The 57671-nt window shown below is 45.0% G+C and carries 53 protein-coding genes, 1 tRNA gene and 2 rRNA genes (1 of these 56 running past the window's edge); 35 read left to right on the forward strand and 21 right to left on the reverse strand.

Features of this window, described 5'->3' with window-relative positions:
- From ACWYVB_RS04760 to ACWYVB_RS04780, 5 genes are all read left to right on the forward strand, one after another.
- Positions 1 to 354, forward strand: a 23S ribosomal RNA gene (locus ACWYVB_RS04760); the annotation flags it as partial.
- A 93-nt stretch (positions 355 to 447) separates the two neighbouring features.
- Positions 448 to 564, forward strand: a 5S ribosomal RNA gene (rrf, locus tag ACWYVB_RS04765).
- 101 nt (positions 565 to 665) lie between these two features.
- Positions 666 to 756: transfer RNA gene (locus tag ACWYVB_RS04770), tRNA-Ser, on the forward strand.
- A 277-nt stretch (positions 757 to 1033) separates the two neighbouring features.
- Positions 1034 to 1795 carry a cytosolic protein gene (locus tag ACWYVB_RS04775; RefSeq protein WP_457528151.1) on the forward strand — a complete coding sequence of 254 codons (762 nt, stop codon included), beginning with the start codon at positions 1034 to 1036 and terminating at the stop codon, positions 1793 to 1795.
- A gap of 103 nt (positions 1796 to 1898) precedes the next feature.
- Positions 1899 to 2930 (forward strand): cytosolic protein, encoded by a 1032-nt coding sequence (locus tag ACWYVB_RS04780; protein ID WP_457528153.1) that lies wholly within the window; start codon positions 1899 to 1901, stop codon positions 2928 to 2930.
- 163 nt (positions 2931 to 3093) lie between these two features.
- On the opposite strand, the gene ACWYVB_RS04785 is transcribed toward ACWYVB_RS04780, so the two are convergent.
- Together ACWYVB_RS04785 and ACWYVB_RS04790 are read right to left on the reverse strand one after the other, a co-directional pair.
- The gene (locus ACWYVB_RS04785; RefSeq protein ID WP_005374274.1) at positions 3094 to 3450 is read right to left on the reverse strand and encodes a YibL family ribosome-associated protein; all 357 of its coding nucleotides are present in this window, start codon (positions 3448 to 3450) and stop codon (positions 3094 to 3096) included.
- Between the two features lie 85 nt (positions 3451 to 3535).
- Entirely contained in the window at positions 3536 to 4531 is a 996-nt protein-coding gene (locus tag ACWYVB_RS04790; RefSeq protein ID WP_264302544.1) for a 2-hydroxyacid dehydrogenase, read from the reverse strand.
- Between the two features lie 289 nt (positions 4532 to 4820).
- Between ACWYVB_RS04790 and ACWYVB_RS04795 the strand changes: the two genes are divergently transcribed.
- Positions 4821 to 5303 carry a L,D-transpeptidase family protein gene (locus ACWYVB_RS04795; RefSeq protein WP_048624649.1) on the forward strand — a complete coding sequence of 161 codons (483 nt, stop codon included), beginning with the start codon at positions 4821 to 4823 and terminating at the stop codon, positions 5301 to 5303.
- 35 nt (positions 5304 to 5338) lie between these two features.
- Here the strand turns inward: ACWYVB_RS04795 and ACWYVB_RS04800 are convergent, their stop codons facing one another.
- Positions 5339 to 6049, reverse strand: coding sequence for a glycerophosphodiester phosphodiesterase family protein (locus ACWYVB_RS04800; protein WP_457528157.1), 711 nt, complete (start codon positions 6047 to 6049; stop codon positions 5339 to 5341).
- Positions 6050 to 6288: 239 nt separating this feature from the next.
- On the opposite strand from ACWYVB_RS04800, the gene ACWYVB_RS04805 reads away from it, so the two are divergent.
- The 10 genes from ACWYVB_RS04805 to ACWYVB_RS04850 all read left to right on the forward strand — a co-directional run bounded on the left by ACWYVB_RS04805 (position 6289) and on the right by ACWYVB_RS04850 (position 16612).
- Positions 6289 to 7242: a lactate/malate family dehydrogenase gene (locus ACWYVB_RS04805; protein ID WP_457528159.1), complete on the forward strand. Its 954-nt coding sequence runs from the start codon at positions 6289 to 6291 to the stop codon at positions 7240 to 7242.
- 70 nt (positions 7243 to 7312) lie between these two features.
- Entirely contained in the window at positions 7313 to 7978 is a 666-nt protein-coding gene (locus ACWYVB_RS04810; protein WP_457528161.1) for a response regulator transcription factor, read from the forward strand.
- On the forward strand, positions 7978 to 9351 hold the full coding sequence (locus ACWYVB_RS04815) for a histidine kinase sensor domain-containing protein (RefSeq protein WP_457528163.1): 1374 nt from the start codon (positions 7978 to 7980) through the stop codon (positions 9349 to 9351). Before ACWYVB_RS04810 ends, ACWYVB_RS04815 begins: the two co-directional genes overlap by 1 nt.
- A 207-nt stretch (positions 9352 to 9558) precedes the next feature.
- On the forward strand, positions 9559 to 11658 hold the full coding sequence (locus ACWYVB_RS04820; protein WP_457528165.1) for a TonB-dependent siderophore receptor: 2100 nt from the start codon (positions 9559 to 9561) through the stop codon (positions 11656 to 11658).
- A 74-nt stretch (positions 11659 to 11732) separates the two neighbouring features.
- On the forward strand, positions 11733 to 12500 hold the full coding sequence (locus ACWYVB_RS04825) for a DUF3450 domain-containing protein (protein ID WP_005374260.1): 768 nt from the start codon (positions 11733 to 11735) through the stop codon (positions 12498 to 12500).
- On the forward strand, positions 12501 to 13868 hold the full coding sequence (locus ACWYVB_RS04830; protein ID WP_054866882.1) for a MotA/TolQ/ExbB proton channel family protein: 1368 nt from the start codon (positions 12501 to 12503) through the stop codon (positions 13866 to 13868).
- Entirely contained in the window at positions 13868 to 14422 is a 555-nt protein-coding gene (locus ACWYVB_RS04835; protein ID WP_017635540.1) for a MotA/TolQ/ExbB proton channel family protein, read from the forward strand. Before ACWYVB_RS04830 ends, ACWYVB_RS04835 begins: the two co-directional genes overlap by 1 nt.
- Positions 14419 to 14823 carry an ExbD/TolR family protein gene (locus tag ACWYVB_RS04840; protein WP_005374257.1) on the forward strand — a complete coding sequence of 135 codons (405 nt, stop codon included), beginning with the start codon at positions 14419 to 14421 and terminating at the stop codon, positions 14821 to 14823. Before ACWYVB_RS04835 ends, ACWYVB_RS04840 begins: the two co-directional genes overlap by 4 nt.
- On the forward strand, positions 14823 to 15443 hold the full coding sequence (locus ACWYVB_RS04845; RefSeq protein ID WP_006741220.1) for an energy transducer TonB: 621 nt from the start codon (positions 14823 to 14825) through the stop codon (positions 15441 to 15443). Before ACWYVB_RS04840 ends, ACWYVB_RS04845 begins: the two co-directional genes overlap by 1 nt.
- Positions 15440 to 16612: a tetratricopeptide repeat protein gene (locus tag ACWYVB_RS04850; RefSeq protein WP_124007438.1), complete on the forward strand. Its 1173-nt coding sequence runs from the start codon at positions 15440 to 15442 to the stop codon at positions 16610 to 16612. The genes ACWYVB_RS04845 and ACWYVB_RS04850 overlap by 4 nt, the downstream gene beginning before the upstream one ends.
- Before the next feature lie 67 nt (positions 16613 to 16679).
- Here ACWYVB_RS04850 and ACWYVB_RS04855 read toward each other — a convergent pair whose 3' ends face one another.
- Positions 16680 to 17168 (reverse strand): hypothetical protein, encoded by a 489-nt coding sequence (locus ACWYVB_RS04855; RefSeq protein ID WP_301606958.1) that lies wholly within the window; start codon positions 17166 to 17168, stop codon positions 16680 to 16682.
- 379 nt (positions 17169 to 17547) lie between these two features.
- Between ACWYVB_RS04855 and ACWYVB_RS04860 the strand changes: the two genes are divergently transcribed.
- The 10 genes from ACWYVB_RS04860 to ACWYVB_RS04905 all read left to right on the forward strand — a co-directional run bounded on the left by ACWYVB_RS04860 (position 17548) and on the right by ACWYVB_RS04905 (position 25207).
- Positions 17548 to 18177, forward strand: coding sequence for a PepSY-associated TM helix domain-containing protein (locus ACWYVB_RS04860; RefSeq protein WP_457528169.1), 630 nt, complete (start codon positions 17548 to 17550; stop codon positions 18175 to 18177).
- Between the two features lie 21 nt (positions 18178 to 18198).
- Positions 18199 to 18738, forward strand: coding sequence for a DUF2271 domain-containing protein (locus tag ACWYVB_RS04865; RefSeq protein ID WP_457528170.1), 540 nt, complete (start codon positions 18199 to 18201; stop codon positions 18736 to 18738).
- Between the two features lie 15 nt (positions 18739 to 18753).
- Positions 18754 to 19584, forward strand: coding sequence for a DUF4198 domain-containing protein (locus ACWYVB_RS04870; RefSeq protein ID WP_457528172.1), 831 nt, complete (start codon positions 18754 to 18756; stop codon positions 19582 to 19584).
- Positions 19585 to 19626: 42 nt separating this feature from the next.
- A complete protein-coding gene (locus ACWYVB_RS04875) occupies positions 19627 to 19947 on the forward strand; it encodes a hypothetical protein (protein WP_065645581.1) in 321 nt (106 codons plus the stop codon).
- Positions 19944 to 20498, forward strand: a complete 555-nt coding sequence (locus ACWYVB_RS04880) for a DUF6162 family protein (protein WP_167427193.1) — start codon at positions 19944 to 19946, stop codon at positions 20496 to 20498. The genes ACWYVB_RS04875 and ACWYVB_RS04880 overlap by 4 nt, the downstream gene beginning before the upstream one ends.
- A 22-nt stretch (positions 20499 to 20520) precedes the next feature.
- A complete protein-coding gene (locus ACWYVB_RS04885) occupies positions 20521 to 21447 on the forward strand; it encodes a metal ABC transporter solute-binding protein, Zn/Mn family (protein ID WP_006741228.1) in 927 nt (308 codons plus the stop codon).
- Entirely contained in the window at positions 21447 to 22175 is a 729-nt protein-coding gene (locus ACWYVB_RS04890; protein WP_256952673.1) for a metal ABC transporter ATP-binding protein, read from the forward strand. Before ACWYVB_RS04885 ends, ACWYVB_RS04890 begins: the two co-directional genes overlap by 1 nt.
- A complete protein-coding gene (locus ACWYVB_RS04895) occupies positions 22175 to 23050 on the forward strand; it encodes a metal ABC transporter permease (protein WP_457528175.1) in 876 nt (291 codons plus the stop codon). The genes ACWYVB_RS04890 and ACWYVB_RS04895 overlap by 1 nt, the downstream gene beginning before the upstream one ends.
- Before the next feature lie 22 nt (positions 23051 to 23072).
- On the forward strand, positions 23073 to 23942 hold the full coding sequence (locus ACWYVB_RS04900; protein WP_457528177.1) for a metal ABC transporter solute-binding protein, Zn/Mn family: 870 nt from the start codon (positions 23073 to 23075) through the stop codon (positions 23940 to 23942).
- Positions 23943 to 24157: 215 nt separating this feature from the next.
- Positions 24158 to 25207 carry a porin gene (locus ACWYVB_RS04905; protein ID WP_253658290.1) on the forward strand — a complete coding sequence of 350 codons (1050 nt, stop codon included), beginning with the start codon at positions 24158 to 24160 and terminating at the stop codon, positions 25205 to 25207.
- 215 nt (positions 25208 to 25422) lie between these two features.
- Here the strand turns inward: ACWYVB_RS04905 and ACWYVB_RS04910 are convergent, their stop codons facing one another.
- The 4 genes from ACWYVB_RS04910 to speA all read right to left on the reverse strand — a co-directional run bounded on the left by ACWYVB_RS04910 (position 25423) and on the right by speA (position 32347).
- Entirely contained in the window at positions 25423 to 27588 is a 2166-nt protein-coding gene (locus ACWYVB_RS04910) for a S9 family peptidase (RefSeq protein ID WP_457528180.1), read from the reverse strand.
- 309 nt (positions 27589 to 27897) lie between these two features.
- Entirely contained in the window at positions 27898 to 29103 is a 1206-nt protein-coding gene (emrD, locus tag ACWYVB_RS04915) for a multidrug efflux MFS transporter EmrD (protein WP_457528182.1), read from the reverse strand.
- Positions 29104 to 29514: 411 nt separating this feature from the next.
- On the reverse strand, positions 29515 to 30435 hold the full coding sequence (speB, locus tag ACWYVB_RS04920; RefSeq protein WP_005393578.1) for an agmatinase: 921 nt from the start codon (positions 30433 to 30435) through the stop codon (positions 29515 to 29517).
- Between the two features lies 1 nt (position 30436).
- Complete coding sequence (gene speA / locus ACWYVB_RS04925) at positions 30437 to 32347, reverse strand: arginine decarboxylase (RefSeq protein WP_457528191.1); 1911 nt, start codon at positions 32345 to 32347, stop codon at positions 30437 to 30439.
- A 319-nt stretch (positions 32348 to 32666) separates the two neighbouring features.
- Between speA and ACWYVB_RS04930 the strand changes: the two genes are divergently transcribed.
- The gene (locus ACWYVB_RS04930) at positions 32667 to 33392 is read left to right on the forward strand and encodes an MBL fold metallo-hydrolase (RefSeq protein ID WP_457528477.1); all 726 of its coding nucleotides are present in this window, start codon (positions 32667 to 32669) and stop codon (positions 33390 to 33392) included.
- A gap of 66 nt (positions 33393 to 33458) precedes the next feature.
- Here ACWYVB_RS04930 and ACWYVB_RS04935 read toward each other — a convergent pair whose 3' ends face one another.
- The 4 genes from ACWYVB_RS04935 to ACWYVB_RS04950 form a co-directional block, all read right to left on the reverse strand.
- Entirely contained in the window at positions 33459 to 33887 is a 429-nt protein-coding gene (locus tag ACWYVB_RS04935) for an ATP-dependent zinc protease family protein (RefSeq protein ID WP_005393584.1), read from the reverse strand.
- 62 nt (positions 33888 to 33949) lie between these two features.
- Positions 33950 to 34855: a 30S ribosomal protein S6--L-glutamate ligase gene (gene rimK / locus ACWYVB_RS04940; protein ID WP_005393586.1), complete on the reverse strand. Its 906-nt coding sequence runs from the start codon at positions 34853 to 34855 to the stop codon at positions 33950 to 33952.
- A 301-nt stretch (positions 34856 to 35156) separates the two neighbouring features.
- A complete protein-coding gene (locus tag ACWYVB_RS04945; protein ID WP_065645588.1) occupies positions 35157 to 36065 on the reverse strand; it encodes a LysR family transcriptional regulator in 909 nt (302 codons plus the stop codon).
- A 529-nt stretch (positions 36066 to 36594) separates the two neighbouring features.
- A complete protein-coding gene (locus tag ACWYVB_RS04950) occupies positions 36595 to 36840 on the reverse strand; it encodes a hypothetical protein (protein WP_046873894.1) in 246 nt (81 codons plus the stop codon).
- 167 nt (positions 36841 to 37007) lie between these two features.
- Here ACWYVB_RS04950 and ACWYVB_RS04955 point away from each other — a divergent pair, with 167 nt between their 5' ends.
- Positions 37008 to 37874 carry a helix-turn-helix transcriptional regulator gene (locus ACWYVB_RS04955; RefSeq protein WP_074189729.1) on the forward strand — a complete coding sequence of 289 codons (867 nt, stop codon included), beginning with the start codon at positions 37008 to 37010 and terminating at the stop codon, positions 37872 to 37874.
- A gap of 631 nt (positions 37875 to 38505) precedes the next feature.
- Here ACWYVB_RS04955 and ACWYVB_RS04960 read toward each other — a convergent pair.
- Positions 38506 to 38844 (reverse strand): YggL 50S ribosome-binding family protein, encoded by a 339-nt coding sequence (locus ACWYVB_RS04960; protein ID WP_005393599.1) that lies wholly within the window; start codon positions 38842 to 38844, stop codon positions 38506 to 38508.
- Between the two features lie 266 nt (positions 38845 to 39110).
- Between ACWYVB_RS04960 and ACWYVB_RS04965 the strand changes: the two genes are divergently transcribed.
- A complete protein-coding gene (locus tag ACWYVB_RS04965; protein ID WP_048624668.1) occupies positions 39111 to 41147 on the forward strand; it encodes a PhoX family protein in 2037 nt (678 codons plus the stop codon).
- A gap of 99 nt (positions 41148 to 41246) precedes the next feature.
- Here ACWYVB_RS04965 and ACWYVB_RS04970 read toward each other — a convergent pair whose 3' ends face one another.
- The 3 genes from ACWYVB_RS04970 to ACWYVB_RS04980 form a co-directional block, all read right to left on the reverse strand.
- Positions 41247 to 42638, reverse strand: coding sequence for a glycoside hydrolase family 1 protein (locus tag ACWYVB_RS04970; RefSeq protein ID WP_457528195.1), 1392 nt, complete (start codon positions 42636 to 42638; stop codon positions 41247 to 41249).
- Between the two features lie 191 nt (positions 42639 to 42829).
- Positions 42830 to 43957 (reverse strand): conjugal transfer protein TraF, encoded by a 1128-nt coding sequence (locus tag ACWYVB_RS04975; protein ID WP_006741246.1) that lies wholly within the window; start codon positions 43955 to 43957, stop codon positions 42830 to 42832.
- 213 nt (positions 43958 to 44170) lie between these two features.
- Entirely contained in the window at positions 44171 to 46243 is a 2073-nt protein-coding gene (locus tag ACWYVB_RS04980; protein ID WP_457528197.1) for a sensor histidine kinase, read from the reverse strand.
- 169 nt (positions 46244 to 46412) lie between these two features.
- Here ACWYVB_RS04980 and ACWYVB_RS04985 point away from each other — a divergent pair, with 169 nt between their 5' ends.
- Entirely contained in the window at positions 46413 to 47762 is a 1350-nt protein-coding gene (locus tag ACWYVB_RS04985; protein WP_005393614.1) for a sigma-54-dependent transcriptional regulator, read from the forward strand.
- 45 nt (positions 47763 to 47807) lie between these two features.
- Here ACWYVB_RS04985 and ACWYVB_RS04990 read toward each other — a convergent pair whose 3' ends face one another.
- Together ACWYVB_RS04990 and brnQ are read right to left on the reverse strand one after the other, a co-directional pair.
- Entirely contained in the window at positions 47808 to 49016 is a 1209-nt protein-coding gene (locus ACWYVB_RS04990) for a diguanylate cyclase (protein WP_457528199.1), read from the reverse strand.
- Positions 49017 to 49119: 103 nt separating this feature from the next.
- On the reverse strand, positions 49120 to 50430 hold the full coding sequence (gene brnQ, locus ACWYVB_RS04995; RefSeq protein WP_457528201.1) for a branched-chain amino acid transport system II carrier protein: 1311 nt from the start codon (positions 50428 to 50430) through the stop codon (positions 49120 to 49122).
- Between the two features lie 835 nt (positions 50431 to 51265).
- Between brnQ and ACWYVB_RS05000 the strand changes: the two genes are divergently transcribed.
- The 5 genes from ACWYVB_RS05000 (at position 51266) to ACWYVB_RS05020 (ending at position 56670) form a co-directional block, all read left to right on the forward strand.
- A complete protein-coding gene (locus ACWYVB_RS05000) occupies positions 51266 to 52276 on the forward strand; it encodes a TAXI family TRAP transporter solute-binding subunit (protein ID WP_104970288.1) in 1011 nt (336 codons plus the stop codon).
- An 88-nt stretch (positions 52277 to 52364) separates the two neighbouring features.
- A complete protein-coding gene (locus ACWYVB_RS05005; protein WP_065645598.1) occupies positions 52365 to 54488 on the forward strand; it encodes a TRAP transporter permease in 2124 nt (707 codons plus the stop codon).
- An 8-nt stretch (positions 54489 to 54496) separates the two neighbouring features.
- Complete coding sequence (gene lhgO, locus ACWYVB_RS05010) at positions 54497 to 55729, forward strand: L-2-hydroxyglutarate oxidase (RefSeq protein WP_395196051.1); 1233 nt, start codon at positions 54497 to 54499, stop codon at positions 55727 to 55729.
- Positions 55730 to 55873: 144 nt separating this feature from the next.
- A complete protein-coding gene (locus ACWYVB_RS05015) occupies positions 55874 to 56191 on the forward strand; it encodes a GrpB family protein (protein WP_005393624.1) in 318 nt (105 codons plus the stop codon).
- Positions 56188 to 56670, forward strand: coding sequence for a hypothetical protein (locus ACWYVB_RS05020; protein WP_268979173.1), 483 nt, complete (start codon positions 56188 to 56190; stop codon positions 56668 to 56670). Before ACWYVB_RS05015 ends, ACWYVB_RS05020 begins: the two co-directional genes overlap by 4 nt.
- 40 nt (positions 56671 to 56710) lie before the next feature.
- Here the strand turns inward: ACWYVB_RS05020 and ACWYVB_RS05025 are convergent, their stop codons facing one another.
- The 3 genes from ACWYVB_RS05025 to cydB form a co-directional block, all read right to left on the reverse strand.
- Positions 56711 to 57109, reverse strand: coding sequence for a cystatin (locus ACWYVB_RS05025; RefSeq protein WP_268979172.1), 399 nt, complete (start codon positions 57107 to 57109; stop codon positions 56711 to 56713).
- Positions 57110 to 57185: 76 nt separating this feature from the next.
- A complete protein-coding gene (locus ACWYVB_RS05030) occupies positions 57186 to 57284 on the reverse strand; it encodes a DUF2474 family protein (protein ID WP_080955913.1) in 99 nt (32 codons plus the stop codon).
- Positions 57284 to 57671 carry the 3' end of a cytochrome d ubiquinol oxidase subunit II gene (gene cydB, locus ACWYVB_RS05035; protein ID WP_457528205.1) on the reverse strand. It continues 611 nt past the right edge of the window, so only the last 388 of its 999 coding nucleotides appear in the window; its start codon lies beyond the right edge, outside the window; the stop codon is at positions 57284 to 57286. The genes ACWYVB_RS05030 and cydB overlap by 1 nt, the downstream gene beginning before the upstream one ends.

The following is a 57671-nucleotide window of genomic DNA, read 5'->3' on the forward strand; positions in this document are numbered from 1 at the left end:
CTGTTCGCCATTTAAAGTGGTACGCGAGCTGGGTTTAGAACGTCGTGAGACAGTTCGGTCCCTATCTGCCGTGGGCGTTGGAGAATTGAAAGGGGCTGCTCCTAGTACGAGAGGACCGGAGTGGACGAACCTCTGGTGTTCGGGTTGTGTCGCCAGACGCATTGCCCGGTAGCTAAGTTCGGGATCGATAACCGCTGAAAGCATCTAAGCGGGAAGCGAGCCTTGAGATGAGTTCTCCCTGATACTTTAAGTATCCTAAAGGGTTGTCGTAGACTACGACGTTGATAGGCAGGGTGTGTAAGCGTTGTGAGGCGTTGAGCTAACCTGTACTAATTGCCCGTGAGGCTTAACCATACAACACCCAAGGGGTTTTGATGGACTCAATGAAAGAACGTTGAATGTGTAAGAACGAGAATTAAGAAACAGCTTTCCGAATTAAAGAATTTGCTTGGCGACCATAGCGTTTTGGACCCACCTGACTTCCATGCCGAACTCAGAAGTGAAACGAAATAGCGCCGATGGTAGTGTGGGGCTTCCCCATGTGAGAGTAGGACATCGCCAGGCTTTAAATATCGCTTTCAAGTTTTTTTTTTAATTAAGATAATTGAAGGCAAAACTAAAAATTAGCATCGATAGTATAAGACTAAGTTTTAGTGACAATTTGTGGAGAGATGGCTGAGTGGTTGAAAGCACCGGTCTTGAAAACCGGCATACGTTAATAGCGTATCTAGGGTTCAAATCCCTATCTCTCCGCCACCTTTAAAAAACCGCTGTTCTTACAGCGGTTTTTTTGTATCTGCTGTTTTTTAACAGCTGTTATCGAAAACTTCTAATTGGCTTTTCTCCGGCCCTTTCTCTAAGTTCTTTAGCGTACTCACTTTGGGTGTAGTTTACGCAGTAATATCTTCAATCGAAGACATTTCCATAGGTCATTTGGGCTTTAAGTAGAGCTTTGTTAAGTCTCAACGTGGGATGCTTAAAAGCATTTTGATAGAGTTTCAGTCTAAATACTGCTGATGTGCTTGGAGAAAAAATGAAGCTACTTTACTGGTTAGATGAATGGCAAGCGCTTACTCAAAAAGAGCAAAAGGCTGCTTTACCAATTTCTGGCTACGATTTACTTGATGATGTTTTTGTTAAGTATGAACTCGTCGATCTTAACAAGCCATTGTTGTTCACATTTTCTCCTTCCGGCACTGATGTGCAGGTACAAGATTTAACTCCGAATTTTTCTCCTTGGGGCTACGAGCTCGGAATACAACAAAAAGTAAACATTATTGCCTTTCAACATTTAGGACAAAGTAATTGGTTCCGTAGTCGGAATTTGATTTTCTTTCTGGAGCAGCTGTCTGAGTTGCTTCATCCCTTCCAATGTCGTTTGGGTTATGGGCAAAGTCGAGGTGGCTTTGCAATTGGCGCGTTCGCTAACTTGCTGAAATTAGAACATCTTTTGTTGTTTTATCCTGTGAGCACAAAAAATAAAGCTTTAGTGCCTTGGGATGATCGGCCCAGCACTGAGCTTGCTCAGCAGTTTGCTTGGGAAAGCGGCTACCATGATCGAGATTTGGGCAATGCCAAAGGTTATATTATTTATGACCCATCCAATCGTATTGATCGTCTTCATGCTGAACGTTACCCAGAGCTAACTCATTTAAAAGTCGTCGGTATGGGGCACGGCACTCAATCCACACAATTAGATAAATTAGAATTTTTTAATCTGGTGGCGAAGGAGTTTGTTCGTCATCAAACCATAGATATTGACCAATTTAATAAGCAAATTCACGCTTTGTTTTAAAAGAGGACTGATATCAGAGTCCCCTGTAACCAGGGGGAGATGATCACACACTAAAAACTAGATTTTTAACACAATTGCTAGGCGCAATTTAGATGGAGGATTAATGAAGTTACTGTACTGGTTGGATGAATGGCTGGCTCTTTCTCGTGAAGAACAGCAAACCAGGCTACCGATGTCCGGGGAGGACTTACTTGATGATGTGTTTGTTAAGTATGAGTTTGTCGACCGAAATAAACCGCTGTTGTTCACCTTTTCCCCTGCTGGTACGAATCTACAAGTACAGGACTTACACTCAGACTTTGCGCCTTGGGGCTATCGATTAGCCCAGAAACAAAAAGTAAATATTATTTCTTTTCAGCACCTTGGGAAAGGTAACTGGTTTCGCAGCCGTAATTTGATTTTCTTTCTAGAGCAGTTATCGACATTACTTGAGCCTTTTGAATGCCGTTTAGGTTATGGCCTTAGCCGCGGTGGTTTTGCTATTGGCGCTTTTTCCAATCTATTAAAGTTGGATCAAGTATTGATGTTTCACCCGGTCAGTACAAAAAACAAAGTGCTAGTGCCATGGGATGACAGGCCAAGTACTGAACTTGCCCAACAATTTGATTGGGAAGGAAAGTACCACGACCTCGACCTTGGAGATGCAAAAGGTTACATCATTTATGATCCAACCAATGAAATCGACCGTCTTCACGCCAAACGCTACCCAGAGCTCACTCACTTGAGAGTCTTCGGTATGGGACATGGTACACACGCGACGTATTTGAATAAATTCGGTTTTTATAAGCAAGTGGCTGTAGACTTTATATGTTATCAGAAGATAGATATAGCGCAGTTTCGTCATCAGACTAAAACGCTGCGATTAAAAGAAGATTACTATCAGTGTCTTAACAAGGCGAATGCGAGTTCACAACATCGTTTGAGCCTACTGAGTACCGCTCATAATGTGCTAATTGAAGAAAAGAAAGAACATGTGAAGGAGTATCAAGCGCAAATCGATATTCAGCCACTTGTTGATATTGCGATGAAGCATGAGCATGACAATCCGCAAGATGCAGTACAACTTTTGGAAGTGGCTCAGCAGTTAGTTCCGAATGACCCCGTTGTGGAGCACAAGTTGCAGCAACTGTCGTAGCGTTGAGATGTAATGCAGACGGTATTGGTTGAAAATAGGTCCGTGGCTTTTGTCGCTGGCCTTTTTAGGAGCTTATGGGTTGATATTTCGATGACATTTAATGAAGCAGTACAAAATAAAAAGCCCAAGCAAATGCTTAGGCTCAACGAGTATTAATATGAGTTTAAAACTCTTTTGGCGCAAAGCCTGTCATGACATCGAGGCGAAGCTCTTTACCAACTTTTGTTAGTGGGTGAACGATTACTAAGCCGCGTACGCGTTTTTTCAGTTTGCCGATGTCCGCTTGTTCTGCTTTGGTGATTTCACGAGAGAATGGCATATCAAGTAAGCTTTTACGTTCTTTGTTCAGCTCATAGTTTTGCTTATGCTTTAACTGGTTAAGCTTTTTGGTTAGCTGTTCTACTTCATCCGTGAACTTTGTAATCATTTCGTGATCACCACGAGAACGTGCCGCATCAAGTTTACGTTGGCATGTATCTAAACGGTTGTGCAGCTTTTGAATATCAGTTTTTATGCTCATGGTAATTTGGCTCAAATTTTAAATAGTCGAGAAGTATAGCATAGCTGAGATCACACGCTCTACTATACTTCTCGATTGTCTGGCTTTAGTTAATCAGTTCATTGCCCGATACGTTACCAGAGAAAAAGGCTTCGACGTTATCGAGCGTAACTGAGGCAATATTATTAAGTGCTTCGTGAGTCAAGAATGCTTGGTGGCCAGTAAACAACACGTTATGACAAGCTGATAAGCGACGGAAAACATCGTCTACGATGACATCGTTAGATTTATCTTGGAAGAACAAGTCTTTTTCATTGTCATACACGTCTAGACCAAGCGCGCCAATCTTACCTTGTTTCAAGGCTTCTATCGCCGCTAGTGAATCCAGCAACTCGCCTCGACTAGTGTTAATGATCATCACACCATCTTTCATTTGCGCGAAGGCTTTTTCGTTCAATAGGTGATAGTTTTCTTCACTCATTGGACAATGGAGAGAGATAATATCCGCATTAGCGTAGATTTCTTCAAGCGAACAGTAACGCGCTCCCATTTCTAGTGCTAATGGATTTTCGTAAGGGTCATAGCAAAGCAGCTCCATGCCAAGCCCTTTGAAGATACGCATCGTCGCGATACCAATCTTACCTGTACCAATGACACCAACGGTTTTTCCGTAAAAGTTAAAGCCAACTAGGCCCTCTAGCGAGAAGTTGGCGTCACGTGTGCGTTGGTAGGCTTTGTGGAGGCGACGATTTAGGCACATCATCAAACCGACTGTGTGTTCAGCCACCGCTTCTGGTGAGTAAGCAGGAACTCGAACCACTTGTAAGCCAAGTTCTTTAGCGGCTTGTTGATCCACTTTATCAAAACCCGCGCAGCGCATGGCAATAAGCTTAGTTCCGCCCAGAGAAAGCTGTTTAAGAACGGGAGCTGAAAGGTCATCATTGACGAAAGCACACACGACATCGCAACCATGTGCCATTTTGGCGGTTTTTTCGGTTAGCCGGAAGTCGTGATAGTGGAATTGAAAATCTCGGTTATTTTTAATTTTATTAAAAGAGGCCTCGTCGTAGGATTTTGCACTAAAAAAAGCAATATTAATCATGGTTCCCTCTCAAAAAGTGCGGATTTTATAAATAAATATACTTATAAAGTAATGCAACTTAGGCGGAATGAATAGAGAAATCTTCTCTTTAACTTTTGCCATATCAAACAACGATAACGATCACGCCTTTCAATGAGTATTATCTTACGATTCTGCACTTGTGCGTTCATTCCATTAGCTCCTGGGGTAATACAGGGTCTACCCTAGATACTGTTTGCTTTACGGGCGCTAACTGACTAGCATAATCGCTCTTTTCTTGTTCACTTTAGTTAGGTTAGGCGTTCCGGCAATGTCAGTGAAATGGTGCTCAATGTTCTTGTGTTGTGTGTTGGCTTCTGGCGTCCATGCAGCTGTAGATTTTGTTAAAGTCGACAAGTCAAAGCGTCGAATGTATTTAATGGAACAAGGCACAATACTAAAAGAATACCGCATTGCTTTAGGAGCGAACCCTAAAGGGCATAAACAAGAAGAGGGAGACAATCGTACACCTGAGGGCGAATACACCTTAGATTACGTCATAGAAGACTCGGCTTTTTATCGTTCTGTGCATATTAGCTACCCTGATGCGATTGATACGTTGGAAGCGAAGCGCCGAGGTGTGTCCCCAGGAGGGAACATCAAAATTCATGGTTTAAAAAACGGTGAGAGTCAGTTGCCGATTTATATCCAAAGCTTTGATTGGACCAATGGGTGTATTGCGATTACCAATGAAGAGATGGATGAATTTATCCAGCTTGTAGAGATGGGGACACCAATTCAGATTGAGTGGTAACGAAATGGTGCCTCTGAAGCTCAAGGTGGTATGTGCTATGGCATAAAGCGTTGTGGATGATCACTGAATATACCGTCTAACTGAGGTAGGTACTTCAGTTTGTTTGGATTGTTCACTGTATAACACATCACTTTGTAACCCGCCTGCTGGAGTTTGTTTATTTGGCGCGAGCGAACCCAGTTAATGTTTAGGTTGCAGCTATAGGCGTTAACTTCTTCCAAAAGGCGTTTATCTTTTCTCGTTAAGAATTCACTCAATACACCTAATCGATACTCATTGCAGTATTTATGCAGCGCTCTAATGACATCATGACTAAAACTGGAGAGTAGTACCTTCTCTTGCGGCATGGGACTTTTTGCCAGTACGTTGGCGAGAGCTTGTGCCACTTCTTCTGCTGGGTGGCGATCTACCTTAACTTCAATATTCAAGTTAAGCTTATGCTCAGTAGCTAAAGTGAGCAGCTCATCTAATGTCATGATTTTCTCACCTGAAAAATCTGTGCTGAACCAGCTACCAAAATCCAACGCCTTTAACTCTTCCAGAGTCAGTTCATCGACACGCCCTTGTCCATTACTGCATCGATTTATGGTGTGATCATGGCAAACCACTAAAACATTATCTTTGGTCGGTTGTACATCAACTTCAACCCAATTTAATCCGAGGTCAATGGCGGCCTGAACGCTCACTTTTGTATTTTCTGGGTATGAGCCAGCAACACCACGATGACCAATTACTAATGTTTCCATGTTCTTCATCTTCTGCTTTGTGATGAGCAGATTGTACTCGTTTTTTGCTTTGAAGATATACCTCAAGGTGCATGTTGTCAGATCGTCTTAATAAAAGCCAAATCGCCCATTCGTCAAGGTAGGTCGTTGGAAGAACTCCTGTCGAATCATGAACCAAAGTTGGACTTTTATTCTCCTGCCGCTCATTTTTAAAGAGCAAGGTAGTTGCGAGTGCATCATGGTTATCGGGAGAGAGAAATATGAAGATCGGTGTTATTGGTGCAGGTGCTGTTGGTGTGGGAGTATGTAATTACTTACTCACTCTGGGTGGTTTTAGCGAGCTTGTTCTACTTGATAAAAATTTAGAACGTGCCGAGGGTGAAGTGTTTGATTTTCGTCACACGATGGCACTGACTTTTTCAAAAAACACACGCATTATGCCGTCGGATGATTACTTAGATTTACTCGAAGCCTCTCTTGTTGTTATCACCGCTGGTACGCAGATTAAACAAGGACAAACTCGTTTGGATATTGCTGAGGTTAATGCTCAAATTGGAGTTGATATTGCGCGTCAAATAGAGCGTGTAGCGCCAAATGCGGTGTTGATTGTTGTGTCAAACCCATGCGATATCGTGGCGCACTTTATTGTCACCAACACCGGTTTTGAGCCGAGTAAAGTTATTAGCAGTGGCTGTGTAGTTGATACCGCTCGTTTAATGAGTATTGTTGCTGGCCGTGTAGACCTAGACCCGAAGAACGTGTTTGGTTATGTATTAGGAGAGCATGGTAGCCATTGCTTTACTCCTAAGAGCTTAATTTCTATCGCTGGGCAACCGGCCGACTATTACTGCGATACCCATAACATTGAGAGAATTGATCCGCACGCACTTCTTGAGGCGGTGAAACAGGCGGGATACGAAATCTTTCGGCGTAAGCAGAACACCGTTCATGGCATTGCCGCCAGTGTCTTTCGAATCATTCAAGCTGTGACGATTAACGAACGATCGGTGTTGCCCGTCGGTACGATGATGTCGGGGCAATATGGCTTGCATGATGTTGTTCTCAGCCTACCTACGGTTATTGGAAAAAACGGAGCAAATTCAGTTCTGATGCATCCCTTTACTGAAGAGGAGCTTGTCACATTAAAAACGATCAGCACCCATTTAAAACACATCGCGGAAAATGTCGCTAAGCAGACGAAGCTAAAGCCCTAGGATGTGTAGTTGTTTAATTTGTAAATGAGTAATAGAATGCGAACCATTTTTATTTGAATGGTGAGTGGTAATGTCTCGAGTTTTGATAGTGGATGATGACGTTCCTTTGTGTGAGCTATTAGAAGCAGTTTTGCAAGAGGAGGGCTATATTGTCTCTTCTGTACATTGCGGTGAAAGTGCTTTGCAATATATGGAAAAAACGCCGGTAGATCTTGTACTGCTTGATGTCATGTTACCAAACCTTAACGGCATGCAAGTTGCCCGTAGAATCTGTCAACGCTTCGCGACACCTATTCTAATGCTTACTGCTCTTAATGATGAAAACTCGATGCTTGATGGCTACCAAGCGGGAGCCGATCAGTACATAGGAAAGCCTTTTAATTTTGCTGAGCTTCTGATGCGCATCAAAGCGATTCTTCGTCGTGTTGGTTTAGAGCGCCAACGTCAGGCGATGTGCAGTACCGTTCAAACGATCAGTGATCAGCTCAATAGCTTACCACTCACAAGCACGGAAGCCGAATTACTGAGCTATTTAGTCAAAAACCAAGGTGTGGTGATTTCAAAAGCGGAACTCCAAACCGAAGTATTAAAGAAAGAGCTAAGCCCTTTTGACCGCAACCTTGATATGCACATCAGTAATATACGTCGCAAGCTAGTAGAAGCAGGGCTCTCTAAGCAACATATCAAAACCTTCCGTGGCAAAGGTTACAGCTACCTAGAGGCTGTAAACAATTAATGAAGCTCACGTGCCCACCTTTTATCGCGAAACGTAAAGACAGCTTAGCGTTTAAGTTGTTTAGTTATATGACTGCAATTGTGATAAGTATTTTGGTCGTACAAGCAATGGCGGAGCAAGCTCTCGTGAAAGCCATGCTAAAAGTGCCGGACAGTGTGCGAGAAGAAATGCTCGATCTTGCACATCAAGCCAATGTGCTGATTGAGCACGGAGACATGGATGAACTTGCTGACTGGGCGAACGCGCAAAACTTTTATCTGTTTGTGCTGAATGAGCACCAGCAACCCGTCACTCACCGTTTAATGCATCCACACTTCGAGTTCAAGCTTCAATTTAAAAGAAGTATTGATGATCAACTTGAGGGAAAGGTAAATCGCCCGATTATCAATATCCCTTTGGTTAAAGATAATAGCTTGGTGATTCAACTGCCACATCGACTGCATCCCGCACATGACTTCATTTTATATTTCTCTATTCTCAAAGTGGTGATTGCGGTAGTTATTTTGGCGTTGTTCTCATTGCTAATGGCACGTAACTTACAACAGCCGCTTGATCGCTTAAGAGAAGCAAGCAAAAAGCTATCTAACGGCGACTTTAATGTCAGTGTGGTGAAAGAGTTAAAATCGAATACGCGCGAGTTTAACGAGCTGGCGCAAGACTTCGACCACATGACACAGCAAATTCATTCTCTTGCCGAAAAGCAGCGATTGCTTATAAGAGATGTCTCCCACGAGCTCCGAACGCCGTTGGCAAGACAGAATTTAGTTCTACACCTTTTGCGGAAGCGAGTTGGGGAGAACGAGCAAAGCTTGGTGACCAGGCTAGAAGACGAAGCTAAAGAGCTAAACCATTTGATAAGCGATATCTTGGAGTTCAGTCGCTTGGAAAATGCGCGTTTCGACAAAGGTGCGAAACGCCTTGATTTAGAGGTGTTGCTCGCACCGCAAGTAGAGCGGTGCAAAATCGATTTAAAACCAGAACAAACATTGTCATTCCGTTCAGACGCAACATGCGCCAAAGCTTTTTGCGAAGAAACGCTCATCATTCGTTGTTTGAATAACCTTGTTGGAAATGCCATCAAATATTCAGGGCAAGCATCTCAGATAGAAGTTTCTCTGGCTAATCATGTCAAAGATGGGCAGCAATTGATTTCCATGTCTGTATCCGACGATGGGCCTGGTATTCCAGAGAACAAGTTGGTCGATATTTTTGACCCGTTTACTCGCTTAGATGCGTCAAGAGATAAGAAGCTTGGCGGCTACGGCTTAGGTCTCGCGATTGTCAAAGAATCTATGCGCATTATGGGTGGATCCGTTACGGCGAAAAATCGTGAACAAGGAGGTCTGAGTGTTACTTTGGTGTTCAAGCAGTAAGTATGGTTAAGTCTTATTAACCGTGATGTTGATCACGTTATTGTGGTTCGTCATCAGAGAGTACTTTACAAAAGTTTGCAAATGCAAAGAATGTAAATTTAATGCAAATGGTAATACTTATCACTTATATTCACCCGCGAAATAACTAAGAGGGAATCGCATTCAACAAGCATGTGACCCGAAAAATAATAATCGGAGTGAAAGGATATGTTTACTAAGAGCCATTTGGCGCTAGTGATCGGTGCGGTGTTAGCAACACCTGCAGTGGCGGACGTTCAAACAGACGAACATGTAGTTGTAGAAGGTCGAGAGTTCGGCTACAAGGCGGATACAAACAGTACAGCAATGCGCATGGAAATGACGCAGCTGGAAACGCCAGGACAAGTAGCGGTTATCGATGAAACGGTAATTGATGAGCAGCGTGCAAGTACACTTGGTGAAGTGCTACGTAACGATGCAAGTGTTAGCGCGGGTGGTACAAGCCGTAACCGCGAACGTTTCTCTCTACGTGGTTTTGAACTTAGCAGTTCAGACGGTTTTCTTCGTGATGGCCGTCAACACTGGTCACACTACCGCCAGCCAATTGAGCTTTTAGAGCGTGTTGAAGTGCTTAAAGGTCCATCAGGCCTGCTATACGGTAAATCTGAGCCGGGTGGCTTGGTAAACATGGTTTCGAAAAAACCAACAACTCAAACACAAGCTAGTTTGAGTCAAGATCTAGGTTCGAATGATCACTCACGCACGGTGCTTGATGTGAGTGGCGCGCTAAATGATGCAGAGACACTGCGCGCGCGCGCAATTTTTGCCAAAGAAAGCTACGGCTCTTGGCGCAGCTACGGCGATGGTACCGAGCCAGAAACGGATCGTACGGTTGCGGGCCTAGTGGTTGAGTACGACATCACCGACAACTTTATGGTGTCAGCGCATTACGATCGCACGAAAGACGATGGTAGCGTGGATTCTGGTGCATACATTGTCGATGGCAAAGCGGTTCGCGGTGATAAGTACATTTGGGATGCGCAGTGGTCTGAAATTGATAACGATGTAGAAAACTATGGTATCGATATTAATGCTCAAGTGACTGACAATGTAAACGTAAAAGCAGGTTACAACCGCCAAGACTTTAAGCGTTTTGATGTGGAGTCTTACCCTAAATTTGATCAGTATGAAGAGCTCAATACGATTAAGCATCGAGGCAACGATCGCACCGATAATTGGGTGTTTGATACTGCATATATAGATGTGACGACGGACTTTACTTTGTTCGGTACGGAAAACACGTTGTTAGTGGGCGCTAACTACTTAGATTACAGTTATGATCGCTTTATGGCATTTCATAATGAGGCGAGTATTGCGCCAGGAGAAACGGTGCCTAAGCCTGGCTATCGTAGTTCGAAGAAATCACCAACAACTGAGTACGATACTTGGGGTATCTACGCGCAAAACATGATGACTATCAACGAGTCTTGGCAAGTACTTGCAGGGGTTCGTTATGATGAAAAGCGTGATGATGACCTGACAGAGAATCAAGTTTCTCCTAAGTTTGGTGTGATTTTCCACCCAGCGACAAATGGCTCGGTTTACGTTCAGTACTCTGAAAGCTTTATGCCGCAAGGTGAAGTCAGCAGTGGTCGTGGCAAAACTTACGTGAACGATGGCGAGAAGCTAGACGCAGAGCGTGGTATCTCTTACGAGATCGGAACTAAGTGGGAACTGTTCGATCAGCGCTTATTTGTATCCGGTGCAGTGTTTGATATCACATTAGAGAATATCTCGCTGGATGTTGAAAGCGGCAAAGACGCGGGCGGTAATCTCCTACACAAGAAAACGCAAGGTGGTGAGCAAGTTCACAAAGGTGCTGAGTTAATGGCTCAAGGTTTTGTGATCCCAGAGTTGTCGCTAACGGCTTCTGCAATGTATTTGGATGCAGAGTTGACGAAAGCGGATAAAAAATTCGAGGGTAACCGCCCTGCAGATGTGCCAGAGTTCTCGGCAAGTCTATGGTCTAGCTACAAGGTTCAGGACAATACGAACCTAAACCTCGGTTTGATTTATGAAGGTGATCGCTACGGTGATGCAAAGAACACCTTCAAGAAAGATGGCTACGCTCGCGTTGATATGGGCGTGTCATACAAACATAAGTACGATGAAAACTTGGATATCATTACTCGATTCAATGTCGAGAATTTATTCGATACCGACTACTTCGCAGGTGGTGGTAGCACGAATAGCGAGCAAAAAGGTGCGAGTGGGGTTGTGGTTGGAGAAAGCCGCAACTACATGGCAACAATCCAGTTCAAGTACTGATAACAATTTGATTATTAAAGGGGAAGGGTAGTCTTCCCCTTTGGTCGTTTTTGGAACACAGAAATATAACTCGTATGAATCTAATGAAATCAAGTATCGCTCTGTTGATATCATCGGTTTTGATTCCCGCTCACGCGGCGAACTTAAACGATGCACAAGCTGTGCAGAGTAAAACAAACCAGTCGTCGGCGGTAAGCCAAAAACGTATTGATGCAAGCGCAGAAAAATCACTTACTCTAGAAGCTGAAATTGAGCAGCTGCAAGAGGAAGTCGGTAACTTGAAGATTTATCGCGATCATCTTGCAAGCCTTGTTGAGAGCCAAAATCAAGAAGTTGATAGCTTGAACGAGCAAATTGAGCAGATTGCTCAAACTCGTCAAGGTGTCGTGCCTTTGATGTATCACATGCTTGAGGGCTTAAAAGTGCTCGTCGCTAACGACAAGCCTATACGCAAAGCGCAACGTGAGGAGCGAATTGCAAAGCTGGATTCCATGATGACGCGTGCAGACGTTGCGGATGCAGAGAAGTTTCGTCGTATTTTAGAAGCGTACCAAATTGAAATGGATTACGGCACCAAGCTTGGCGTTTACCAAGGTAAGATTAACCTGGGTGACAATGAAGCTGTGGAGGCGGACATTCTCTATTTAGGGCGTTTGTCTTTGGTAGCGCGTAGCTTATCTGGTGACACATTTTGGAGCTGGTCACAGCAACAACAAGCATGGCAACAAGTGGGTTCTGAGCAAAAATCAGAGCTAGATAAAGCGTTCGCTATGGCGAATAAACAGATCGCGCCGAGTATGTTAACTCTGCCAGTGTCGTTAACCGCTGCGGAGGGCAAATAAATGATGAAAAAATGGTTATCGGTTGCACTAATCTCGACAGCCGCATTAATGCCTCATACAACTGTTGCTAGTGATGCGTTGTTACAAAAGGCGCAGCAAGAAAATCGTCAACAGCAATCGCACAATGTCGCGCGTGAATCAGGTTTTAAGAAAACAGAGCAAGAGCTACAGGCTATAAAGAATAAATTGGCTGCAGAGCGGGCTGCTCTTCAAGCAGAAGCGGACTCATTAAGTGTTACTTTCGGTGAAAACGAAGCGGAACTGGCGCAGCTAGAAGAAAAGCTACGTCTAGAAACCGGGAGCTTAGGTGAGCTATTTGGCGTCGTTCGCCAGAACGCAAAAGAGCTAGAGTCAGAGCTCAAGAGCTCAGTAACGGGTGTAGATGCAAACTCATATCAGAAAGATATCGATGCTATTGTTGCGGCTAAATCACTGCCAACGTTGACCCAACTTCAGGCGATGTGGCGCAGCATGGAAGAACAAATCAAAGCAAGTGGTGAGATGGCAAACGTCTCTTTCACACTGCTAAATGGCGAAGGTCGTGAACAAACGGTTAATGGCGTTCGTCTTGGTTCTATGGCGCTGCTGGATGACACTGGCTACGTTAAGTGGAATGGTCAACGCGGAGATGCGGTAAACTATCTTCGTCAGCCTGAAAGCGGTCCAACAGCGAATACTATTTCCTCTGGTGACATTGATGCGCTTGTCATTGACCCGTCACGCGGCATTCTTCTTGAGCAGCTCGCAAACTCACCGACTTTGGCTGATCGCCTAAATGCAGGCGGCGTTGTCGGTAAAATCATCCTTGGTTTATTAGCTATCGGCCTATTGATTGCTCTCGTACGTGGTGCATCTCTGATGATTTCGCGCCAGAAAATCATGAAGCAACTGAAAACTCCAGCGCAGCCAGGAGACAACCCTTTGGGTCGTGTGCTTGCGGTGTATCAGAAAGATAAGCATCGCAGCGTAGAAGCGTTAGAGCTACGTCTTTTGGAAGCCGTTGTTGATGAGCAAACCCACCTAGAAAAAGGGTTGTCGATGCTGAAGCTTCTTGCTGCGCTGGCTCCTATGCTTGGTCTACTGGGCACGGTAACGGGTATGATCGAAACCTTCCAAGTCATCACTCAATTTGGTAATGGTGATCCGAAAGTAATGGCGGGTGGTATTTCGATGGCGCTTGTAACTACTGTACTTGGCCTTGTTTCAGCCATGCCATTGTTATTGGCGCACAACGTATTGAGCTCTCAAGCAGAAAATATTCGCAGTATCTTAGAAAAGCAAGGCATCGGTTTAGTTGCAGAACAAGCTGAGCGTGATATGCCGAGCAACAAAAGTCACTCTAACACCTTAGCGGAGAACGCAGCGTAATGGAGCAGATCCTACTCAGCACATTGGGTTTGATCAGTGAGGATTGGGCCACAACCTTAATGAGCTTTATGCAGCAAGGTGGTCAAATCCTATGGTGGCTGGCTGCCGTCGTGGCGGTGTGCTGGCTGTTGGTTATGGAGCGAGTTATTTATCTCACAACGGTTTTCCCTGGGGTAAAGAAACAGCTTTGTGAGCAGTGGCAAGCAAGATCAGAGCACCACTCTTGGTACGCGCATCAAATCCGTGAAGGATGGATTGCAAAAGCGCAAATCGAACTGCGCCAAAACCTATCGACTATTAAGCTGCTTGTGGCGGTTTGCCCAATGCTAGGGTTGTTAGGGACGGTGACGGGCATGATTACGGTGTTTGACGTAATGGCATCGCAAGGCAGCAGCAATCCGAAATTGATGGCTTCTGGTATCTCACTTGCTACGCTGCCAACCATGGCGGGTATGGTAGCAGCGCTTGCGGGTATGTTTATTCATGCTCGCCTTAGCAAAGTGTGTGAACGAAAAGCTATCCAGTTAGAACAATCTTTAAGGAGTCAAAAGTGAGACTCGGACGCAGACCTAACCAACAAGATGAAGCTCAAGTCGATTTAACGTCGATGCTTGATATCGTCTTCATCATGTTGATCTTCTTCATTGTGACCAGTTCGTTTGTACGTGAATCCGGTGTAGAAGTGAACCGCCCTCAGGCTTCTAATGTGGTAAGCCAAAAAGATGCGGGCATTTTTATCGCGGTAACGGCAGCAAATGACGTGTACATCGACAAACGAGTGGTTGATATTGAGCGTGTTGAGGCCTCTATTGAGCACTTGTTACTTGATCAGCCTGATGCTTCGTTAGTTATCCAAGCTGACGAGCATGCTTATAATGGCACTGTCGTGAAAGTGATGGACGCTGCAAAGGCGGCAGGTGTGAAAAACATTGCATTGGCGGCGGAGAAACCTTAATGGGCAGGCTGTTACTTGCACTACCAGCATCACTGTTAATTTCTGTGAGCTTGTTTAGCTTTATGGCGTGGATGGTTGATAAAGGCAACCAGCGTGCGCCAGAAGCTTCAGAAGCCGTTCGTTTTGATATGGTGATGGTAGAGAATGAAGCAGACGTGCAGCGTCGTCAACGTTCAGTGCCGGAGCAACCAGAACCACCCCAAGCGCCGGAGCCAATGGATCTGTCTCAAGCTGACACTCAAATGGAGCCAATGAGCCAGATGACGCCAGTCAGTGCTTTAGGTTTGAACACTGCTCTTGAAGGTATCGCGATCAGCGCGCCAAACTTGAAGGGAACAATGGGTAACCAACAAGCACTGCCGTTGTATCGTGTTGATCCTCGTTATCCAAGTAAGGCGCTGAAACGTAGAGTTGAAGGCTATGTCATTATGCGTTTCACGATCGACGCTACGGGACGACCAAAAGATATTGAAGTGATCGAGGCTGAGCCACAGCGTATGTTCGAAAGAGAAGCGATTCGTGCGCTTAAAAAATGGAAGTATCAGCCAAAAGTTGAGGATGGTGTGTCAATTGAGCAGTATGGACAAACCGCTAAAGTGGAGTTCAAGTTAGCCAAATGATGAAAAAATTCTTAATCGGTACGGTATTAAGTCTGAGTGTACTCTCAACTATTGCCAGTGAGTTAAGCCAATACACTGCCGCGAGAGTTCAACGAGCACATAACTTGGCTCAAGAGGAGAAACTAAAAGAAGCGATTTCATCTCTTGAAGCTATGGAGCTTTCTCGTGGATATGACCAAGCTTATGTCGCTCGAATGTTGGGTATTTTTTACTGGCAGAACGAGCAAACTCAAGCGGCGATTAAGCAACTTGAGTTGGCAGTCAATAGTGGTTTGCTACAAGATGAGCAAGCATGGCAAACCCGAAAAATGTTGGCAGATATACTGCTGAACGAGCAACGCTTTTCTAAGGCGTTACCTCATTACTATGCCTTGAGCAAAAACATTCCTAAAGGTCAAAAAGCGCATGAGCTATGGCTGCGTATTTCCCAATCTCATTATCAACTGAGTCAGTGGCAGAAAGTGCTTTCAGCAATGGCTCGTTATGAGAAGTTTGGTCAGCCAGACAAGCTTGGCGCATTGTCGATAAAGCTTTCTGCTGAGCTAGAACTGAAAAAGTGGAAGCCGGCAATCTCGACCATCAAACGATTGATCGCGATTGAACCTGAGCGAATTGAATGGTGGCGTCAGCTTGTTGCTCTTTACCTGCGTGTTGATGACAACAAACGTGCTCTGGACTCTTTGGCGTTGGCAAAACTGAAAGGATTACAACTTAGCCAAGATGACTTAAAGCTGCTGGCACAATTGTACGCGAAACGAGGTATTCCTGAGAGAGCTGCGTTGGTGATGAACGAGCTAGAGGATGTAAACTCGAATAGTAAACTGAAAGCTCAGCAAGCGACGTATTGGCAAATGGCAAAAGAGTGGGAAGAGTCTATCGATAGTTGGCGTGTTGCTGCTCAGTTAGACCGACAGTATTACTGGAACTATTCTCAATTATTGGTGCAAGAAGGCCACTATAAAGATGCCCTTGCCGCGCTCGATAAGGTCAGTGGTCGTAAGGCGGATGTCGCACTTATCAAAACTCGCGCTTACTACAAACTTAAGCGGTTTGACGATGCGCTCGCTAATGCCAAAAGAGCGAATGAGATTAAACCGTCGAATCAGGCAAAAAGTTGGGTTAAGTATCTATCACAGCTACGCAAAGTAGAATCGACGCAGAACTCATAGCGAACACTTTTATTAAATACCCGAGCTCAGTCTCGGGTATTTTTTTGTCTAAAGTCATAAAGGCTATTTATTGTATGAGCTTTTCATAAAAGGCTAATGCATCAAATGGTCGGGAGAAAAAAGGGCTTTTCTCTATATATTCTTGATGTACTTTGCTCAGTGTTTCAAACTTTTCTCTCGATGTAGGTTCGATATGAAAAGTAAGGCTTTCAGTTGATTCTACAAGCTTTAATGTTGAGGTTCTTGAAGCGTTATTTTTTGCTATTAATAGATAATATGCTAGCTCTTGCTTCTCTTTTAATACACAAGCCTCAAAAGCTTTCTCGCTTAAAAACGGCAGAACAGGAGTTAATGCTTCTATATGCTTCTTTGAATACTCTAGGGTTTGTTTATCAGGTGTATTCTGGTCTGCCATAGATTCGCACAGCTTTATCTTAGCACCATAATTATCAATAGATTGGCTTACGTTGTTAAACAAACTGGCTTCAAACTTTTCACTTGCGAAAGTGACACTTGAGAAAAGTGATAAGAGAATTATTACAACATTCTTGTTCATATTTTTCCTTCTGAACTGCACCATAACGTTTGGCTAGCATCAGAAAATCTTCTCTATCTAACCCAACACTAACTTCTTAGCTTACCTTTTTAATCTAGCTTATCGATAGCTTTTAAGTTTTTCATTAAATATACATAAAGGCGCATTTTGGTGGAGTCTATCCCACTTTTTAGTATTGGAAATATCATTAAATTTTGAGTCATTAAAATCAATAGGGTTATTATCTAGAGGGTAGGCAATTGGTCACTCATATTGGCGCAAATAGTTACAACATGCGCCAGCCAAGCTGAATTGAAAAAGTAAACAATGTAAATTAAATGCCAATACGAATGATTATCACCTAAATTATGCCCCACATTTATTGGTGATGATTGTTTCTATGCTGCTTAAAAGCAAAGGTGTTCAAACTTGGGCTCGCCGCCTACATATCTATATTTCGATGGCTCTTCTCTTAGTTACGCTGTTTTTTGCAGTAACTGGTATTACCCTCAATCGCCCCGAATTGTTTGAACGCAGTGAACCTATCATTCAACAACATACTCTGACGGTTCCGCACTCAGTTCTATTTTCACATTCAGATACTTTTCAACCTAATCGTGAAGAACTGGTGGCTTTTTTGACTAAGGAAACCGAGCTTCGCGGTACTCCCTCCGCATTAGATGTGTATACCGAAGTTGAGCAAGGTGAGTTGTTACTCGGAGAGCTGTCTATGGATTTTAAAGGCCCGGGTTATAACGCTACGGTCTTTATTGATATGACTACTGGTGCGGCAGATGTTGAAACGACGCACTACGGTATTGTTGCGTTGTTGAACGATCTACATAAAGGTCGCAACAGTGGTGGGATTTGGAAGTGGTTTATCGACGTCACTGCGCTTTTGATGGTGTTTTTTGCTCTAACAGGTGTGTGCTTATTACTGCCTAAGAAGAAGACGCTTAGAACGTCAATGCAATGGATGAGCTTTGGTACGTTACTGTCGCTCGTGATTTATTTTGTTGCTGTTCCATAACAGCTTTTTTAGAGAACACTTATGTTGAACCCAGGAAGATTTTTCCGCTGTAATCACTTTTGTAAAGCCGCTTTGATCGCGGCTTTTACTCCTTTCTCTCTTTCTGCGGCTCCTTTACCAGATAACGCGAAGATCGATTTCGAATTCGAACTTCCAAAGATAGACACTTCAATGTACGCACGCCCTTATGTGGCGGTGTGGGTTGAAAACGATCAGCGTAAACCGGTTAAAACCATTCAGTTATGGGTAGGGAAAGACGAATGGTTAAAAGATCTACGCAGCTGGTGGAGAAAAGCGGGTCGTTATGATCGTGAACTTGTTGATGCGGTGACGTCAGCAACACGTCCTGCTGGTCAATACCGCTTTGTCTGGGATGGAACCAATGACGCAGGGGAGCGTTTGGAGCAGGGAAATTACACATTGTACGTCGAAGTCGTTCGTGAACACGGTGGGCGTAACTACTTACGTCAAAAAATAACGCTAGCGGACAGTGAAGTGCGCTATGAGCTTAAACCAACTCAAGAGACGGGTGTCATCACCGTCAATTATCAAGTTAAGTGATTAAAGGACACAACAATGAAAACCAAAATCAAAGCAGTGGCATTGGCGAGTGTAATGGCAATGGGATTGGCTACAACAACCACCGCACAAGCGCATCCACGTTGGGTTCTGCCTTCTCACTTTACGGTTTCAAAAGAAGGCGGTGACTGGCTGACATTTGATGTTACTGCTTCTCACGGAACGTTTGTTTTTGACAAGCCTGCGGGTAGTGACCAAGCGTTCGTGGTGATGCCGGATGGCCGTTCTGAGCGTCCTAACTTTGTTGTTCGTGGCAAACGTCGTTCTATGTTTGATTTCTTTTTTACGGAAGAAGGCACGCACAAAGTCGCGATCAATAATCAGCCGAGTTACTACACCCAATACAAAGCGGGTCGTCGTGATACGGTGAAGTGGGCGCGAGCAAACAAAGCTGAGCGTGGTGATGTGCTTCCCGAGCAAGCACGTGATGTGGTTACTCAACTAAGCTACACCCGAGCAGAAAGCTACATTACGGTTGGTATGCCAACGGACAAAGCGTTGGAGATTGAAGGCAAAATGCTGGAGATGAAGCCGATCACGCATCCATCGGACATCATTGAAGGTGAACCAGTCTCTTTCCAGTTTTTCTTCAATGGTGAGCCACAAGAGGGCGTCAGAGCGGAGATCACACGTGAAGGCACCATGTACCGAAACCATCAAGAACAAATCGATGTGGTGAGTGATAAAGATGGCAAAGTGATCTTCACGCCAGAGGTCGCAGGGCGCTACTTAATGAAAGCGAACTACAAAGGTGAATTAAAAGATAATCCATTGGCGGATAAAGCGAGTGCCAATGTTCACCTTACGTTTGAAACTCAACTTAACTAATCGAATTAGGCTCAGCAATCGCTGGGCCATTTTGGAATCATCATGAATAACACTTCTCTTCTCAAAGCTGCTTTGATTTTTTCTGGATTTACTTCTTTTCACGCTGCTGCACATTTCCCTCTGATGAGTTGTCACTTGGCGCAAGATAAAGTGATTTGTGAAGCGGGCTACTCGGATGGATCGACAGCGGTCGACTACGATGTCGAAATGTACGATTACGACGACAATCTGATCGCCAAAGAAAAAACAGATAAGCGTTCCATCGCAGAATTTACTCACCCTGAAACAGATTTCTATTTGGTATTTGATGCCGGACATGAAAGCCCGGTGGAAGTAGATATCGTTGAGCTGAAAGAGAAATGAGTGTACAGAAAGTTCGCCCTGATGATGGTAACCGAGAAGGAAAGTGGGTCGCACTGACAATCGCAGTGATTCTCGGTTCTGCAGCCATAATTATGCCCTACCATCAGGTCGCGACTGAAAAGCCAGACATACAGGCTCATCAAGTTTTAATCACGGACTTACATCAAAACGAGTTGGGTTTGATCGCTGAACTTAAGCTTGCTCATGAAGAGATTCGTGATTTGCAGCTAGAAACTGGAACTTGGCCTGAGGTCTCTGACATGGAGGCGCTTTGGATTGCTCCTTTCGTAAAAGACCAAAATTGGAAGCGCAAAGGGTCTCATCAGTGGAAACGAATCGATGACGGAGTCTACATTGGCATGAAGAAAAATGCCCAAGGTTCTGCCTCTATGCTTCTGGATAGCCGTGGCTCTCAAGCTGATATTTGGTTTAGTGATTCTAGCCGATCGTTAAATGCGGAGGTACTAAGCGATCTAGCAAAACGCCGCCAGCATGGCTGGCAACAAATCGTTCTGTCAGATTCCTCTTCTTCCCATTCTCACGCCCATTAAGACAACATAATTGATAAGTACTATGATCAAACGCTCTCTTTTACGTCGTATTCTTACAGCCACCGTGTTATTGACGGTGTCTTCTACAGGCTTTGCTGCCGATAAACTCAGTATTGGTATTACGCTTCAACCTTATTACAGCTATGTCAAAGCTGTTGTTGATGACAAGGCGAACATCATTCCTCTGGTCGATGCTGGTTTTAACCCTCATAACTATTTACCGCAACCCAATGATCTTAAACGTTTGAATGAAATGGATGCGATAGTGATCAATGGTATTGGTCATGACGATTTTGCACTGAAAGTGATCAAAGCCTCTCAGCGTGATGATCTCGTGGTTATCGAAGCGAACAAAGAAGTGCCTCTGTTACCGGCGATGGGGCAGTCAGTTGGTCAAGGTGCAGTGAACCCTCACACCTTTGTTGGTCTATCGACCACTATTCAAAAGGTTTACACCATCGCGAGTGAGCTAAGTAAACTGGACCCAGACAACGCTACTTTTTATCGCCAAAATGCTCGTAAATATGCGAAAACTTTCCGCCTAATGAAGCGTGATGCGATGTTGTCTCTTGGAGAGTTGGACACGGCTGGTATGAAGGTGGCGACAACCCATAATGCTTACGGTTATATCCTTCAGGAGTTTGGTGTTGACGTCGCCGCTGTCATTGAGCCTGCTCATGGCGTTGAACCAAGTGCCAGTCAGTTGCAGGAAACGATTGAGAAAATTCGTGAATCGGGCATTGATGTGCTGTTCTATGAGCTCAATATGCCGAACCGTTTTGTTGATACCATCGAAGAGGCGACAGGGGTGCAGCTTTATCGCTTTTCTCACATGACTCACGGTGAGTATGAGGCTGATAAAGTCGAGGTTGAGATGCGAGATAACGTGGAAACGCTCATTGAAGCAATGAAGTTTGTTGCGAGCAAGCGAGCAGGGGAAAAGGCGTAATGACTGGACCTTCCGTTTCCTTAAGTAACGTGGGCCTAAAATACGCCGACAATATTATTTTGCAGAACATCAGCGCTGAATTCGAGAGCGCTAAATGCCACGTTATCATGGGGCCGAATGGTGGTGGGAAAACCTCTTTGCTTCGTTCGATACTTGGGCTAACACCATTTTCGGGAAACATTGCACTCAATTGGCCAGAGCCATCAGCTGCATCGGGTAAGATAGGATATGTACCACAAAAGGCGATGTTCGAGGCAAGCCTCCCGTTAACCGTGATGGATTTTGTGCTGCTTAATCAAACCCGTATCCCTCTATTTTGGCGACGTAAAACAAAGCAAACTCAACATGCTCTAGCCCAGCTTGAGCGTGTGGGCATGGCAACGCGTTGCGATCGTCGTATGGGGCAACTCTCTGGCGGAGAGCAACAGCGTGTTTTGTTTGCGCAAGCTTTACTGGATGAGCCCAATTTATTGGTTTTAGATGAACCTACAACTGGGATGGACGAGCAAGGTGTTCGGTACCTTGAAGGTTTGATTCATGAAGTCGTTGGAGAAGGCAAAACGGTACTGGCAGTACACCATGACGTGACCGCAGTGCGCCGTTTAGACGCGCAGGTCCATGTCGTAAATCGTCAAATTGTGGCGTCAGGGCACCACTCAGATGTGTTAAGTCCTGATCGTATAGAAACATTATTCAAGCACTACACAGCAAAAGTGGAGGCTGCATAATGGATTGGTTACGAGAGTTAGCGGTTAGCGGCGTTGAAGCTGGATGGTTAAGCGATAGCTTTTCTTATGCCTTCATGGTGAACGCAATTGTGGCAGCGCTGATATTAGGACCGTTACTTGGTGGTCTTGGGACATTAGTCATCGCCAAGCGACTGGCTTTTTTCTCTGAAGCGGTTGGGCACGCTGCGCTTACCGGAATCGCGATTGGTGTGTTGCTCGGTGAGCCGCCAGAGAATCCGATCATCGGCTTGTTTAGCTTTTGTATGATTTTTGCGCTGTTGCTTCACTTTGTTCGTAATCGTACGAATGTACCTTACGACACACTGGTTGGGGTTTTTCTTGCGCTAGCGTTAGCGGTTGGTGCTGCGCTGTTAATGTACGTTGCTCGTAAGATCAACATTCACATGTTGGAGAACGTGTTGTTTGGCTCGATCTTGACTGTGACGGACAACGATATCCTTATTTTAGCGATCAGTTGTTTGATCATATTACTGCTTCTTATTCCAACGTTTAACCGCATTTTGCTGACTTGTATTAGCCCGGATATTGCACGTGTACGCGGCTTTAATACCAGCTTTTATGATTACTTATTTGTCATGATGATCACCTTGGTCACCATCGCCGCGGTAAAGATTATTGGCGCGGTATTGGTTGGTGCATTGCTACTGATTCCTGGTGCAACGGCTAGGTTATTGACTAAACGCATGGGCAGTTTCGTTCTCCTTTCTTCTTTATTGGCAACCATTGCGTGTTTAGTCGGAACCATACTGCCGATGGAGTTTGAGCTACCAGTGCCATCAGGCGCATCCATCATCATTGTTTCTGCGGCCTTTTTCCTAACAGCAACGGTTTACCGAATTATCCAAAAAGCGTAACCCTTTTTATAAAGTAATGAACATGAAGATAAAAAAATTAGCGATAACTTTTGGTTTGGTTATAGCGACGACACTTCCATCGTTGGCAAGCGCCAAAGACATTTTAACCAGCACTCCCGTCACGTACATGTTGTCTGAGCAACTCATGAAAGGTACAAGGATAGAGACTCAGTATCTGCCTCCAAAGCGTTACGGCGTCGAGCGTCTTGAGAACTGGTTCGCAAATAAAGGTACAGAGCAAGTTAAGCAAGCGGGTCAAGCCGCGACGGTTGCTATTACTCTTGGTGCGATTTGGAAACAAGACCCGACTTATGTTTACGCTCGACAGGGCAACATTCACTTGATTGAAATCGATGCATCGCAGGCCATTTCTCCGAGAGCTCAAGGAGTTGCAGTACTGACATTGGAAAACGGGTCAACATCGAAGTACGCATGGCTGAACCCTACAAACTTAATCCGAATGGCGGGCATTGTTGGAGAGGATCTACAACGTGTATATCCTGAGCACCAAAAGGCGATTCAAACGAATCAACAGGCTTTTATGCTCAATGTGCGTGAACTGATCAACCAACAACAGGCAGAGATCTTCGATAAAGGCATCGATTCAGTGGTACTGATGAGTGAGTCACTAGAGGACTTTGCCTCTGGCAACCAATTGTTTGTGGTTGGGCGCGAATTTAAGCCAGAACTCGAGTGGACAGAAGAAGACAAATTATCTTTAAAAGCTCAGTTTGAACAAGATAAAACGCTATGGTTAGTGACGGATAAACGACCGTCGAAAACCTTGACATCGCTTATTAAACCGAGTCGTATACTGCAAATTGATGTTATTGACCGCTGGGGCAGTAAGGGTATCAAAACTGAGAAGCCACTCGCACGTTGGGAGATGTGACACGTAAAAAGCCACAGATTTTATGATGGGGAATGAAAAGTTCCCTATTTTTTTGTGACTTAGTTCAAAACGTGAGCATTAATACCACTGGTTGCATAAGAAAGTGTTTGTTTCATTTCTATTTCATTACTACTTTGTTATGTGTTCGTTGCGATTGATTCGGATTTAATCTGTCTCTAAGCGAACCGGTACAAACAACTATACGGATGTTAACAATGAAAATGAAAACTCTAGCCGTTGCAGTGGCGGCACTAGCATGTGGTTCACAGGCCTTCGCAGCAGAAGTTTACAACAGCGATGGTACATCTTTATCGATCGGCGGTCACGTTTCAGTTGGCGTGGGTGAGTATTTCGAAGAAGAAGTAAAAGTTCACCAAGTATCTCCACGTATTAACGTTGCGGGTAAGAAAGACATTGGCAACGGTATTACTATCGATGCTAAAGGCGAATGGGCACTTAACTACCTAAATGGTGGTAGCCAGTCGTTTTCAACTCGCTTGGGCTACATCGGCGCGACCCACCAGCAGTTTGGCCGTTTAGTGGGAGGTACACAGTGGTCTCCGTACTACGATGTCGCTGGCGTTGCGGATCTACCAATCGCGTTCGCGAACGACTTTTTGTACGACAATCACAACAATCTAGGTACTGGTCGTGCTGAAAAAATGATCAGCTACCGTAAAAGCTTTGAGTTTGGCGAAGGTTTTGCTTTCAACCTAGGTCTTGGTTGGCAAGGTGAAAATGATGATAGAGGCCTATCATTACAACAAAACCCTAACACAGGTCTTCCAGAATACGTCTCTAAAGGCAGCAAGTATGACCAACGTGGTCAAATCGCATTAAGCGGCTCTGTCGCGGGCTTCGGTCTTGGCTATGTATACAGCGGCGGTGATGTTGAGAATTCTGGTCTAGGTACTAAAACTGCTGAATCACACCTTATTTCTGTAAATTACGGTGAGTATGGCTCTGGTCTGTACGCAGCTGTTGTATACGGCATGAACGAGTACTTCTACCAAATGCGTGAAGAAACTACTCAGCTTGAGGGCCTACTGGCGTACGGAGTCAACAATTGGACGTTCAGCGTTAACTACGAAGGTGTAGAAGACGACAAAGACAACAAGACAGTTTCAAGCGAAACTGCGCTACAAGCAGAATACGCAGTAACTCCTGCATTCGTTACTTTCGCTGGTTACCAGTTTGACCTAGGTAACGACTACAACAATGAAGAGAACGACTACTGGACTCTAGGTGCTCGTTACTACTTCTAATAAATAGGCCAGTTTCTACTGCCTAAACACATTTATTGTGTTAACGCCTACTCATTGTGAGTAGGCGTTTTTCTTTCTGCTTTCCGTTGGCTATAAGAGACACTGGTAATGATGTGCTTAGGTACCCCAACTCTCTGTTTAGAGAGCGCGTCTATAAAAAATGCCCGCAAGTTGCGGGCATTTTTGTTGTTAGAGATGCAGTTCTATTAATACGCTTATTTTTTATCGAGTAAATCGAGGAAGAACGCGTACTCTAACGCATCTTCTTTCAAGCGCTTAAATCGACCAGATGCGCCGCCGTGTCCGGCTTCCATATCGGTTTTGAACAACAAGACGTTATCGTCTGTCTTCATTTCACGAAGTTTGGCGACCCACTTCATTGGTTCAAAGTACTGTACTTGAGAGTCGTGCAAGCCAGTCGTTACCAACATGTTTGGGTAGTTTTGCGCCTTGATGTTGTCGTAAGGCGAGTAACTCAACATATAGTCATAGTATGTTTTGTTATTTGGGTTACCCCATTCATCATATTCATTGGTGGTCAATGGAATTGATTCATCGAGCATGGTGGTTACCACGTCCACAAACGGAACATGTGCACCGATACCGCGATACAATTCTGGTGCTTGGTTGATGACTGCCCCCATTAAGAGACCACCTGCAGAGCCACCAACAGCGAAGACTTTATCTTTCGCGCCGTAGCCTTGTTCAACCAAACCTTTAGTTACATCAATAAAGTCGTTGAATGTGTTTTGCTTGGTGAGTTTTTTACCATCCTCATACCAAGGACGGCCAAGCATTTCAGAACCGCGAATGTGAGCGATGGCGTAAACAAAGCCGCGGTCTAATAGACTCAAACGTGTCGAGCGGAAAGTTGGCTCAATGGTTGCACCATAAGATCCATAACCATATTGGTAGAGTGGATTCGTACCATCCTTCTTAAATAAGTCTTTACGATACACCAAAGAAACGGGTACTTCTTTACCGTCACGGGCTGTAATCATAATGCGTTCTGATTGGTAATTGTCAGGATTAAAATCACCAAGTACAGGTGTTTGCTTCATGATTTCTGACTCGCCCGTTTTTAGATCGAAATCGTAGTAGGTTCCTGGAGTGGTTAAACTGCTGTAATAAATACGAACTTTCTCGTTATCCAGCTCTAGGTTACCTGTCAAATAGGCTGCAAACGCATCGTCATTAAATGTGAGGGGGAATTCTTTTCCTGTTGAGAGCTGACGTACAGTGACGCTTGCTAGGCCGTTAGAGCGCTGCTCATAGACGAGGTGATCATCGAATAGCTCGAAGTCGACAAGTTGAGTGTTGTCGTCTGCGGCAATCACGTCTTGCCACTTAGAGCGATCGTGCATCTCTTCTTGCTTAACTTTCATCAAACGGAAGTTCACGGCTTGATAGTTGGTATAAATGTAATACCAATCGCCTAGCTTAGAAATGCTGTATTCAATGCCATTTTCACGAGGATAAAAAGGCTTCGCCTTTGCTTTAGGGTTGTTCGCATCGATGATGGAGACGCCGCTGGTTTCTGTACTGGAATGCCAGATATAAATATCTTCGCCATCTTTGCTTTTGCTTAGTGAGGTGTAATAGGCGCTGTCGGTTTCTTCAAAAATCAACTCATCACTGCTTTGTGGCGTGCCTAAAACATGACGATACACTTGGTAGCCCAGCAAGGTCTGTGGATCTTTTTTGATGTAGTAAAAGGCGTTGTTATCGTTCTGCCATGCAATCGCGCTTGAGGCGCCTTCGATTTCATCTTGTAGGTAATTGCCTGTTTTCAGGTCTTTGATCTTAAGAGTGTAAACGCGGCGGCTTAATGTATCTTCGCCATACGCTAGTAAGTTTTCATTCGGACTAACGTACAAGCCGCCAATACTGAAGAACTCATGTTCTTTTGCAAGTTCATTGACATCTAAAATGACTTGCTTGTCTTTGCCTGCAAAGTCTTTAGCTCGAAGGTGAACTTCGTATTCGTTATCTCCGGTCACTTCACTTGAGTAGAAGTAGTTGCCTTTACGCACAGGAACGGAGTTGTCGTCTTTTGCTATGCGACCTTTAATTTCTTCAAATAGCTCATTTTGAAGAGCTTCAGTGTGCTTGAGAACGGTTTCCGCATACTGATTTTCTTGCTCTAGGTGCTGCAAAATTTCCGGCTCTTTACGTTCGTCGTCACGCATCCAGTAGTAGTTATCAACGCGAGTATCACCATGAATAGTCATCGCGTGAGGGACTTTTTTCGCAACCGGAGCTTGAGTTTGTTGAGCAACGATCTGTGATTGGGAGTATTGAGTCATGCTGGGGGTTCCTTGATTGCTGCATCCGGCGACAAGCGCGACCGAGACGGCCAACGTAGTTAAAGTGAAACGCATCTGTTTTTGTCCTTATTATACGCCCAAGTGGCCTCATCCTGAGGGCTGGGCTTTCATTTCGTTAGTGGTTTTCAGTTGTCCATTCTTTGTTATGGGGTGTGCCGAAAAAGTGAGAATTCTCAATATTTCCGAGTTGGCTACTCAATTTGAAGGGAGCTGAAAACACATTGTGTAAGCAGCTGTTATTTTTAACAAATATCAATTCGAAAGTTAAATCATTCTCATCGGTAAATCGAATAGTGTGATATGAAAAAGGGACGCACTAGTTTAGTGTGTCCCTTTTGGATTTTGAACGTTAGTCGATAATGATCAGATGACTTGCGGCACTTCGTTTGAGTGGTTGTGCGCTCGATTTACCCACATGAGCCCAAGCATTGCAATTACCGACATTGCCATCATCAAAACACCTAGTGGCATCTGGTTATGCGCTGGAAATAGTGATGCAAGCAAGGTCGCAATACCTGCTCCCAAGTTTTGCATGCCACCCAATGTCGCGCCTGCTGTTCCTGCATGGTATGGGAATGGCGCAATTGCTCCGGTTGTTGCGGCTGGGAATAGGATACCCGCACCCAAAAAGTACACGGTTGCGCCACCAACCAGCGTTAACGCCGTGGTTAAACCAAACAAGCCAGGGATGAGCACAATAGCTGAACCAACAAAAATCGATACCAAGCCCACATTTAAAGCACGACGCTCAGAGCGACGCTGCGCGATGTAGCTAGATAAGCCGGCACCCACCAAGTAAGCTGGGATCGGTAAGATAAACAGTAAACTTACCGTTGTTGCTGGTAATGCCAATACACCACCTAGCAATACCCCAGCTGCTGCCTCGAACACACCTACTCCAGCAAACGTCGCAACTAGGCAGATCAAAAAGCCTTGGAAGCGGCGATCTGATAAAACGTGTTTGTAGCTTTTGGCTACTGGTTCGAACTTGCGTTTCTCTTTTGGTAGCGTCTCCATCATGCTGGTCATCATGGTAATCACCACTGCAATGCCAAACAGCGCTAAGAATAGGTAGCTAGAGCGCCAGCCAAACGCTTCGGTTAAGTAGCCGCCAAGCACGGGAGCCAACAATGGTGAGAAAATCACACACATGCTGATTAAGCTATTTGCTCTGTGTAGCTCAGAACCTTCAAAGCAGTCGCGAGTCAGAGTACGTGACATCGCACCACCGCAGCCAATACCTAAACCTTGGATGAAACTACCAATCAAGAACCATTCAAATTGGTGTGCAAAGAGCGCCACCAATGTACCTACGATGTAGATAAGTAGGCCTGCTATGATGATTGGCTTGCGACCTAAGCGGTCCGATAACGTACCGTACACGAATTGCGATAAGCCATATGGAATTAGGTAACAAGCCATCACAGCTTGAAGTGATGACGCAGACACCAAAAACTCACCCGCCATATGACCGATTGAAGGCACGTACATTGTTTGGGTCATTTGACCCACGGCAGTCAATATTGCGATTAAAAAGGTAAGTTTCGCTAATGGAAACGAAGCAGACATTTGCGTATCTCTCCAAAAAATTTAAGACGTAAAAACCCTTAGCGCTCTAATGCAGAGTGCCAACAGACTTTTGGTGTTACGGGGCTATTTGCGCGAGATATTAGTCTTTGCGTGTACAATTAGCAATCGAAAAGTGTGAAGTTGAGCAAGATAAAAATCTATAATATTCATTAGAAAAACTAATCTTAACTTGCATTCGGAAATAGGCTGCTTTTCTTTGTTGAATTACGTTAAATCTCTTATTTGTTGTGAATGTAAACCCACTTATAGGTCATTGGTTTTTATGGTTAAAATTGAGGGGAGAAGAATTGTTTTGGTTAGCCAGAGCAAGACATGGTTCGAACGAAGAAAAGACTGGAGAAGGCACCATGAACAAAAAGGGAGCCGAAGCTCCCTTAGAAATGATTATGTTTATTCGCGGCCAGATGCGTATGCGTAAAGCATTTCTAGTGCGATGGTTGCTCCCGCTAATGCGGTAACATCACTGTGGTCGTACGGAGGCGATACTTCTACAACATCCATACCCACAATATTCATACCGGCTAAGCCACGAATAATTTTCAGCGCTTTGTCTGAGTTCAAGCCACCACAAACGGGTGTACCTGTTCCTGGTGCGAAGGCTGGATCCAAGCAGTCGATGTCAAAAGTAACATACACTGGCTTGTCTGCGACGGTGCGACGAATCTCTTCTAAGATCTCGTTCACCGACATGTCATTCGCTTGCATCGCATTAATCACATTAAAGCCGTGATCCTGCTGTTTGTATTCAGTACGAATACCGATTTGTACTGAGTTCTTCGCAGAGATCAAACCTTCTTTCGGCGCATGGTAGAACATTGTACCGTGGTCGTATGAACTGCCATTTGCGTAGGTATCCGTATGAGCATCAAAGTGAATCAGAGCCATTTGACCATGATGCTTCGCGTAGGCACGCAGGATAGGCAGTGTGATGAAGTGGTCACCGCCCAATCCCAACATGGTTTTACCGCTTTTTAGAATTTCACTGGTTGCCGCCTCTAGACGGTAAGTGAAATCTTCCGCATCACCGCAATCGAACACGAGGTCACCCGCGTCGATCACTTTCAGCTTATCCAATACGTTGAAGTCCCACGGGAACTTCTTACCTTCCCATGCCAAGTTGACTGAGGCACGGCGAATCGCATCTGGCCCCATGCGTGCGCCTGGACGACCAGATGTAGCCATGTCCAGAGGAACCCCTAGCACCACAACGTCTGCGTCTGCCGATACCGGATTACGAATGTACGGTAGACGTAAAAACGACATAGAGTTGGAGTAAAGCGAATAATCGGTTTTAGTAAACAAATCATTCATATCAGAAGTCCTCTAAATAGGTGTATCCCGCTAGACCTTGTTCTAGTTCTGCTAGGATTTGTGCTTGTTCATTGGCTTCAACTCGTTGGGAAACCAATTGTTTGTAATTGTCACGAATCGCATCCACGTCGATATGAACGTAGCGCATCATGTCTTCTACACTATCACCTTCATTGATGTAACTGATCTCAAATTGACCGTGTTCATCAACATTGACTACTGCACTGTGGGTGTCACCAAATAGGTTGTGCATGTCACCAAGGATTTCTTGGTATGCGCCTACTAGGAAAAAGCCCATTAGGTATGGTTTGTCTTTGCTCCAAGCTGGTACAGGTAGCGTGCTCTCGATGCCTTGACCATCAACGTAGTGATCGATCGCGCCATCAGAGTCACAGGTGATGTCCAACATTACCGCACGACGCTCTTCCGCATCGCCAAGGCCAGAAAGTGGTAGAACAGGGAACACCTGATCAATACCCCAAGCATCTGGTAGAGATTGGAAGAGAGAGAAGTTCACGAAGAACTTATCTGCAAGACGTTCGCTCAACTCGTCCAGAATCGGACGGTGGAAGCGATTCTTAGTACTCATCTTGCGGCTTAGTTCGAAGTAAATGCGCAGTGACAGTTGTTCTGCCCATGCACGCTGCTCCAAGTTAAGCACGCCAGTTGCGAATTGAGAGTGTACCTCTGCCAAATCACTTTGGGTATCGTTGTAGATCTCAATTAACGCACGAGCGTCTGTACCATCTTGTAAGTTTTCCCAGTTTCGCCACATGTTTTGTAGCAAAAGTGGTGCATCTACGCCCAGTTCATGCACTTCTTCCGGTTGGTATGTTTCGGTACCAATTACGTTCGAAATCAATACAGCGTGGTGTGCTGTCAGTGAACGCCCGGATTCAGAAATGATCACTGGCATTGGTTGTTCGTATTGCTGGCACACATCGCCCACTGTGTTGACGATATTACGAGCGTACTCTGCAAGGCCGTAGTTCATCGAGTTTGATGATTGACTGCGTGTGCCGTCGTAGTCGACTGCCAAACCGCCGCCCACATCGAAGTATTCGATGTTTGCACCCAGTGCGCGCAGTTCGCAGTAGAAACGTGCGGACTCATTCACACCATTACGTACGTCACGGATGTTTGCCATCTGTGAGCCAAGGTGGAAGTGAACCAATTGCATCGCATCTAGGCTGCCTTCGCGTTTCAGACGTTCAATAACGCTAAGCACTTGCGATGCAGACAAACCAAATTTCGATTTTTCACCGCCACTTGCTTGCCATTTCCCCGCACCTTGAGAGGCGAGGCGAATACGCAAACCAAGGCGCGGTTTTACGCCCAAGCTTTTCGCTTCTTCTAGCACCAGATCCAGCTCAGAAAGCTTCTCTAGTACGATGAATACTTTGTGGCCCAGCTTTTCACCGATCAGTGCAAGACGCACATACTCACGGTCTTTGTAGCCGTTACACACGATCACGGAGCTGCCTTGTTGAGCCAATGCAAGTACTGCCAACAATTCTGGCTTGCTACCCGCTTCAAGACCAAGCTGTTTGGTTTCTAGTTGAGCTTGGCTCGCTAGAATTTCATCCACCACTTCACGTTGTTGGTTTACTTTAATTGGGTACACCAACAGGTATTTGTTTGGATATTGGTATTCTTCAATTGCTTGGTTGAAAGCGTGGCAAATTCCATGCACACGTTGGTGCACGATTTGCGGGAAGCGCACTAATACAGGCAGATTTAACTGCTTCGCTTCTAGCTCATTTACAATGGCACTGAAAGGGATTTGATGTGCACGCTCACTACGAGGTGATACGTAAACCTCGCCTTGGTCATCAATACCGTAGAAACCTTGGCTCCAGTAGTGAACGTTGTAGTCCGCGCGGATGCGGTCTAATTTAGTTGCTTTTTCCAACTCGATTCTCACAAAAATGTACTTAAGTCCTTAATTAGAAGGAAAAGTACAAAAAAGCAAATCATGAGGCATTAACCTCATACCCTGACACGAACTCCGTGTGCGCGCATTAACGGATAAAAGTGCCGCTGAGTCTAATGATTAAAATCTATCATCTCGATTATGATTTCTTGTCGTGCGTTGATGTGAACATTTGTTTACCAGTGCGTCCATTCAGCTGTTATAGTTGGTCTGACCAGCATGGAAGCGGTCATGAAAAATCTCACTCAAATAAGGACATATTTTGCAGCTGCACAGAATTCAGGGATACATTCAGACCATGTATCTCGCCGAATATCCCGATAAATTAATGTTGCTTGATGGTGCAAGTCGAGCAGACATTCCTCACCTTAAAGATTTTATTGAACATCAACTCCATCGTCCTTTTTCTGACCTAAAGTTGGTCGTTGTAACTCACATGCATCCAGACCACGCTGGTGGCGCGCACAAACTGCGTGATTTAACTGGATGTAAGCTATTGGCCGCAAAGCGAGAGAGCCAGTGGTATAGCGGTGTAGACGGTTGGCTAATGCATTTGACCGATTTGATGTTAGCGCGCTGGATGGCGAACCGGATGCGTAAACCAAAGCAAAACCTGTGGTATTCGCGCAAGTTAAAGCCAGATATCGAACTCGTCGATGGTGAGTGTATTCCGGGGTTTGATGATTGGCAGGTGCTAGAAACGCAGGGACATACCGATAGAGATTTGTCGGTTTATCATTCTGAACAAGATGTGTTGTATGTGGCGGATTTGATGGTGCAGGTTAAGAAACACCTGATTGCGCCGTTTCCCATATTTCATCCAAACCAATATCGCCAATCATTAAAGCGTGTGTTTGAGATGGATCCGCAATGTTTGCTTTTGGCGCATGGGGGAGAGGTGACTTTTGATGAAAAAGCGTATCAGCACATTTTGAATACAGCGCCGACTAAGCCAATGACGCACTGGCGAGTGACAAAGGTTAAAGCGAAGGGATTGTTGTTTGCGTTATTCCGTAGGAAGTAGGCGAAGATAAAGCCAGACGAGTGATGCTCAACAAAAACGTTCGATCACTCATCTGAAGCTACGGGGTTAAGATGCCAATAAGTGAGATTGGCTAGGATCAACGAGCACTTTGTCTGCCATGCCCTGACGACCTAACAACATCATGTAAGTCATTTTTTCACGGTTGGTCAACGTAATGTCGATTGGCCATTGTTTGTCACCCATGCGCAGCATGGTGGTGATAACGCAGCGATGCTCAAAGGTACCGTTTGAAGATTTAACTTTACGGTTTGCCTTTAGCTTCGCTGTGCAGCGAACCACTTGTTCTAAATGATAAACATCCGGGTGTAGATCGAATGCAACGTAAGACTGACCATCTTTTTCAAAGCAATCAATGTTATCTACATGCAATGAAGAGGTTTGTGCGCCCGTATCAATGCGCGCTTCAAGGTGAGTAATCCCTAACTCAGGTAAGCAAATAGCTTCGGCGTTCCCAATGATCATTTTCTGATTCATAGTGTCATCCTAGCGATGAGTAATACGAGAGCCTACTGAGCAGGCTCTCACTCAAACAATTATCAACCTTTACCACGAGTACGGTTTGCGTGTGGTTTTGCGTTTTTCTCGATAAAGTCGAAAATCATACCAGCAACGTCTTTTTCTGTTGCGAGCTCGATACCTTCAAGACCTGGTGAAGAATTCACTTCCATTACCACTGGGCCGTTTTTAGATTGAAGGATATCTACACCGCATAGGTTTAACCCCATGACTTTTGCCGCGTTAATCGCAGTAGCGCGTTCTTCTTTGCTTAGTCGCACTAACTGTGCAGAGCCGCCGCGATGTAAGTTAGAGCGGAACTCGCCTTCTTTCGCTTGGCGCTTCATCGCAGCAATCACTTTATTACCGACAACAAAGCAACGTATGTCTGCGCCTTTAGCTTCTTCGATGAACTCTTGCACCATGATGTTTGCTTTCAATCCCATGAATGCTTCGATCACGCTTTCTGCTGCTTTGTTGGTTTCAGCAAGCACAACACCGATGCCTTGAGTACCTTCTAGTAATTTAATCACTAGAGGTGCGCCACCAACATTTTTGATCACGTCCTGAATGTTATCAGGGTGGTGAGCAAAGCCAGTGCGCGGCAAGCCGATGCCTTTACGCGATAACAGTTGCAACGAGCGTAATTTGTCACGAGAACGACTGATCGCGACCGATTCGTTGACACAAAATGTGCCCATCATTTCAAACTGACGTACAACCGCGGTACCGTAGAATGTGATGGATGCACCGATGCGAGGAATCACAGCGTCGTATTGTGGCAATTCTTCACCCTTATAGCGGATCTTAGGGTTGTTGCTCGTAATGTCCATATAACAGTGCAGAGTATCGATGACGTCTACTTGATGTCCACGCTCTTCACCTGCCTGTTTTAGGCGCATGGTTGAATATAAATTCTCATTACGAGAGAGAATAGCAATACGCATGGCAATTCCTTAGTAAGTCAGTACCAAATTAAAAATATAAGTATAGAGTATAGAATGCAGCAGGTATGTGATATTTAGGTGATATTACCTACTGACTTCAACGATTTAGATGTGTGGTTGGACAACCACTTCGTTAGAGGTGCGCACCTTAGGTTTTTTTCTCGCGAGAAGAAAACGAAAAAAACTCGTCGTTACGACAAAAATAATTTGTTGAATCATCGGACATTCTCAGCGTTGTAAGCCGGAAGTTGTCTGTGGACTTTTTTAAGCAAACGGATTGTGACGAGTTTAAAACGCTAGGCTATTCTGTAGTTTGTTTTGAGTTTGTGATGACGTCCAATAACACATCTTTAATTGTTTGATAGCGCAGTGGCAGAACACGACTGCGTTTGCGAACTAAAAATAACTCTTCACACACGGTATTTTTCAGTTGTGCGATGTGCAAGGTATCTTTTTGTGGGAAGTTGTCGACAGCACTTTGAGGCAGCACGGTGAAGCCGAGTCCTTTACTCACAGGTAGTAAAATTTGGCTTAATTGATTCACGTAGCCGGATAATGGTAAATCGCTCATCTTAATTTCTTGGAGCTCTTGTTCCGCGCATTGGTCAAAAAACAGCGTCATGTAGTGCTTGGCATCAGGATGGGCAATGACACCACAGTCGTGCAAGAGTTGTGGTGTTATCTGCTTTTCGCGGTATTGATTAGGTAGGACTAAGCACAACTGCTCCTTACCAATTCTTTCACTGTGAAATAAACCTTTGTGAGGAACATCAGTTACGATACCAATATCAATGCTCCCTTCCGTTATTGCATTGAGAATCGAGTGATTGGGTGCGGCTTCTAAATGCAGCGATAAGCCTGGGTGCTGTTTTTGCTTTTCTAAAAGAGGGCCATACAGCATCAATGCCATTGCGCCAGAACAGGCCAGTTTACAGTGACCTGAAAATGCATCATCAAAACTGAGTTCTTCGAGCAACGCTTTCTCTCTTTCTTCTAACTCCAGCGCGTAGGCGTAAACAATCCGACCTTGCTCTGTTAATTCGAAGCTTTTGTTTTCACGTTTGATCAGCGCATGCTGACAACTTTGCTCTAACTTTTTGATGTGTTGGCTGACACCTGGTTGGGTCATAAAAAGTTTTTCTGCCGTTTGTGTGAAATGACCGACTTCAATCAATGTCTTAAATGTATGTAACCAAACAGGATTAAGCATAATGTGAGATTTGCTGTGAGCTTGCTGAAAGACGTAGAGAAAATGATAGCACGGCACGAAATAAATCGACGCAAGAGAATCGGGTGCCTCGTGAATAATAAATACCAGACAAAATAAAACCCCGCCTGGTTTCCCAGACGGGGCTTATTCTCTTTCGCAGCAATCCGGCTACTATAGGTGCTCCCTGCATCTATCCTTGATTGTGGCTAAGTCCTTTAACCGAGTTCCTCGTTCATCGCCTTCCTAGCGGTGTCCATTCTTGCCTATCATCCTGACGGGCGAACTCTATCCTAGAGCTTAACTACATCCTTGCTGATAACTCATCCTAAGCTACCAAATCTTCATCCTGAAGATACCTAGTCCATTAGGCTTTTTTCCTGTTCCCGCCAACATCCTGTCGACACAATCAGTATTGATGTTTTGCTGATTACTCTCAATTAGCTAGGTAAAAAAACTTTGGCAGTGAATATTGTGTGAAATGGCATAAGTGATAATTTTCAATTGCTTATATTTATTTTTCGATTTTGTCTTAGTCAATGATGGTCGTTTTGCTTACATTGCTTGTGAGAGATGTCGCACAAGATGTCGAGCAAATGTCCGAGTTGGCGTCGTTTTCATCCTGTTTAAGAATTTGCTCAAGATCACAACTCGATTTGTAGCCATAAAATTTGGCGATAGTGTCAGGTGGAATTTCCATTTCTTTGATGGCGAATGTTGCCCATTCATCACGTGTTTTGTGCAGGACTTGGCGTAGCTTGACAGTGAAGTGACTCATGAAAGTCTCCTTAGTTATCTTGTCTTTCAAGGCAACAATAAGGAGCGTGACGACACAAAGTTGATAGTATGCCGCTTAATATCAATACTATTTCGGCGTGATGAAGATTAAGCTGGCAATACTGATATTATTTGAGCGTGAAACAATACTATTTTGTGGAGTAGCCAATGGCACACATCGAAAAAGTACCGCAAAGACCAGGTTTTTCTTGGCGCTATCGTCGCATTGATGAGCCAGAAAAAGAGTACGATCTCCATTTTCACGATGATGTGTTTGAATTAGTCATCCATCGCCACTTCACTGGCAGTTTGCATATTGGTCATCACGAATTAGAAGTGACTCACAACCAAATGCTATTGATCGCTCCAGGTGTGCCTCACTCTATTCACTCCACATTGGTCGAAAGCAAGTGCGAGACTCATGTGATTTGGTTTAAGCGTGAGTGGATTGCCAATTTGATGTTCTATTGCGCAGAGCTTAGAAAGCTTGATCCGCTTTTAAAAGCGGCCAACAAAGGTGTGATGTTTTCTGAGCGGACAGCTCAGCACGTTGTGGATCTTTTGCATGAGCTCATGACGTTTCCTGCAATGGAGCAACTATCGAGATTTCTCCATGTTTTGTCTCTGATTGCTCACGACGAAGGGGCGAAAACACTGATGACTCACTCTTACTTATCGATGAGTGAACACGAATTACAGGAAAGAGAACGAGTGGCAAGTGTCAACGCGTATCTCGAACAGTACTTTGCAACTAAGGTGACGCTCGCAGACTTGGCGAACTACTTATCGCTGAGTGAAAGTGCGGTCACAAGATTGTTTCAAAAGCACTTTAAAGAGCCGTTTAGCCAACGCCTAATGAAATTGCGGATCAATCATGCCGCAGATTTGCTGCAATCAACGCCTTTGCCGATTGGAATTGTGTTTGAGAGAGTAGGGTATCGAAATCAAGCCCTGTTTAATCGTCACTTCAAAACGTATAAAGGGCTTACGCCACGCGAGTACCGCCAGCAATATCAGCAGCGAATCCAGCCTTAATTGGGTTGCACACAACTGCGATCACGAACGCGAAAAGAGTTGCTCGGTTGAAAGTGATGGGCAATTGATATCTTACTTGCAAAATTTTTCAGGAATCATTATTAAGATTCAGTGACAGATAATATAGGGAACTTGATTGCCATTTTTCTGTCATATCTGGTGAGTAAGTTAACCGTGTCAGAGAGATAATACGCCGTTTACTAGTCAAAGATGACTGCAAGAAATCGGTAATTATCATTATGTTGTGAAATTGGTCACGGTTAAATAATTGGTTCCCTTATAGATTGAAGGGGATTCGACCTTAGACAATAAGCTCCATAAGGAGCGTTACTTATATAAGATGAGGGATTTTACTATGAAAAAGACTAGAAGAGCTCAGCTACATCGTGTGCGTATTCAATACTGGAAAGACACGAAAGACGCACCAGCTAAAAAATCATAGTTAATGATACCTAAAGGCACGAGCTGGCAGGGGAACGCCGTTTCCCGCTGATTGCCAGCTCAAAAACGCCACAATCACATTCACTCCGCACAACCTCCCAGCACTCTACTTTTACTATCACACACTTCCAAAAGTAAAAAAGCCAGTCCGGAGACCAGCTTTTTATTATTGTCAGTATGACTCTGTAACTTACAGGTAGTTTGCGTCAACCAAGTCGCCAGCTTTTGCGCTTTTCACTTCTGGACGCGCTTCTAACCATGCAATAACTTGTGCTTTTTGCTCTTCAGTAGCACTGCCGTAACGGTCAGTAGAGCATAGGAAGCCTTCAAACAGTTCTAGACCACCGCCGCCGAAGCAAAGGCCAAGCCCATCAATGTAGTCTATAAAGTCATCAACGAATGCATCGTAACGGTCGAAGTCGTTGATGTCTGTTTCACAGCTGATCTCGAAACCTAGGATTGCGAACTCACCTAAGAACAGCTTTTTACGGATACGACGGCTCTTGTTATCGATCTTGTCTAATTTCATGATTATCTCTCGTAGATGATTTGAATTCGTACACCTTATACCTTCTATCACACTTTAGCCCAAGTAAAATCAGAATGAAGCGATACAGTTGGTGATTATGTGACCAAAACTTAATTGCTCAATTGGTAACGCTGCTGAGTTTGCTGCACTGCTGAAACACAAGTTTCATATGTTTTAAGCACTTTTGTCATTTTTCTTCTCCAAACTTCTTGCCGTTCAACTAATCACTTATTTATTAATTAAACTATAAGATCGGGAAAGTAAAAATGAGCAAGGAAACCTTTGACGCGACGCGTTATAACCAAAGTGAAAACAAACCATTTGAAGAAGTATTAGAAGCGAGCCTATCTCGACGCAGCATTCTGAAAGGTGGTTTAGGCATCAGTGCGATGACCGCATTTGGTGCTTTCGGATTGGCTGGTTGTAATTCGTCTGACTCAGGAAGTACAGTAAGCAGTGGCTCGGGCGTATCTAAAGCCGTTCTTAACTTTGAATCTATCCCTGGCTCACTCACTGACGCCGTTTCAATTCCACAAGGCTACACCGCACAAGTATTGGTACCTTGGGGAACACCACTTAATGCACAAGGCAGCGCATGGCAAAATGATGGTACCAACACCAGTACCGATCAGTTAAATGCGCTAGGCATGCACCATGACGGCATGCATTTTTTCCCATTGAACGATAGCACCACAGATGGCTTGCTATGTATTAACCACGAGTACATTGATACATCAGCACTGCATCCAAACGGTCCGACGGTTGAAAATGGCGTACGTACCATTGTAGATGAAGTGCGTAAAGAGATTAACGCGCACGGTGTGTCAGTGGTTCGTATTCAACTGGAAGACAACATGTGGAAGTTGGTTGATACCGATCCACTAAACCGCCGTTACACTGGTGCGACAGCAATGGACTTATCTGGCCCAGTCGCGCACACGTCACTAACCGTCACTCGTTTCTCGCCAGATGGCAGCCAAGCACGTGGTACGTTAAACAACTGTGGCAACGGCTACACGCCATGGGGCACTTACTTAACTTGTGAAGAGAACTGGCCAGGTTACTTTGTTAACGCCGGGACTCGTACAGAAGAACAAGATCGCATTGGTGTTGATGACCAAAGCACACGCTACTTGTGGGAAACACTTGCAGGAAATGCAGAAGAGCGTCTTGATGAGTTCTCTCGCTTTAATGTGGCTCCAACAGGAGCAAGTGCAATGGATGATTACCGTAATGAAGCCAATGGTCACGGTTACATCGTCGAAATAGACCCTTACACGCAAAACTCGCGTGCGAAGAAGCGTACTGCACTAGGTCGTTTCCGTCACGAAGGCTGTACTTTTGGTAAGCTTGAAGAAGGCAAACCAGTGGTATTCTACTCTGGTCACGACTCTCGCTTTGAGTACCTATACAAATTTGAATCTGCGGCAGCGTGGGACCCTGCAGATGCAAACTCGGAAAACCGCCTAGCGACAGGCGATAAGTATATGGACGAAGGCACACTGTATGTTGCGCGTTTCAATGAAGACAGTACAGGTACTTGGTTGCCGTTGACGCTTGATAGCGTAACAAAATCTGGTGGTACGTTAGCGGAGCACTTTAACTCATTGGCTGAAATTATCATTAATACGGCAGGCGCGGCTGACCTTGTTGGGGCAACCCCAATGGATCGCCCAGAGTGGTGTACGGTTGATCCATTCACAGGTTCGGTTTACTTAACATTGACGAACAATACGCGCCGTACAGATGAAACCAATCCTGCGAACCCACGTTTGAATAATAAGTTTGGTCACGTTATTCGTTGGGATGAAGGGGCTTCAGCTACAGACTTTACTTGGGATATTTTTGTCTTTGGTTCGCCAGCAAATGGTGATGCAGATACCAACCGTTCTGGCCTGAATGAGCTAAACCAGTTTGCTAGCCCTGACGGATTAGCGTTTGATGGCCGTGGTATTTTGTGGATTCAGACCGATAACGGCGCAGATGAAGTTACGTCTTACACTAATGATCAAATGTTGGCCGTTGTGCCATCTAAGCTAACAGATGAGAATGGTGACCAAGCAGTGATTGGTGCGGATAACCAAGCAGAGCTTAAACGTTTCTTTGTCGGACCAAATGGTTGTGAAGTGACAGGCTTTACTATCAGCCCTGATTACAAATCATTGTTTGTGAATATTCAGCACCCAGGCAACTGGCCATACAGTGAAGATGCCGCCGAAGAAACGCCTGCTGGTGTTTCTGTGCGTCCACGAGCTGCGACGGTTGTCATTCGACGTGAAGACGGTGGAGAGATTGCAGTTTAATCTCTAAATGCATTAACACCTTAAAATTCAAGCCCTGCAAATGCAGGGCTTGATTGTTTAGGCGAATGCCCAGTCGCACTTTATATCCAGACAACAGGCTTAGCTTTTCAATGAACCGCCTGAAGTACGAATCACGTCTTGATACCAGTAGAAGCTCTTCTTGCGTTTACGCTCTAGCGTTCCTCGCCCATCATCATGACGATCGACATAAATATAACCGTAACGCTTGCTCATTTCGGCTGTTGAGTTAGCCACCAAGTCGATTGGCCCCCAGCTGTTGAAGCCCATCAACTCAACGCCATCAAGAATCGCTTCGTGTGCTTGAACCAAATGATCATTAAGGTATGAGATTCGATAATCGTCTTGGATTTCCCCGTTTTCATCGAATTCATCACGAGCGCCTAAGCCATTCTCGACGATAAATAGCGGCTTTTGGTAACGATCGTGAAGGAAGTTAAGCAAAACGCGCAGGCCTTTTGGATCGATCAACCAGCCCCATTGGCTCTTTTCAAGGTATGGATTTGGTACGCTATCGACGATGTTACCCACTTCTTTCTGTTTCGGATCGGCACTCGCACAGCCACTTGCGTAGTAGCTGAAGGAAATAAAATCGACACTTGCCGATGCAATTTCTTTTAAGTCGCCAGCTTCCATTTGTATTTCAATGCCGTTTTCACGGAAGTAACGTTTCATGTAGCCTGGGTACTGACCACGAGTCTGCACATCACCGAAGAACAACCACTTATTATTTTCATGCATAGCAGCAAGCACATCATCAGGGTTGCAGGTGTATGGGTAGTTGATTGCGCCAAGCAGCATGTTACCAATCTTGCCGTTTGGTACGATTTGCTGACACAGTTTTACCGCTTTCGCGTTTGCTACAAGCTGGTGGTGAATCGCTTGATAAATGTCTTGTTCACTGGCGTCTTCTTGCAAGCCCACTCCCGTAAATGGCGCATGCAGTGACATGTTGATTTCGTTAAAGGTAAGCCACAGCTTCACTTTGTCTTTGTAGCGTTCAAGCACGGTGCGAGCGTAACGCTCGAAAAACTCGATCACTCGACGATCGCCCCAACCACCATAATTCTCAACCAAGGCGTAAGGCATCTCGTAATGAGAAAGCGTTACAAATGGTTGCATATCGTGTTTGGCTAGTTCATCAAAAATTTTGTCGTAAAACGCCAGTCCTTCTTCGTTTGGCTCCAGTTCATCGCCATTAGGAAAAATACGACTCCAAGCGATGGACAAGCGCAGGCAGGTGAATCCCATCTCTTTAAACAGGGCAATATCTTCTGGATAGCGATTGTAGAAATCGATCGCAAGATCTTTGATGCCAGGCGTTCGTTCTTCACGCGTTTGATGCGGGCTTAGAATGCCGTTTGGCAACATATCTGATGTTGATAAACCTTTCCCCCCAAGGTTGTATGCCCCCTCTACCTGGTTTGCCGCAATGGCACCACCCCAAAGGAAATTATCTGGAAACTTAATCATGTTTCTCACTCTTTATATCTAGGAAATGTTTGTGGATTTATTGCTTGAGAATAGTGTAGGAGACATCTCGATACTTGTAGCGAGATCGTGTTTTTATCAGTTCATCACCAAACGTCAGTAATGATAAACATTGAGATATAGGATGGTTGTTAACACTGCCAACCTAAGTGAATTTAGGTTGGCATTCGTATTCAAAACGTAAATGCTAAATTCGCCGCCGCGCCAAACTGGTTATCGCCAGCGTAAGACCCTGCTAGGTCTACACTGATCACATCAAAAGGACTGATGCCAATGCCACCTGTCACCGAGTTATCGAGATTATTTTCTAGGTCAACTTCATAACCAGCGCGGAGTTGCGCCCATCCCCAAGCATTCCCCTCGATACCAACTCGAATAAACTGGGTGTCATCGTCGAGCTCTTTAAAGCGCTTTTGTTTGGTGAGATCGGCGTCTAGGCTCAGAGCTACATAGTCCCCGACATAGCCGATACCAAGGGTCGCTTGTGGCGTGAGTTCGTAGGTATAGTTGCCTAGTTTTGTTTCTATATCTTGCTCGAAGACGTCTTTTAACGAGAGACCAGCTCTAAATGCGTTGTGATACCAAGCGACCCCAAGATCCATATTGAACGTGTTCTTTGATACTTCACTTTTGTCGTAATCCTCGATATCAAAGTCATCTAGTGTTGTACGCTGCGTATAGGTTTTAAGTTGTTGGTATTTGGGCGTAATACCAAATGCGAATTGCTGCCCACCTATCGTGTAAGCGCGAGCCAAGGCAACGCCATATTCCGCACTACCGAAAGCCGCTAGGTCGACGGCAGAATTGAGGTATCGATCTGCGGTGTTTGTTGAATCTGAGATATCGGGTGCCGCAAGTATCTCCACATAACCAGCGCTAAAAAGGTTTACCGACATGTAGCGTGTTGGAATCGCAATCGCGAGGCTCAGACCTCCATTAATGACGACTGGAGCACTCTTATCTAATTGATCGAGTAGTCGATTAAGTTCGGCTTCGTTCGCAGGTGTGGGAATGCCCTGAATACTATCGTAAAGGTCTTGAACATCATCAACGGCTGATAAAGCTTCATCCTCATCGTGAATATTGACGCCGAGAGCAGGAATGAGTAGGCCGATATCGTCATTTTCTCGATAGAGAGCGCCTAGGGCTGGGTTGTGTAGAGGAGCGGTTAAATAGTCAGCGGAAACGACGCCTGTATTTCCCATTCCGTGACTTCGAGCGTCTGCTGCGTAAGGTGCTGCAAAAGCGTGAGGTGATAAAATAAAAAGCGCCCCTGTTGCTGCTAAAGTTAGTTTTCTCATAACGCATCCATTCTTACTTTAAATAATTACTTATCAATAAATTAGATGGTGGGAGCTAAAACTTGGTGTCAACCACCAAAAATTGCGCTGATGAATAGCATGTGGCGATTCATCAAGTTAAGCGTAGGTTAGGCAACTCGCTTTATAAAGTTGATCAGGGTTTATTGCTCTTTAATTGCGTGGAGAAAAGCTGAAGAGGTGGACGGTATTGGGTTAGCTACGATGAGGAGCGAGCTCAAACATTAAGGTGAAGGACATGCCTTTATCAGCGTTGAGCTGCGCACTGACTTTCCCTTGCATATCTCGCATATTGTTGGCGGTAATGGAAAGCCCTAACCCCAGTCCTTCACCAATTTTTTTACTGGTTTGGAAAGGTTCGAACATGGTATCGAGTTGGTCCGAAGGTACCCCACACCCATTATCACTTACCACGACCTCGACATTATCGGAAGTGGGTGTAACGGCAATCATTAACTGTGGATCTTGGGTCTCTTTCATCGCATCTAATGCGTTGGAAATTAGGTTGCCGAGCACTTGTTGTAGGCGTTGCTCTTCGCCAATGATATTGGGTAAGTCGTTGGGAATGCGTACCCGAACATCTACCTTCGCGAGTTGAGATTGATAGACGCGTAGCGTCTCTTCTAAAGCGTTTGTCAGCGATATCTCGTGCAGTGTCTCTGGTTTATTGTAGGCAAACGTTTTTAGCTGAGTGGTCATGCTTGCCATGCGGTCAATCAACTTTTGAATCAACTTGTTATTGGCTTTCATCATGTCTGTTTGTCCACGTTCTGCTAGCAACTCATTGGTGGTTAAAAGGGTACGCAGGCCAGTCAATGGTTGGTTTAACTCGTGGGCAATCGCGCTCGACATTCTGCCCAATGCTGCCATTTTGCTTGATTCAATCAATTGCTCTTGGGCTTGTTTTAAAGCTTGAGTTCGCTCTTCCACCCTTTGAGCGAGCTCTTGGTTAATCAGCTGCAGCGATTGTTCCGCTTTTTTACGTTTGCTAATGTCGATTATGGTAGCAAGGAAATACTGCTCACCGTGCCATGGGAAGCTAGTGAGTGAAAAGAGTACAGGAAATACGCTGCCATCACTGCGTCGCGCCATGGTTTCTACAGCGCTAATCTCTGCTAGTTCCTTATGCTTTGGCAGATCTCTAAGCAAAGTGAGTGTGGTCGAATTTGAATTACCCGCATCAAATAACTCCCAGGCGAAGGTATGACGATTCACACTTTCAGGAAGACAAAAAAGGCGTTTTGCCATTGGGTTGAGGTCGAACAATAGACCTTGTTCATCAATCAACAACAAACCAACATGTGTTTTATTGATCATCTGTTTAAGTCGGCGTTGCGATTCTTCTAGTAAGGCTTGAATACGCTGCTGATTGAGATGTTTTTGTCGACGCTGTAAACCAATGATCACCAATAGAATAAGGAGCAGGAGGAGCGCTGCGATGCTCCATCCAATGACACTAATCGTTTGCTGAACAGGTTTGGTCGGAATAAGGTAACTGACAAACCAGTTTAAGTCGTCCAGCTTTACTGTGTGTGCAAAGTAGCGCTGCTGATTGAGAGTCCAGAAATGAATCACCGTATTGTCATACAGTGTTTGAGTTTCGACTTTGACTTGGTTATTCGGTTCATTAAACCAATCGGCGTTATAGTTTGTACTGCTGGAGAGGAAGAAGCGTTGATGGCGATTTTGTAGCGTGATGATGTCTTGGCTGGTGATGGTCTGCTCCGTTAGCAAACTCAGGTTGATTTGAACAACAACGATGCCCGCTATCTCCAAACCATCAAAAATTGGTGCAGAGAGGTAGTAAAGTGGACTAGAACCTTTTGTTTTATTCACTAGTGAGACGCCTTCTCCCTGACGTTGTATTTGTTCGACAATCGCACGGCGGTCAGAGCGACTGAACCGTTCATCGATCAGACTCGATACCAACACTTCTCCCGAGGTTGAAAGTATCAACCAACCCTCTGTATTCGAGGCTTTATCGAGCTGTGTCAGTTGTGCTTGAAGTGGCTCGTAGTAGTTTAAATTGCCTTTAACAAACGCAATTGTTTCTGGGTTATTCGTGACGAGATAGGGAAGGTGATAGAAACGTTTTAATGCTCGGCGGACTTCACCAATGTAGTCGAGGAGTTTCTGTTGTGCTTCTTGTTGAGTTTGGACGCTCAGCCATTGATGGGCCACCTCTCGGCTAGCACCGTAGAAAAAGATCACCAGCGCACTGATCAATACGGCGGTTAGCCACATTTTCCCATTCTTAGTGCGCTGCATTCGGACTCCGTTTGGCTGAATATAGTTATCGTAGTTGGTAGTGAAAGAGTGCGCTTAACTGATTGGATGTTAAAGAATTGTGATTAAGAAGTGGGATCTAGCTCCTTTTCTATAGCATGGTTTTTGCTAACTTTAGCAAAGACTTCTATCACCGATCAGGCAGTAACTCATGACTTTTGACGACATTCCGCGTATCGCCCTAATTGAAGATGATGACATCGTTCGTCAAGCAACAAGCCAATGGCTGCAATTGGCGGGGTTTGACGTCATAGCTTTTAGCTCGGGGGAGGAAGGCAAAACCGCCATTCTGAACCAAGAGTTTGATGCGATAGTTAGTGATGTTCGTTTGCCAGATACTGATGGAATTTCGATTTTAGAGAGCCTTATTGCGAACCACATTCCAACACCAATGATACTAATTACTGGTCATGGTGATGTGGATATGGCGGTGAATGCGCTACAAAACGGCGCGTTTGATTTTATTGAAAAACCTTTCCAGCCGGAGCGTTTGTCTCAACGTGTGACAGATGCGGTCGAGAGCCATCGCGCGCAAACATCGACGCTTCACCGCCAAGAGTATCTAGCTAGCGTGAGTGGTTTAGAAGAGGTGCTCATTGGTCAAAGTCGAGTGATGCAGCAATTACGCGAGCAAGTTGCGAAATTGGCGAAAATCGATACTAACGTGATCATTTACGGCGAAACAGGTTGTGGTAAAGAGCTGGTGGCGACCAGTTTACATAATGAAAGCCAACGCAGAACCCATCATTTTGTGCCAATCAACTGTGGCGCCATTCCTGAGAACCTGTTTGAAAGTGAGCTGTTTGGGCATGAAGCTGGGGCATTTACCGGAGCGGGTAAAAAGCGCATTGGCAAATTGGAATACGCGGATAAAGGCACCTTATTCTTTGATGAAATCGAGAGTATGCCGCTGTCCATGCAGGTGAAAGTGCTGCGTTCATTACAGGAACATACAGTTGAGCGCGTTGGAGGCAATCAACAGATCTCGGTTGATTTGAGAGTGATCGCCGCCGCGAAAGAAGATCTCAATGATCATGATGAGTTTCGTCAAGATTTGTATTATCGACTCAATGTGGCGCAGATCTATTTGCCACCATTACGTGAGCGAGAAGAAGATTCACTGATTTTGTTTGAGCACTTCACCTTGCAAACTAACCCTGAAACCCGACCATTGAGTGACGCCGACAGAAACGCAGTGCTTTCCTACGCTTGGCCTGGGAATGTTCGAGAGCTGCGAAACGTGGCTATGCGTTTTGCTTTGGATGAAACGGTATCTGTGATGGAAATTCTCTCTAGCCGTCCTTCGTCAACCACGGAGGAGACGCAAGTGGGTGTTCCACTGGTTATTCAATTACATAATTTTGAGCGCAAGGTGCTGCATGATTCATTGGTCAGGCATCACGGACGCATCAATGAAGTGATGCAGGAGTTGGATTTACCACGTCGAACCCTTAACCAAAAAATGCAAAAGTTTGGTTTAAATCGCTCTGATTATACTTAACGCAATTTTTAAGCTGACTTACCGCTATGGGCGTCACAAATATGATTATGCGCTTTTCGAGGGAGTCGGGACAAACTTATAAGTTAGGCCTTTCCCTTCTCCAAACAAGGTGACTTGGTTTCTGCCCGTATGTTTAGAGCTATACAGCGCTTCGTCTGCTTCAGCAACGACCTCGTGAAGCGATTGTCCCTCTGATAACTCACTGATTCCAAAGCTCATGGTGATCTCATTTTCGAATGACTGCAATGAGGCTTCAGTTTCCACCGCTAGGCGAATTTGCTCGGCAACAATTTTGGCGCGTTGTGCTTTTTCAAGTAAAACAATCATGAACTCATCACCACCAAATCGTACTGTGCAAGCTGACTCTGGGAGGTGTTTCTTAAAGATAGCGGCAATCGTAGCCATGACGGAATCGCCTACCGTATGGCCATAGTGATCATTAATCGCTTTGAACTCGTCCATGTCGGTCATGATGATGCTTGTTGATTGGTTCCGTTTGTGCGCTTGATTAACAAGATTTGGAACAATTTCTTCCATCGCGCGACGATTATGAAGCCCTGTGAGGGCGTCTAAATGTGAGAGATCATTGATTGACTGTATCAAGCGGCCATTAATTAGCCACAACATGCTAAAGCTCATAGCGACAATCAGACAGATGCTAAGTAAAAACGTCATCTGGTGGATAAAACCTGCGGTCATAAAATTTGGCACTTCATTGGCGAAAGCGCTCCAAAGTGCTCTGAAGCCCATAAAAATACTGAAGCAAAAGAAGGAGCACGCCATCACTATGGTTGGGAGTTTTTGGTCTTGCTTGGTGCCTTTCAGCATGGCGATCCCACTAAAAAACGTAACGATGCAGATATAAACACTTAAGTAAATGATGCGGCTTTTAATTGAATGGTCATGGAAGGTGAAATAATAAAACGAACCGCTGAAAATGGGCGTTAAAAAAGCGAGTGAGTGGGCCAGTTTTAGAGGGAATTGACGAAAAATGCTTACGCTGTAAAGCGTAAGCAAGAAGCCGATTAATATGAGCGTATTAGCTATGACGATGGTAAGCCAATCTGGTGCGGAGCCTCTAAATCCCAGTAAAAAAGGCCCAAAACCAATAAATAACAGCGAGAGAGAAAAAGTCTTTAAGCCTTTGATTTTTTTCTGTGTGTATTGGTAACAAAGTAGACTGATTGAGTAAATGCAAGAGAACAGAATAACGATAAAGTTGAGCGTTCTGATGTCTAAATACTGATTGTCCATAAGCGCTCCACATCAATCCATAGTTCAGGCAACTCCTTTGCCTGATATCAATAAGCGAACTACATATTAACTTACTTATTGAGTGATGTCTTATGTTAAACGGCTATTCATTTACCAGCTCGAATTGTTCGGTTTGGTTGGTTTTCGTCGTAAACAGCAGACCAACAATCATCATAAATACGCTAGGCATAATCCAGCTAGCAAAGTCATTGTACAGAGGCATGTAATTACCCATCCACTCATCGGTGGAATCTGGCATGTAACCTAGGATGTGCAGCGCATCAACACAACCAAACGTTAGAGCAGTGAACGCCGTCGCGACGACCATGATTTGCGACATCTTGTTGCGCACTGGTGCCATGATCATCAACGCAATTGCTACTGGGTGAAGCGCCACAACCGCTGGCAATGTGATAGCCAATAGTTGCTCCAGACCTACGTTGGCGATCAAACCTGCCAATACCATGGTCGTGATAACGCAGCCTTTGTAGTTCACTTTGCTGAAAGTGTTGTCGTAAAACTCACTGCCTGCTGTGGTTACGCCGATAGCAGTAGTCAAACACGCCAATACCATCACGGCACCTAATAATAGTGAGCCAAATGCACCGAAGTGGCTGAAGGTGAACGCCGTTAAGATGTCGCCACCATTACTGAACTCAGAACCCAAGTATGAGCTCGTCGAGCCAATGTAAGCCAATGAGATGTAAACAAATGCCATGGCAACGGCGTACATCAAAGCTGCGATTAGCGTGTATTTTGCGGTGGCTTTCGGACAATCCACCCCCATGCTGCGAATCGCTCGGAAGATGATCCAACCAAAACCGATAGAACCTAACGCATCCATGGTCATGTAGCCTTGCGTCAAGCCTTCAGCAAATGCGCCAGATACGTATGGTCCCGTTGCGGCAGTTAGCTCGCCAGCAGGAGAAACCAAAGCCGTCACAGACATGATGATCAAGATACCCATCAATGCAGGCGTTAAGATCTTGCCTAGGTTGTCGACTAACTTACCCGGATATAGGGCAAATAGAATGGTGATAGCACAGAAGGCAATAGTGAAAGGCACCAAAGCGGCATCACCAAACATTGGCGCAAAGCTAAATTGGTAAGCGACGGTAATTGCGCGCGGAATTACGAAAGCGGGACCAATCACGATAAACACCATCACCCAAAAACTGGTCGCCAAAGGTTTAGGTAGGGCGGCGGTTAATTTGTCTGAACCGTTTACGATAGCGACCATCACCAGCGCTATTGCAGGCAGACCTACGCCCGTTAAGAGGAAGCCAGACATCCCGCTGAGAAAGTTTTCACCTGCTTGATAACCCAAAAATGGAGGGAAGATCAGGTTACCCGCGCCTAAGTACATGGCGAAAGTCATGAAGCCCAAAGCGGCGATATTGCGTGCGCTTAACATTGTTATTCCTCTTATGTTTCGCTTGGAAGAAACTGAAAGGAATGGGAGGAGTATGTGGTGTTCCCGTCAGCTTCTTCTCAAGCTGACAGAAAGTTAGATATAGCCTGTCAGCTCTGAATCAGTTCCAGAGAGAGCAGGAGGATCGCAGCAGCAACGCCAGATGGGCGTTTTAAAGCGAATGGTAATTGCGCAGTTGCTGACATGAGTGATCCTTAATGACGAAAAAATACCAAGGAATACGTTTGCCTTGGTGTGTAGTTACCCTAACGAACATGAGGCTATTGGCACAACCCCGAAGTAGAAAATAAGTTGATACGGTCAATGTTTGTTTCTGAACTGGTGGATCGAACTGGTTTTTAAATTCAAAATTAGAATAAATGACTTTTCATTTAATTAACATGGCTTGTTTTGCTGTATTTTTGTGTTATTTGTAGTCGTTTAGGCTATAAGTCTCCGCTGATAAAGTGAGCAATTTAGAATGATGCGCTCTTTCTTCTTATTGTTAAGACGCTCATTAGTTGCAGTTCAATCCAAAATTGCGTCGGCAAAATATTGCTTATTAGCCAATCGGGCATTTGTTTCGTGTTGATCACATTTTATTAACCTTTTGCGTTCTAGGCGTGCAACCTTCTCCTCTTCAATAGGCAAGATCTTGCTCATTGCTTTGCTATCAAATCAGCAGAATCTTGCTCATTCTTGATGTGTCTCTGTGCTTAGGTCAATAAATACAATAACTTAAAAGTTGGCATTTCAATTGCTCTAGGGAATTTGTTGTTAATAAAGATTTAACATGATGTAAATCCCCAATCGTGAAACGACTACACGGAGAGTAATAATGAAAATGAATAAGCTGGTAAAAGCTTTGGCTGTCGCTGTGACTTCTTTTGGTATTGCGGCTAACGCTGTGGCAGAGGACCGTAGCTACATTCTTGCTACGGCATCGACAGGTGGTACTTACTACCCTGTGGGCGTAGCGTTGGCGACGTTAAGCAAAGTGAAATTGGCACCAAAGCACCACTTCTCCCTTTCTGCAATCAGCTCTGCGGGCTCTGGTGAAAACGTCAAACTGCTGAACGAGAACGAAGCACAGTTCGCAATTCTACAAGGTCTTTACGGTGCTTGGGCTTGGTCTGGTGAAGGTCCTTATGAGAAGAGCGGTCGTCAAGAACAACTGCGTTCAGTCTCTATGCTGTGGCAAAACGTTGAGCACTTTATTGTTCGCTCTGACCTAGCAAAAACTGGCACAGTGACTGACCTGAACAACCTAGATGGCAAGAAGTTCTCTATCGGTAAGAAGAATTCTGGTACTGAGAACTCTGGTCGCCAAATCATGAAAGGTCTGAAAGTAGACCCTGATAAATTCAACCTTGCTTACATGGGCTACGGTGGCAGCGCGAGCGCACTTCAAAACGGCACCATTGACGGCATGAACACGCCTGCAGGCGTACCTGTAGGTGCGGTCACTCAAGCTTTCGCTGCGTTGGGTAAAGACATTTCGATTCTTTCGTTTACTGACGAACAAATCAAAGAGGCGAATGGTAACTACAACCTATGGACGAAGTACGAGATCCCAGCGAACACGTATCCTGGTCTAGATAAGCCGATAACTACCATTGCACAGCCGAACTTCTTGGCTGTTCGTGAAGATATCTCGGAAGAAGACGTTTACCAGCTAACCAAAGCGATCTACGAGAACCTGCCTTTCTTACAAGGTATCCACAAAGCAACAAAAGCAATGGCGATTGAGAAAGCGATCGCTGGCTTACCAGTGCCTCTTCACCCAGGCGCGGCGCGTTACTATAAAGAAATGGGCATCGAAATCCCATCAGACCTAATGGCGAAATAACGCTAACTTGGCCCCGAGTTTTGGCTCGGGGCATTTTATCCCTACCGATTTCTAAGATGGAAAAAGCCGCCAGAGCTTGGAGTATGAGATGAGCGACTCAATAGAAAAGGAATTGCAGAAGTTTGAGCTGCCCACGCGCACTGATTTTCCGTGGGTAACCACCACAATTACAGTGTTTGGCGTGGTGTTGTCTGCTTTGCACATTTGGTTTAATACCTTATCGACGTTACCAGAGTTATGGATTTCCGCGACCCACTTTGCTGGCTTTGCGGTGATTTGTGCGCTTTGGTACCCGGCTCATATCTCTCTCAAGCAGAGTAAGATTGCACTCGGTATCGATGTGTTAATTGCCATGGGCGCGGTCGCGTGTTTACTCTACATTCCCTATGCTGAAGATGCGCTCTACGAGCGTGGTGTTAAGTTCGTGACCAGCGATTGGGTCTTTGCCATCATGGCAATTTTAATTGTTATTGAATTGATTAGACGCACCATGGGCTGGTTTATTCCAGTGCTGATTGTGGTGTGTTTGAGTTACGTTGTGCTTTGGGGTAAGTGGGCGACAGGTATTTTCCACTTCCCGGGTTTGAGCATGGAAACCTTGCTCTACCGCAGCTTTTATTCTTCTGAGGGCATGTTTGGCTCTATCTCGCGCATCAGTTGGACTTTCGTATTCATGTTCATTCTGTTTGGTGCGTTTCTTGTTCGCTCTGGTGTTGGTGATTACATCATTAATGTGGCTCGTGCTGCGGCTGGCAAAATCATTGGTGGTCCGGGTTTTATCGCAGTGATTGGCTCCGGTTTGATGGGCTCAGTATCGGGCTCTAGTGTGGCCAATACGGTTTCCACCGGTGTTATCAGTATTCCTTTAATGCAAAAAGCAGGTTTCCCTTCGCGCTTTGCGGCGGGGGTTGAAGCTGCGGCGTCGACAGGTGGTCAGTTGATGCCACCAGTGATGGGCGCGGGTGCTTTCATCATGGCGTCTTACACACAAATTCCTTATGTTGATATCATTGCGGTTTCTTTCATTCCTGCTCTTATCTATTTCTTGTCTGTGGCGTTCTTTGTGCGTATCGAAGCCAAACGCAGCGGGGTTCAAAAAATCACGACCAGCGATGAATCATTACTTAAAGTGCTGATCAGCGGTTGGCACAATCTTATCCCACTGGCGGTTTTGGTTACTTTATTGGTTCAAGGCTTTACACCGACTTACGCTGCTGGTTTGTCGATCATTTCTGTGGTGGTGGCTTCTTGGTTCTCGAAAGATCACAAGATGGGACCAAAAGCGATCATCGAAGCACTTTCGCAAGGTGCGAAAAACATGGCGACAACAGCCGTATTGCTGGTGGGTATTGGTTTGGTGATCAACGTGATCAGCACAACGGGCATCGGCAACACATTCTCATTGATGATCGACGGTTGGGCGAATGGCGACTTGTTCATCATGATCGTTCTGATCGCGCTCGCTTCTCTTGTTTTGGGTATGGGTTTACCTGTGACAGCGGCGTATATTGTATTGGGTACACTGTCTGCCCCAGCGCTTTACAAGTTGATTGCGGAAAACCAATTGCTTGAATTGATGGTGTCAGGTCAATTGCCTGAACAAGCAAAAGCCATCTTTATGTTGGCGGCGCCAGAAAAGCTGGAACTGCTTAATGCACCAATGGCGTTGGAAACCGCGAAAGAAATGGTGGCGCTAGTACCTGCGGACTTTATGGAGACGCTACTAGAGCAAAGTTTGGGTATGGAAGCAGTAGGTTTGGCATTGCTGGCTGCTCACCTCATCATCTTCTGGTTATCGCAAGACAGCAACGTAACACCACCAGTGTGTTTGACCGCTTTTGCAGCAGCAACCATCGCCAAAACACCGCCAATGCGCACCGGTTTGATGGCGTGGAAAATCGCCAAAGGTTTGTATCTTGTACCGCTACTTATTGCCTACACAGGCTTAGTTAGTTGGGATGTGACGTCGGTAATTACCGTGGGCTTCTTCGCCATCATCGGTACCTATGCATTGATTGGTGCGATTGAAGGCTACTTGGAAGGTCCACTAAACATTCTGATGCGTCTTGTGTTGATTGTGGTGGGTACATTGCTGGTTTGGCACGACATCCCAATGTTGGTTCGTGTAGCAAGCTGCGCAGTATTTGTCGCGATTTTTATTTACAGTGGTCGCAAGTTCAAATTGCAACAATCTCAACTATCGGTTTTATAAGAGGTCGTATGAAATCAGTCTATGACTACATCATTGTTGGTGGCGGTATCGTTGGCGTGTCGACGGCATGGCAACTGCAGCAACGTCACCCTGACAAATCCATTTTATTGGTTGAGAAAGAGTCCGGCTTTGCTAAGCATCAAACTGGACACAATAGCGGCGTGATTCATGCTGGGGTGTACTACGCTCCGGGCAGTTTAAAGGCGGACTTTTGCAAGCGCGGGGTAGAGCGAACCATTTCGTTCTGCGCTGAGCACGATATTCCGGTGGAGAACTGTGGCAAGTTGCTGGTTGCGACCAACGAGCAAGAAGTCGAACGCATGAATGCCCTCTATGAGCGCTGCCATGTCAACGGCATCGACGTAAAGCTACTCGATGAAGTTCAACTCAAGCTGGCTGAGCCAAACATCACTGGCTTGGGCGCGATTTATGTCAAAACCACCAGTATTGTCGATTATCGTTTGGTCACTGAGCAGATGGCGGAAGAGTTCCAAAAGCTCGGCGGGCAAATTAGCCTGAGAACTAAAGTGGTGGCTGCCGAAGAGAAGGATGAGGAAGTCCAACTGACCTGCATTTCAGACGGTCAAACCATGCAGCTCAATGCCAAATTCTTGATCACTTGCAGCGGCTTGATGGCGGATCGCATGACTAAGATGATGGGTATTCCAACTGACTTTCAGATCATCCCTTATCGTGGTGAATACTACCGCTTAGATAGCAAACACGACCAAGTGGTGAATCATCTTATTTATCCAATTCCCGACCCTGATTTGCCATTCTTAGGTGTCCACCTAACTCGCATGATTGATGGCAGTGTGACCGTTGGTCCAAATGCGGTGCAAGGCTGGAAACGAGAAGGGTACGACAAGGTTAACTTTAGCCTGCAAGATACCATGCAGATGCTTAGTTTCTCCGGTTTCTGGAAGGTGACACAAAAGCATTTTAAAACCGGATTGGATGAGTTTAAGAACTCTTGGTGGAAGCCGGGCTATCTCAAGTTGGTCAACAAATACTGCCCAAGCATCAAGGTGGAAGATCTCAAACCATATCCTGCGGGTATTCGTGCGCAAGCGGTGTTATCTGATGGCACTTTGGTTCATGACTTCTTGTTTGCCGAAAGCGCCAGAAGCCTGCATGTTTGCAACGCACCCTCTCCCGCAGCGACATCTGCAATGCCCATTGGGGAGTACATTTGCGATAAGGTGAATGAGAAGATAGAGGCGAAAACCGAGACGGTTTAACAGTAGAAAGCCAAACCAAAAGTACACCAGAGATGACTCTGTTTGTTGAGTAATTAGTGTCGGGTGTGCCGGAAGTTTGGCTTTTACTTTGGTGATTGGATAATTTCCTTCTTATGATATTTGGGTTTATTAGGAGAGGGATGGATGAAATTAGGTTTAGCCAATTACAACGTAGGTGTTGTTAAGCATGATCCTGCATGGCGACAGGATTTTGCACGCAGCCGATCTGAACTGGCGTTAGTGACGGAGATGATGTCAACTCAAATCGAGCATATTGGCAGTACTGCCATTTTGGATATGCCTGCCAAACCTATTATCGATATGGTACTAGGTATTGCGCACTTTCCTCATGTTTCTCTAAAACTTTCTTTGGTGGAACAAGCTGAAATTACCATCGAAAAATATACGGATGCTAAGGCAAACTTCGTACGTAAAGTCATAAATGAGTTGAAGACAAAATGAAGAAACGGCTTGGATTCATTTTACTTTGTAGTGCATTTCATTCTTTTGCGTATCAACTGCATGAGCGCGACGAGAGCTATGTATTAATCGGTCATGAGCTCAGTGCTGGCTATATCGTTTATGTACCAGGCTCTATGGAAGCAGAAATTACCAATGTGTTTAAATTTGATTGTGAAGGCAGTCGTGTTGAAGCTGTGAAAATTGGTAGCGAGATTAATAACGCTGCGACATATGGCGAGCATCTCCAATACTATTTCTTTCTCGTGAGAGATCATCAGTTTCACGTTCCTCTAAGAATTATTGAATCTTTTAAAACGGTTGATAAAAAGTCAAAAGAGGTTCTATCAGAACATTTACCTTTCACAAAGCATGATGACCTTGGGTTAGCTTGTGATTTGATTAGACCTCAGGTTAAAAGCTATTACTTTTCCCAAGCTTTTGAAGTGATACCTAAACATACCCACAGTAAAGGCGACTGACTCAGTCGCCTTTACTGTTTTGACTGTAGAGCTGTAGTGTTTATTGCTCTTTGGAGCAAAGCTCACCTTTCTTGGCGTGTCTTTCGATCATGTAATCGCCTCGGGCACTGTGCAGGACTATCGCGTTCCAGACTTGGCCATCTTGCAACTCGAACTCAAATGCATAATGGGTGCCGCCGACCATTTTCGTTCTCACCTCATGAATTGCTTTCAATTTATCATCGGCATTCATTTGATAAAGCACCATGTTGAGTGAGCGTCTGGCGTCAGGAGTTGCTTCAGCAACTTGCCAATGGCCCTGCTCTTCTGTTGCGGAGCAAATAGACCGCATTTTACTTTTCATGGTGGATGACATCTGCTTGTCTACGGCCAATGCATTTGGTGAAAACAGTGGAACCGTCAAAGGAATCAAAGTTACCAGAAACCGCTTTAAGGTCATAAAAACACTCCGTTGTTTTACTCTTGCTTGAGTATAGACCTCAATGACTTCAGATGTGGTGCAGTAGACTCTTGGCCTACAATATCGCAGCTCGTATCAGCGAACTGACGATAAACAAGGCGACCACGCTTGCCAGCCAAATGCCAATGAACCACAAAATGGGTTTTAGTTTCATTAGTGATATCCCTCTCCACGTTTCATCTTACCGCGGAAAACCCAATACGAATAAGCCGTGTAGGCTATGATCAGAGGAAGTAATACCACCGCACCGGCAAGTAAAAATGCCAAACTTTTATCTGGCGCGGCGACGTCTTGATAAGTGAGTGCGAATGGGACCAAGTAAGGAAATGTACTGACACCGAAACCCATCGCGGAAACAAGAAACAGGCCGATGGCAAGTACATAGGCACGAACAGCTTTGTGGTCGAGTAAGGCTTTGAATAGCTGCCAAATGAGTGCCGCTGCAATAACTGGTAAGATGAAAAACAGCAGCGAGTTTGGTAATGAGAACCAACGTTCAAAGACGATATGTTGGCTCAATGGCAACCACAAACTGGCGATG

The organism is Vibrio sp. JZG10 (genome assembly GCF_054064075.1).

What these genes read in the sequence shown, in the direction of transcription:
- ACWYVB_RS04945 (WP_065645588.1), bottom strand. Translation starts at nt 36,065, where the DNA reads ATGCTTAATCCTGTTTGGTTACATACATTTAAGACATTGATTGAAGTC.
- ACWYVB_RS04895 (WP_457528175.1), top strand. Translation starts at nt 22,175, where the DNA reads ATGGATTGGTTACGAGAGTTAGCGGTTAGCGGCGTTGAAGCTGGATGG.
- ACWYVB_RS04910 (WP_457528180.1), bottom strand. Translation starts at nt 27,588, where the DNA reads ATGCGTTTCACTTTAACTACGTTGGCCGTCTCGGTCGCGCTTGTCGCC.
- ACWYVB_RS04930 (WP_457528477.1), top strand. Translation starts at nt 32,667, where the DNA reads ATGTATCTCGCCGAATATCCCGATAAATTAATGTTGCTTGATGGTGCA.
- ACWYVB_RS04790 (WP_264302544.1), bottom strand. Translation starts at nt 4,531, where the DNA reads ATGATTAATATTGCTTTTTTTAGTGCAAAATCCTACGACGAGGCCTCT.
- ACWYVB_RS05020 (WP_268979173.1), top strand. Translation starts at nt 56,188, where the DNA reads ATGAAGAAACGGCTTGGATTCATTTTACTTTGTAGTGCATTTCATTCT.
- ACWYVB_RS04885 (WP_006741228.1), top strand. Translation starts at nt 20,521, where the DNA reads ATGATCAAACGCTCTCTTTTACGTCGTATTCTTACAGCCACCGTGTTA.
- ACWYVB_RS04905 (WP_253658290.1), top strand. Translation starts at nt 24,158, where the DNA reads ATGAAAATGAAAACTCTAGCCGTTGCAGTGGCGGCACTAGCATGTGGT.
- ACWYVB_RS04825 (WP_005374260.1), top strand. Translation starts at nt 11,733, where the DNA reads ATGAATCTAATGAAATCAAGTATCGCTCTGTTGATATCATCGGTTTTG.
- ACWYVB_RS05025 (WP_268979172.1), bottom strand. Translation starts at nt 57,109, where the DNA reads ATGACCTTAAAGCGGTTTCTGGTAACTTTGATTCCTTTGACGGTTCCA.
- speB (WP_005393578.1), bottom strand. Translation starts at nt 30,435, where the DNA reads ATGAATGATTTGTTTACTAAAACCGATTATTCGCTTTACTCCAACTCT.
- ACWYVB_RS04785 (WP_005374274.1), bottom strand. Translation starts at nt 3,450, where the DNA reads ATGAGCATAAAAACTGATATTCAAAAGCTGCACAACCGTTTAGATACA.
- brnQ (WP_457528201.1), bottom strand. Translation starts at nt 50,430, where the DNA reads ATGTTAAGCGCACGCAATATCGCCGCTTTGGGCTTCATGACTTTCGCC.
- ACWYVB_RS04855 (WP_301606958.1), bottom strand. Translation starts at nt 17,168, where the DNA reads ATGAACAAGAATGTTGTAATAATTCTCTTATCACTTTTCTCAAGTGTC.
- ACWYVB_RS04795 (WP_048624649.1), top strand. Translation starts at nt 4,821, where the DNA reads ATGTCAGTGAAATGGTGCTCAATGTTCTTGTGTTGTGTGTTGGCTTCT.
- ACWYVB_RS05000 (WP_104970288.1), top strand. Translation starts at nt 51,266, where the DNA reads ATGAAAATGAATAAGCTGGTAAAAGCTTTGGCTGTCGCTGTGACTTCT.
- ACWYVB_RS04835 (WP_017635540.1), top strand. Translation starts at nt 13,868, where the DNA reads ATGGAGCAGATCCTACTCAGCACATTGGGTTTGATCAGTGAGGATTGG.
- ACWYVB_RS04890 (WP_256952673.1), top strand. Translation starts at nt 21,447, where the DNA reads ATGACTGGACCTTCCGTTTCCTTAAGTAACGTGGGCCTAAAATACGCC.
- ACWYVB_RS04775 (WP_457528151.1), top strand. Translation starts at nt 1,034, where the DNA reads ATGAAGCTACTTTACTGGTTAGATGAATGGCAAGCGCTTACTCAAAAA.
- ACWYVB_RS04800 (WP_457528157.1), bottom strand. Translation starts at nt 6,049, where the DNA reads ATGGAAACATTAGTAATTGGTCATCGTGGTGTTGCTGGCTCATACCCA.
- ACWYVB_RS04880 (WP_167427193.1), top strand. Translation starts at nt 19,944, where the DNA reads ATGAGTGTACAGAAAGTTCGCCCTGATGATGGTAACCGAGAAGGAAAG.
- ACWYVB_RS04975 (WP_006741246.1), bottom strand. Translation starts at nt 43,957, where the DNA reads ATGAGAAAACTAACTTTAGCAGCAACAGGGGCGCTTTTTATTTTATCA.
- ACWYVB_RS04860 (WP_457528169.1), top strand. Translation starts at nt 17,548, where the DNA reads ATGCTGCTTAAAAGCAAAGGTGTTCAAACTTGGGCTCGCCGCCTACAT.
- ACWYVB_RS04900 (WP_457528177.1), top strand. Translation starts at nt 23,073, where the DNA reads ATGAAGATAAAAAAATTAGCGATAACTTTTGGTTTGGTTATAGCGACG.
- ACWYVB_RS04935 (WP_005393584.1), bottom strand. Translation starts at nt 33,887, where the DNA reads ATGAATCAGAAAATGATCATTGGGAACGCCGAAGCTATTTGCTTACCT.
- ACWYVB_RS04820 (WP_457528165.1), top strand. Translation starts at nt 9,559, where the DNA reads ATGTTTACTAAGAGCCATTTGGCGCTAGTGATCGGTGCGGTGTTAGCA.
- emrD (WP_457528182.1), bottom strand. Translation starts at nt 29,103, where the DNA reads ATGTCTGCTTCGTTTCCATTAGCGAAACTTACCTTTTTAATCGCAATA.
- ACWYVB_RS04960 (WP_005393599.1), bottom strand. Translation starts at nt 38,844, where the DNA reads ATGAAATTAGACAAGATCGATAACAAGAGCCGTCGTATCCGTAAAAAG.
- ACWYVB_RS04780 (WP_457528153.1), top strand. Translation starts at nt 1,899, where the DNA reads ATGAAGTTACTGTACTGGTTGGATGAATGGCTGGCTCTTTCTCGTGAA.
- rimK (WP_005393586.1), bottom strand. Translation starts at nt 34,855, where the DNA reads ATGCGTATTGCTATTCTCTCTCGTAATGAGAATTTATATTCAACCATG.
- ACWYVB_RS05005 (WP_065645598.1), top strand. Translation starts at nt 52,365, where the DNA reads ATGAGCGACTCAATAGAAAAGGAATTGCAGAAGTTTGAGCTGCCCACG.
- ACWYVB_RS04950 (WP_046873894.1), bottom strand. Translation starts at nt 36,840, where the DNA reads ATGAGTCACTTCACTGTCAAGCTACGCCAAGTCCTGCACAAAACACGT.
- ACWYVB_RS04955 (WP_074189729.1), top strand. Translation starts at nt 37,008, where the DNA reads ATGGCACACATCGAAAAAGTACCGCAAAGACCAGGTTTTTCTTGGCGC.
- ACWYVB_RS04965 (WP_048624668.1), top strand. Translation starts at nt 39,111, where the DNA reads ATGAGCAAGGAAACCTTTGACGCGACGCGTTATAACCAAAGTGAAAAC.
- ACWYVB_RS04990 (WP_457528199.1), bottom strand. Translation starts at nt 49,016, where the DNA reads ATGGACAATCAGTATTTAGACATCAGAACGCTCAACTTTATCGTTATT.
- ACWYVB_RS04980 (WP_457528197.1), bottom strand. Translation starts at nt 46,243, where the DNA reads ATGCAGCGCACTAAGAATGGGAAAATGTGGCTAACCGCCGTATTGATC.
- ACWYVB_RS04845 (WP_006741220.1), top strand. Translation starts at nt 14,823, where the DNA reads ATGGGCAGGCTGTTACTTGCACTACCAGCATCACTGTTAATTTCTGTG.
- ACWYVB_RS04810 (WP_457528161.1), top strand. Translation starts at nt 7,313, where the DNA reads ATGTCTCGAGTTTTGATAGTGGATGATGACGTTCCTTTGTGTGAGCTA.
- ACWYVB_RS04870 (WP_457528172.1), top strand. Translation starts at nt 18,754, where the DNA reads ATGAAAACCAAAATCAAAGCAGTGGCATTGGCGAGTGTAATGGCAATG.
- ACWYVB_RS04830 (WP_054866882.1), top strand. Translation starts at nt 12,501, where the DNA reads ATGATGAAAAAATGGTTATCGGTTGCACTAATCTCGACAGCCGCATTA.
- ACWYVB_RS04815 (WP_457528163.1), top strand. Translation starts at nt 7,978, where the DNA reads ATGAAGCTCACGTGCCCACCTTTTATCGCGAAACGTAAAGACAGCTTA.
- ACWYVB_RS04805 (WP_457528159.1), top strand. Translation starts at nt 6,289, where the DNA reads ATGAAGATCGGTGTTATTGGTGCAGGTGCTGTTGGTGTGGGAGTATGT.
- ACWYVB_RS04850 (WP_124007438.1), top strand. Translation starts at nt 15,440, where the DNA reads ATGATGAAAAAATTCTTAATCGGTACGGTATTAAGTCTGAGTGTACTC.
- ACWYVB_RS04985 (WP_005393614.1), top strand. Translation starts at nt 46,413, where the DNA reads ATGACTTTTGACGACATTCCGCGTATCGCCCTAATTGAAGATGATGAC.
- ACWYVB_RS04875 (WP_065645581.1), top strand. Translation starts at nt 19,627, where the DNA reads ATGAATAACACTTCTCTTCTCAAAGCTGCTTTGATTTTTTCTGGATTT.
- ACWYVB_RS04970 (WP_457528195.1), bottom strand. Translation starts at nt 42,638, where the DNA reads ATGATTAAGTTTCCAGATAATTTCCTTTGGGGTGGTGCCATTGCGGCA.
- lhgO (WP_395196051.1), top strand. Translation starts at nt 54,497, where the DNA reads ATGAAATCAGTCTATGACTACATCATTGTTGGTGGCGGTATCGTTGGC.
- ACWYVB_RS05030 (WP_080955913.1), bottom strand. Translation starts at nt 57,284, where the DNA reads ATGAAACTAAAACCCATTTTGTGGTTCATTGGCATTTGGCTGGCAAGC.
- ACWYVB_RS05015 (WP_005393624.1), top strand. Translation starts at nt 55,874, where the DNA reads ATGAAATTAGGTTTAGCCAATTACAACGTAGGTGTTGTTAAGCATGAT.
- ACWYVB_RS04865 (WP_457528170.1), top strand. Translation starts at nt 18,199, where the DNA reads ATGTTGAACCCAGGAAGATTTTTCCGCTGTAATCACTTTTGTAAAGCC.